This window comes from Streptomyces sp. NPDC090106 (assembly GCF_044747265.1).
Taxonomy (GTDB): domain Bacteria; phylum Actinomycetota; class Actinomycetes; order Streptomycetales; family Streptomycetaceae; genus Streptomyces.
Window position 1 is genome coordinate 1 of the sequence record NZ_JBIVDS010000009.1, and the last position, 57,671, is coordinate 57,671.

Sequence of the window (57,671 nt, forward strand, 5' to 3'; positions counted from 1 at the left end):
GCACCAGACGGTCATGCGTGTGCGCGTTGCCGAACACCCAGCCCGCACCATGGATGTAGAACACCACCGGCAGCGGGCCCACAGCCCCCGCGGGCCTCACGATCCGCGCCCGGACACTACCGGTCGGGCCACCGGAGACGGTCACCCACTCCTCGTCCACCGCGGGCTTGTCGATCTCACCGGACTGCACCTCGTCGACCGCCTTGCGGCCGTCCGCCGGAGCCAGATCGAACAGATACGGCGGGTTCGCCGTCGCCTCGACGAACGCCTGAGCGGCGGGCTCCAGCACGGGTACCGGCGGCACGAAGGATTCGGACATGAGTCGCTCCTCTGGGGGTGACGGTGGCGCTCGGGGTCTGTCCCGACCGCCCTCCTGACAACGAAAACAGTACTGCCCGATTAAGTCGTGCGCAACTTAATCGAGCAGTATCAAGACGTGCACTACTTCATATCGCGGTACTCAGTCGCGGGCGCCCTCAGAGGTAGCATGGGCGGACAGGCCGTTCGACGTGAGGAAGCGCGACATGGACCAGGCAGCACGCCCAGCCGCCGAACCGGCCTCCCTGCTGCTCCAGGACCAGCTCTGCTTCGCCCTGTACGCCGCCTCCCGGTCCGTGACGGCCCGCTACCGGCCCCTCCTGGACGCGCTCGACCTCACCTATCCGCAGTACCTGGTCATGCTGGTGCTCTGGGAGCAGGACTCCATCTCCGTCAAGGAGTTGGGGGCCGCGCTGCAACTGGAGTCCAGCACCCTCTCCCCCCTCCTCAAGCGCCTGGAGTCCAACGGGCTCGTCCGCCGCGAGCGACGCACCGAGGATGAACGGTCCGTCGCCGTCCAGCTCACACCGGCGGGCCTGGACCTCCGCGACAAGGCCACCGCCGTCCCTCTGGCCATGGGCGACGCGATGGGCCTGACGGCGGAACAGGACGCCACCGCCAAGCAGTTGCTGCGCCTGCTCACCTCGAACGTCACAGAGAGCTGAGCCGACGGCCCGTTGAAGCAGGGCGCGCCGGCCGAAATCCCGGACACCCTCGGACACCCTCGTCGAACCCTTGCGGGACCCTGCCGACGGCACCATCGATCCACCGCCAGTCACTTTCGAGCAGCCGCGATCGCACCGCAGCCTTTTTGCGCCCACATTCTTTCTCCCGCCCAGATGACCCCCTATTCACACACGGCCGGACAGAAAGTGAAGTATCCTCCTAGCCCTTGAAGGGGGATTTCCGCCGCTGCGAGAGCTTTTGCTTTCCCATGAAGCGCGGCGTCGAAATATTCGATCATTTTGTCCTTTTCAGCAGGGGGGAGTGAAGAGGGCATGCAGGTGTTGCACGGGGACGACCCGTCACGCATGGGGAATTTCACCTTGTTGGCCGTGCTCGGGGCCGGCGGCATGGCCACCGTGTATCTGGCCAGCAAGAAGCGGAGTGCCGCGGATTCGATACTGGCCGTCGTCAAGGTCCTGCGCCGTGAATGTGCGCAGGACGAGTACGTACGAAGGCTCTTCCGCCGGGAGATCGAGGCTCTCCGTGAAATGAATGCCCATGGAACGCTGAAGCTTTTGGACAGCGACCCGGACAGCTCTTCTCCGTGGTTCGCCACCGAATACGTACCGGGTATGGATCTGCGCACACTGGTATCCGACCACGGGCGCTTGGAAACACGGGCCGTACTGCGGATGGCCGCCGAAATAGGGCCCATTCTTATGCGGCTCCAGGGCCACAACATCGTCCACCGCGATCTCAAGCCGTCCAACATCCTGATTCTCAGCGCGGCGGACGGATCCCTGCGGCTCATCGACTTCGGTGTGGCCCGCAGGCTGGACCGGACACGGACCAAGCCGGCCATGAAGGTGGGAACCGACGCGTTCATGGCCCCGGAGCAGATGTTCGGGGACGCGGGCCATCCCAGCGACATGTTCGCCCTGGGACTGACCCTCGCTTTCGCGGCCACCGGCCAGGAGCGCAACAGGCCCGATCTGACCGAGGTGCTACTGAACCGCGGGCCCCGGTTCCCGGAGGACGCCTTCGACGACGTCGGAGAACCGCTGCGTGAGCTGGTGAAGGCGTGCACCAGGCCGGATCCCGCCGACCGTATGACGGCCCAGGAACTCCTCGCACGGCTCGCCCACCACGGCGTACGCCCGCGGCAGGAGCGCGGCAGCGGTGCCACGTGGCTGCCCAACCGTGCCCGTACCGAAGTGCTCAGACACGCGGAGCGCACGCGGAAGTTCATGCCCGAGCAGCGGACCCGATCGCATACGTCCCCACGGCCCGACACCCGCACGGACAGCCCCGCGGTCAGTTGGACCCGTCACCTGAGCGGACGCGCCTGGTACACCTCGCCGGTCGACGTGGCGAAGGGGATCGCCGTCTGCTCCCTGGACGGTCGGGTCCAGTTGCTGGACGCGATGGACGGAACCGTGCTGTGGCAGCGCGACCTCGGCGCCCGGATCGAGAACACGGCCGCCGTCGGCCACGGCCTGCTCTTCGTTCCGTGTTCCGACCGGACGCTTCTGGCACTGGACACCGACGACGGCTCCCTGCGATGGAGGTACGACGCCGGCAACAGCTGCCTCTTCGCCCCGGTCGTACACGGGGAGCGCGTGCTCGTGGGCGCGCGCGACGGAGGCGTCCACTGCATCTCCGCACACACCGGCAGGGCCCACTGGGTCAGCGGGCGCGGCAACGGCCCGGTGTTCGACCGGCCCGCCGTGGCCGCGGACCGGGTGTACGTCTCGGGGTGGCAGGGGCACCTGGAGGCGCTGCGCCTGCACGACGGCGCCGGCACGACGCGCTTACCCCAGGTCAAGGACATCGTGGGAGCGCCGGCCGCGCAGGAGGACCGGCTCTTCCTCGCCAGCCGCACCGGCGCCCTGTGCGCCGTCGAGACCGACACCGGTCGGCAGACCTGGTGTCTGGCGGGGCGCACCGCCGCCTGCACCGGTCCGGTCATGGGCCACGGCATGCTCTACGTCGGGACCGTCGGCGGCACCGTCTGGGCACACGAGACCCACACCGGCTCACGCGTGTGGCGCCACTCCACCTCCCGACGGATCAAGTGCGCGCCCGTCCACGACAACGACACGCTCTACGTCGGTTCCGGGCACGCGTTGACCGCGCTCGACGCGCGTGAGGGCCATCTGCTCTGGACGCATCGCACCGGCGCTTCCCTGCACGCCCCGCCTCTCCTCGCGCACGGGCACGCATACGTCGCCACCTGGGACTGCACGCTTCAGGCCCTGCGTCTGCCGTCCCTCGCTCCGCGATGACCCCGCCGCGCAGGAGCCTCGGTGACCGCGGCAGTCACGGTCGCCGGGTCACAGCACACGTGAGGTACCGCCACCACTGCCACAGGAGTGCACGTTCATGAGATCGCTCGGGGGATACCAACTCGGTCATCAGGTGGGCAGCGGAGTACTGGGCGACACCTGGCTGGCTGTCGGGGAGAACGGAGAGCAGGCCGCGGTGAAGATGCTGCACCCGGAATGGGGCGATCCGCAGCGGACCGGCCGACGGGCCCAGAAGATCGTGGACCAGCTCAAGCAACTGGGCACCCCGCACCATCAGCACGCGGCGCGCTACGCGACCCCGCTGGGCGCCGGGTACGACGAGCAGGAGCAGCGGGCCTGGATCGCCAGGTCCTGGTTCTCCTCCGAGCCGTCGGCCGATGACCGGCCCGAACAGGCCGTCGACCTGATCACCGCCGTCTCCTCACGCAGCCTGCCGGCGGAGGCGGCCCTGTACCTGCTGTGGCAGCTCGCCGGGCTCGCCCGTCACATGCACTCCCGGCGGCTCACCCTCGCCGGCCTGAAACCGTCCAACCTGTTCCTCACCACGCGGGGAGCGCACGTGGTCGACGCGCATCTCGCCCTCGGGCTGCGGAGCCTGCTGCGGTTTCCCGAATCCCCGTCGGCGGCGGCCGGCCCCGCACCGCATCTGTGGGCGGAGGTGACCTGGCTTCCGCCGGAACTGCGCCGCGCGGACACGGTGGCTCGCGAGTCCAGCAGCGTGTACGCGGTGGCCGCCGCCGTCGCCTACGCGTGCACCGGCAGTGCGCTGTACCCGCCCGTCGACGTCATCGACGCGCTGATGCAGCGCAAGGCCGCCCGGGGCGCCGCCGAACAGTCCCTGGACGAGTGGGCGGTGCACTACGGGAACCCGGGCAGAAAGGTACGCAGGGCGGTACTGCGCTCCCTTCGTCACCGGCCCTCGGCCCGACCGAGCGCCAAGCGGCTGAGCCGGGTGACGACTCCGCTGCTGCGGAACAAGGAGCTTCTTCAGCACTGCCACGGTGTGTGGACGCGCTACGTGCGGAGCGTGCTCCCTCGCCCCGCACCGCCTTCCCCGCAAGCACCGAGGCGGGCTCCCGCGCTCGGTGCGAGCCCGCGCCGTCAGGAACTCGACACGGGCCTGTCGTCGGCACCCCTCGACACAGGACAGTCGTCGGCACGGCGGAAGGACGGCACCGGGGCCCACGCCGCTCGGCCCGATCCGCGGGCCGCCCTCGCCCAGCTCTCCCCCACACCCGCCACCGTGGCGCAGCCCGCCGCGCCGGCCCCTACGGGCACCGGCGGATCCCAGGAGACCTGGCGGCGGTTGTGGAGTGTGGAAACGGGCGGTCCGCTGCTCTGTCCGCCCCTGGCTCTGAACGGGCACCTTCTGGTGACGTCGGGCGACACCGCCCAACTCCTCGACGAGTACACCGGTGAGCGCACCACGGTGTACCCGCTGGCGGGTCCCGCCGAATCGACGCCCGTGCCCTGGGCCCACCGCCTGTGGTGGGCCCAGCGCGACGGTGCGCTCATCGGCCATGACCTCAAGGACCCGGGCGGCGCGATCCGGCTGCACGTCGACGGTGATCCCGGGACGCACTCCCCCGTGGTCGTCGACAACGACCTGCTCATCGGCACGACCGGTGGTCTGTTCTCCTTCCACCAGGACGAACACGGCATCAGCCCGCCCTCGCGGCATCTCGTCCAGCCGTACGAGCCCCTCGTCACCCAGCTCGCCACCGACGGCACCCGTCTCTGGATCCCCGGCGAACGCCGGGGCCTCAGCGTCCTGGTCCTGGCGACGGGTGAAACCCGCTCGTCCGTCGAGGGCTGGGACTCCGCGGGGTGCACACCGACGGTGGCACCGGACGGCGTGTACATCGGGGCCTGGACGGGCCACGTCCGCCTCGTGGGCCCGGACGGCATGCCGTACCGGCGGTACGGCGCGTCGACGTTCCCGATCACCGCACCTCCCGTGCTCGCCGAAGGTCTCGTGCTGGTCACCGACCGGGCGGGCGCCGTGATCGCGCTGTCGGCGGACCTCGAGGACATCGTGTGGTCGACCTTCACCGACACCGACGGGCGAGGTCCGGTCACCGTCGCCCACGGAACGGTCTACGTCTGCGGCGCCGACAGCGTGCGCTGCCTGGACGCGCGCTCGGGCCGGGAGACCACACCGCTCACCGTCGACAGCCCGAGGCCCGTGCACGTCACGGCCACGTCCGACCGCCTTCATGTCAGCTTCGCCGACGGACGGCTGAGCACCTGGTGCCGTTCCTGACCACCGTCCCACGCGACCCGATCCACCGTTCAGAGGGGAACAACCGCCGTGTACGAGGCAGAGATCAGCCGGGCGAATCCGGCGTGCATCGTCTTTCTCATCGACCAGTCCAGCTCCATGCGGGCGGCCATGCCCAGCACCACCCAGTCGAAGCAGATGGCCGTGGCCGACGCCATCAACAGCATGCTCCGCGAACTCCTCATCAGGTGCGGCCGGGGCATCGACGAGATCTGGGACTTCTTCCATGTCTGCGTCATCGGCTACGGAGCCCAGGTCGGTCCCGCTCTCGGAGGTCCGCTCAGCGGCCGCGATCTGGTGCCCGCCAGCGCCCTGGCCCAGGGCAGGCTGCGCAACGAACGCCTCACCCGTACCGAGATGCTGCCGGACGGGACGACGACCACCCATGTCGCGGAGCTGCCGGTCTGGCTGGAGGCGGCCGCCGCGGCCGGCACCCCGATGTGCGAGGCACTGCGCTACGCGCACAGCGTCCTCGACCGCTGGGTGAGCGACCACCCGGGCAGCTTCCCGCCGATCGTCCTCAACCTCACGGACGGCGAGTCCACCGACGGCGATCCGGCCGGACCCGCCCAGCAGTTGCGTTCCATCAGAACGGACGACGGCAGCGTGCTGCTGTTCAACCTGCACATCTCGTCCGACGTGGCCACCCCCACCCAGTTCCCCAGCACCGGCATCGGTCTGCCGCCGATGGGCGCCAAGCTCTTCTCCATCTCCGACGTCCTGCCGCCGGACATGCGTGACACCGCGATGGACCTGGGGATGGACGTGGAACAGGGGGCACGCGGCTTCGTCTTCAACGCGAGCATGCAGTCCGTGATGCTCTTCCTGAACGTCGGAACCCCTGCATGATCACCCGCTCCCAGGTGATGAGCCTGCCGAAGTCGCAGATGGACCCGTCGAAGATCGAGGACGCGGCGGCCATGGTGCTGCCCCCGGCCGGAGTCCGCAGCGAGGCCCGGCTGGTCGTCGCGGACGGCAGCAGCGGCTCGGCGGGCAGCGGATGGTGGGCGAGCCGGCTCGTCCAGGCACTCTGCGCCGCCCCCGGCCGCAGCTTCCACAGCGGTGACGCCCTCGGTGCTGTCGCCGGCGACGCGGCCCTGGGGTGGCCGAGCGTCCGGCGCGAGCTGGTCGCCCATGCCTCCCTCGGCCCCAGAGCGTGGCTGGCGCGGGTCCGCATCGACAAGTCGCCGGCGGCGACACTCATGGCCCTTCGCCTGCTTCCCTCGCCGCGGCCGAGCGGGGACACCGTCGTCGGCGAAGGGCGATGGGAAGCCGTCGCGGTCGGCGACTCCTGCATGTTCCAGGTCCGCGCCGGCCTCGTGGTGGCCTCGGAGTGCTGCCAGAAACGGGTCCCGCACGTCGTCCGGGCCGGCTCGGACGACTCCGCGCAGCCACCGCGTTTCCAGCAAGGACTGTGGCGTGACAGCGACGTCTTCTACCTCATGACGGACGCGCTGGCACGGTGGTGGTCACGCCGGGCCGACGAGGGAACACACCCCTGGCTGCTGCTGGACGACGTGTGCGCCACTCCCGAGGACTTCACCGCCTGGGTCACGGCCCAACGCGCGAACCGCGCGCTCCAGGACGACGACATCACCCTCCTCAGAGCGGAGTGCGGACCATGGTGACCTCGTTCCGCGGACGGCCCAGCCTGGGCGACTACCAGACCGCCGTCGCCCACCTGGACAAGTACAGCGCGGAGCCCCGGCTCAAACGCTGCACCCCGAAACTGGGGGGTGACGGCCAACCGGGCGCGAACGGAGGCAGCTTCGGCGCCGTGTACCGCCTGGACGACCCGGAGGACGGCCGGATCTGGGCGCTGAAATGCTTTCTGCGCGACGAGCCCGACCGCGCGCGCCGCTACCGCAGCATCGCCGTCTGTCTGGAGCAGGCGAAGGGATCCTGGCGGACCGAGGTGCACTACGTGGAGGAGGGTCTGTGGGTGCATGAACACTGGTGGCCCGTCGTCCTCATGGAATGGGTCGCGGGCGCTCGGCTGACGGACTGGATCGACGTCCTGCTCGACAAGCGGCCGGGTGAGGCAGCGGAGGAACTGCGCCGTCTGGCCCACCGGTTCGCCGCCGCCGTCCACCAGATGCACCGCTCGGGCATCAGCCACGGCGACCTGCAGAGCGGCAACGTGCTCGTGGCCGCCGAGAACTCCATACGGTTCGTCGACTACGACGCCATGACCGTGCCCGACTGGTCACGGCCGCCGCTGCGCGAGGACGGGCACCCCGACTTCCGGCTGCCCCGTGAGGGCGAACGGGGGCCGGACGGCGCGACCGAGGTCCGTCACACGGCACCCGCCGCCGGCACGAGCGGTACGACGTTCGCGTCGAGCACGTCCACCAACGTGCCCCTCCAGGAACCGGACGCCCTGGTGGCGATCCACCGTGACCGCTTCCCCTCCCATGTGATCCACAGCGCCCTGGTGATGCTGAGCCACGACACCTCGCTGTGGGCCGGTCTGCACCGGGCGGGAGCCGACCATCTGCTGCTGTCCCGCAAGGACTTCCGCGATCCGTCACGGTCGACGTCGTGGCGGACGCTGCTCGGACACCGGACGCCGGAGGTGCGGCAGGCGGCGGCGCGGTTGCGGGCGCTCCTGGACTGCCCGGTGCATCTCCAGCCGGACCTCGAACCCCCTTCGGAGGTGGGGCGGCAGCAGGGCGTGCTGGAGCGGATGGCCTTCCGGAGCACGACGGGAACGCCCGTCGGTCCCCGCCCCTTCCTCGATCTGGGCAGCTTCGCCAGGCCCCTGGAGGGACCTTCGTCCCGGCGTGACGGCCCGGCGCGGCCTGTTCGCCCGCTGAGCGCCGACATCACGCCGCCCTCCCCCGAGCGGCCCTCGCCCGACGAGCCCGGCACGATGGATCTCGGCCTGGCCGCCGACCTCCCGGTCGCGCCACTGCCCGTTCCGCCTCTCGGGCAGGCCGTCCTGTCGTCACAGCCACTGGACCTGCCGTTGCCGGCACCTCGTGTCCAGGGTTCCGTCCCCCGTCCTGAGCCGCAGGACCTGATGGATCTCTGGCATCAGCCGTCCGTCGCCCCGCGCCCGAGCCTGCTGCGGAGTCTGCTCGCCGACGCCACAACGGCACAAGTCGTGCTCGTGGGGTCCGCGTCGTGCGCGATCCTCACGCTGGTTGTCCTCCTGGTCATCCTCCTGTGACCGCGTCCCGCCCGTCCGCGCACGTGTTCATCCGGTCGTCGCGTACCTCACGGCCACCACCAGTGCCGTCGCGGAGAGCCCTCCGGCACGGGCGACCACCTGGTAGAAGCCCGGCTCCCGGATGGTGACCCGGGCCGTCGACGTGCCCGGACGGTCCTCGGCGGGCTCGGTCCGGATGCGCGCGATCACCTCTCCGCTCGTCGCACGGACGAGACTGCACGAGAGAGCGGTGTGATCCGCGCCCGTGACCGTCAGCGTCCATCCCTCTCCCGGGGAGACTTCGGGCGGGGCGCTGATCCCGAGGGACACGGGCCCGAGTCCCTCCTCCTGACCGCCTGGAGCCCCTGTCCGGCGGGCTCGTTTCCCGGTGAGGATCTCCTGCACCAGCTGGACCACGGTGGAACTGGTGAGCAGGGAACTGTGCTGCCCCACCACCGGCAGGGACCTGGCGTATCCGGAGAGGACCGCCGACTCCCGGGGTACCAGACCGTCGCCTTCTCCCCGTACCAGAAGGGGCCTGCCGTCCTGGCCGCGGACGAGGTTCCCCTCGCCGTCCGTTTCGGTGGTGAGAGGGGACAGCCGTACGCGACCGTCCTCGATGCTCATGCTCTGCGCGGTCGGCTGCGACGTACCGACGATGGCGTGCCAGCGGGGCAGGCGGTCGAGCGCGCCCTGCCGGGCGAGGCGGGCTGCGAAGGCCGCGGCGGCCAGGGCCCCGTCCCCACCGGCCTCCTCGACGTCCCGGGGGGTGATCCGGCGCATTCCGCCGTGGGCGGTGTGAACGCACCGGGTGTCGGGCAGCAGGTCGTACAGCCCCGGGAGCGAGCGTGCCGCCTCCGCCAGGGGGCGGGCCACCGCCATCCGTCCCAGGGGGGAACCGTGCGGGTTCAGCAGCTGCATGATCTTCGGTACCCCGTGGAAGGGCGTGCCGATGCTGATGACCTCTCGCGTGGCGCGCGCGAGGTCCGGGTACTCCGCCAGGGCCGCCTGGGCGACGAGCCCTCCCATCGCGTGGGCGACCAGGACCAGCCTGGGTTCCTCCCCGGCCTCGCTGAGGCCCGATGCCCGGCGCGCGGAGTGGTGCCGCCACCGGTCCAGGTGGCGCAGGGCGGCACCGGCCAGGTGCCGGGTCGCGGCGCCGACCGGCTGACGCCAGTCGTAGGGGAACTCCAGCACGGCGTCGTCGTGCAGCACCGATGCGCCGACGCCCCTGACGAGAGTGCCGTAGGGCGAGAATCCGCCCGCCAGGGGAAGCCAGGCGACCTCCCGCAGCAGCCCGGCCGGACGCAGCATGCCCAGCTCCCCGGCGCGCTCCGCCTTCGTCGTCGTCAGCCGTGCCAGGTCGCGGATCTGGCCGTCGGGGGTCAGCAGCCTTTGGGGGGAGACACCGGCACCCCACACCGTCTCGCCGGTCTCGTGGTCCACCAGGCCGCTTCCCGCGAAGCCCGGCAGGACGACGACGGCGTCGCCGGTGTAGGGCCGGTCGAGTTCGTGCCGGTAGGTGTCGACCAGGGCCTGGTTCCAGGGCTCGGCGACCCCGATGTGGGTGTCCAGGTAGTCGCCGACGGCATAGCCCCGGCTCACGCTGCTGACGCTCGTCGTGCCCGCGGTGTCGGCGGGGGCACGTGGTACCGCGCCGGTCTCCCCGGTCAGCGTACCGAGGAGGGCGTCGTCGTACCCTTCGGTGCCGCCGACCCCCAGTGACCTGGCGGTGTAGGAGACGAGGTGCGGGAGTTCGTCGCCGAGTTCCGCGGCCAGTTCACGGATCAGCTGGGGGTGGCGCCGAAACTCCTTGGAGGAGAGGTCCCTGACTCTCCGTACGGTGTCGGCGCGCAGGTCGACGCTCTGCGGGAGGGCGCTCGCCCCGGACCGCCGGAGGTTTCTCAGCTGCGCCGCGGCCACCGACAGCAGGCGGGTCACGGTGCCCGGCCCGTCGGCGACGCGCCGTGCCTGTTCCAGGAGGTCCAGGGCTTCGGTGAAGCGGCTGAGGTCCTCACAGCTGCGGGCGGCGAGCAGGGTCAGCTCGACGAACGCCTCCGGATCGGCGGTGTCGGCCGCCAAGGTCATGGCCCGGCCGACCACGCCGTAGGCCTTCGCGGGACGGCGCAGGGCGAGCGATGCCCGCATGCTCAGCGCGATGAGGTCGAGGTTGCCCCGCACCCGGTGGGGTCGTTCGTCCAGCAGGGCGGCGACACCCGCGGCGTCGTCCGCGGCCAGGAGGGCCTTGCCGGTCCGCAGCGCCTGGCGGTCCCAGATCTCGTCGTCCCCCGCGGCACGGAGCTCGTCCGGGGCGGAACCGCCGAGTTTCTCGATCAGATAGACCTGGGACGAGGCGGGCAGTTCCTCGATCGCGGGCTCCAGCAGGAGGCCCGCTTCCTCGACCCACCGTCCGTCCAGGACACGGCTGGACTGCCCCAGGGCGAGCCGGTGGTACAGCTCCTCGACGCGGCTCGGCACGGGGGCGGTACGCGCGTCCTGGTGTGCGTAGTAGCGCACGGCGCCGCGGTGGATCCGTTCCACGACCGTCCGATGGTCGCGCCGGAGCAGGGGCAGCATGGCGCGGCGGACGTCGGCCCGGTGCACGACGGCCTCCTGGCCCGGCACGTCCGCGACCAGGGTGGCCTCGGCCCGGAAGGCGTAGTACATGCGCCGCGCGCGTTCCGGGTCCAGGCGCCCGAGGCCGCACGGACCGGCCAGTACCTTCCGGATGACGTCCGGGGTCAGGACGCGGACCACGAGCCCGGGGCTGGCGATCCTGCGCAGGTCGGGATCGGGGAAGTGGTCCAGCAACCGGCGGTAGAGCACCCCTTGCACCGTCTCCACGCTGAGTTTGAGGCGGAGTTCGGCCGGCAGCACCCCCTCGTCGAGGAACCGCGCCCCTTCCCGGTGGACGAGCGCGGCGGCGAGCTTGAGGTTGAGCGGGCTGGTGCCGACGATGCCGATGATCTCCTCGGTCTCCCGGTCACCGGCCACGGCCGGCGCACGCTCCGCGGCGGCAGGGACCGTCGCGGCGGCGGCGAGTTCACGGCGGAGGAAGGCTCTGGCGGTGGCGGCGTCGAATCCGTCCAGTCGGAGCGGTCTGAACGCGTGATCGCCGACGGGCACGCGGCCGGCCGCGAGGACGCGCAACCCCGGGTGCGCACGGCGCAGTTGGCCGAGAAAGTCCGACACGCGGCGCAGGGCGACCGGCCCGCCACGCTGAACTTGCTCGAACGCGTCGAGTGCCAGCAGCCACGGCAGGGAGACATCGGGTCCGCCGGTGATCGAGGCGACCAGGGTCGCGAACGCGTCGATCAGGGTGAGTTCGTCGCGCTGGTGGGCGGATCGGGGACCGTGGTGACTGTCCTCGGAGCGGGTGTACCGGTCGGCGGCGAGGGTGATCTCCAGCTCCCGCTCCAGCTCCGCGGCCTGTGCGGCCACGTCCGGGTGAAGCAGGCCCAGTTGGCGCACGCATTCGGCGATCAGCGTCAACGGCCGTTCGGCGAGCAGGTCCTGCCGGTCGAAGGTGAGATAGAAACGGGGCGACCGCCGGGTCGACGGTCGCTGTCGGCCGTCCGGCCCAGCCGGTCGGTTCCGGGGGCCGCCGATGCCGTCGATGCCGTCGATGCCGTCCAGGACGAACCGGGCGAGCAGCGTGGACTTGCCGACACCGCCGGGTCCGTGGACGAACGCCCAGGTTTCGTGTTCCCGGTCGCTCTCGCGGAGCGGCGCGCCAGGAGGTCCGGACGCGCTCGCACCGTCGAATCCCGCGCCGTCGAATGTCGCGCTCAGCCAGGCGAGTTCGGTGGTGCGTCCGGTGAACCTGTCGGCGAGGGCGCGCAACGGCTGGAAGAGCCGTGCCCGCTTGACCGCGCTCTCCACGTCGGCGAGGTCGGGAAGCAGCACGCCTTCCTGCGCGAGTGCCTCCTGGGCCCGCGGGGCGTCGCGGAACCAGCCCACCACGGTGAGCGCGGTGTAGAGCTCCTCGAAACCCTGCTCCGCCAGGGGTGGGTTTCCTCCGCGCAGCAGGCGTTCGGCCCAGGTGCGGGCCGGGTCGTCACCGACGGGGGCGGCCCGTGCCGCGGCGAGCAGGCTCTCCCGGGTGCGCAGCCGTTCCAGGGTCAGGGTCCGGGTACGGTCCGTCAGGCACCAGCGGCGGCCCTGGGACGTCGTGATGCGGGTGCATTCGTCCAGCAGGAAGTCCTGGAGGGCGGCGTCACCGGACCGGGCCGCGTCGTGGTCGCCCTCCGGAACGAGGTCCTGCGCGGCGAACGAGCCGAGGAACAGGGTGCGTTCCCGGAAGGCGTCACGTTCACCCGGTGGCGGCTGCCCGGTGTCACTGTGCGGGACCCTGCTCACAACGGGCACCTCCCCGGAGGTACTGGTTGCGGCCCCAGGCCGCGGCCTCGCGCTGGAGCCTGTGGTCGGACATGGGCAGCGGTGCGTCGGGGGCGACGGGTCCGCAGCCGGACAGGGTGCTCAGCTCCTGGACGAGCTGATCGGCCTGTTCGGAGTCCACGGGCTGGCCGGCTTCCTTGGCGACGGCACGGACGTAGTCGTGTAGGTCCTTGCCGGTGAGCGGGGCGAACCGCTCGTGGGCGACGTACGGCTGGAGGTCGGATGGCAGCCAGCCGTCGTAGGCGAGCAGGACGATGCGGAGCCGGTCCCCCATCTCCTCCTCGACCACGGCGGTCACCAGCCGGATGAGGGCTCTGAGGGCGGGTTCGGTGAAGCGCACCGATTGGGAGTCGTCGATGACGAGCCAGTGGCCGGTCAGCTCCTGTCCTGAGCGGTGTTCCTCGTTCAGCAGGTGCTTGATCTGGTTGACCAGACTGCGGGACTGGCTGTCCTCCGAGGTGTTGCGATCGAGGGTGAGGTTCCATCCGAACAGTTCCCTGAGGGTGTCGCCTATGTCCGCGACCTCCACCGGGGAGCAGAAGTCGCCCATCTGGATACGGCGCCTGTTGACGCGGTGGCTGTCCAGCACATGGGCGATGAGATACCAGCTGTGCGTCCTGCCGGACCGGCGCTCGCCCTGCACGGCGAGGACACGTCCGCCGGTCCCTTCCAGCATGTGGTGCAGAACGCTGCGGAAGGCCAGCCGGTCGAAGAACGCCCGCTGGCGGTTGGCCACCAGATAGGCGGTGCAGGGGTCGGCCTCGGCGGGGGTCGTCTCCTCCGTCAGCAGGTAGCCGAAGACCGGATAGGCCTGTGTGTTGGGGTCGTCCGCGGCCCACTGGACGAGGGGCCGCAGGCGGCCGGCGGGTGCGGCGACCTCGAGGGCCTCCGGCCAGACGTCGGCCATGCTCCGGCCCCAGTTGATGTCGGACTCGGCCAGTCCGGCGCCGAGGATGACCTGCCGGGCGGCGGGTTGGGTGCCGTAGACGGTGACCAGGGCCTTCAGCAGATTTCTGGCGCGATCGTCGTCGAGGTTGAAGGAGCGTTCATCGAGCAACGCGGGCATGGGTCACACCAGTCGCTTCCGTACGAGTCCCTCCAGGACCCGCTCGATCCGTACACCTTCGTTGCGGAACTCGGCGGGCTGGTCGTCGGCACCGACCCTGCGCCAACGACGGTGCACCGCGACGAGGTTCCACCGCTCGTCGAAGACGGGCGAGCCGGACGATCCCTGTTCCGTGTCGGTCCAGTACTGCACCACGGTCTCGTCGACGTGGCGGACGACGTTGTGGCGGGCGGCGAGCTTCTTCGGTCCGCCGTGCGGGTGCTGGATGATGTACACCCTGTCGTCCGGGGACACCTGGACCGCGCCGGGCAGGGCGACGGCCGGCGCGTCGGCCGGCAGCGGTCCGGCGCTGCGGACGACCGCCCAGTCGAGCCCGGGATCGCCCTCGGCCGACTCGGCCTCGCAGGCGACCACTTGATGCTCGCGTGTCCGTCCGTTCAGCTCGCTCTCGTAGCCGAACCACGCCTCGACCGCGAGCGGTGTGCCGCCGTCGCGGTCGAGCAGCACATGGTGGTTGGTGAGCAGCAGGTCGTCAGCGATACGGAAGCCGGTGCCGTGGTAGGACCGCCCGTTGGCTGCTGTGACGCGCAATCGGCAGACGGACGCGGCGAGTTCGGTGCCACGCCGCAGAAAGGAGACGTCCTGGAGGGTGGCGGAACGGAAGATCTGCCGCTCCCACTGGTCGGGGTCGGCGAACTCCGCGAAGTCCTCGGGCCCTGCGGGTCTGTCCGGCGCCTCCACGACCGGCTGCGGGGCGAGCAGTTCACGCACCCGCTCGGCGACCGCCTGGTCGGGGCCCCCGGTGACCGTCTCCAGCAGGGGCCGCAGACACTTCTGGTTGGCCGCCTTCTCCAGGAGTTCGAACCAGACGGACATCATGGGCTGTTCCCAGTTGACGTACCCCGTCGCCATACCGGCGCGCTTCGCCAGTTGCTCGGCCTGGGTGGACCGGGTGTACACCCCGGCCAGCAGATCCCGGAGTTCCAGCGCGCCGGGCGCGTCCCACGGGAAGGGAACTCGGTCCACGAAGTGCGTCATCTGCTGTCACTCGGTTCTGGCTCGTCGGGCGGGGCCTGCGGCGCGGGGTACGGGGCGCAGGCGGGTGTCATTTCCGGGGGACGAACGACCAGTGGTCGCCGTCCGGGTGCGGCGCACGGGTCAGCCCGTACCGTTCGGCCGGGGTGTGGCCGTGCCGGAAGAGGCCGTGGAGGTCTCCGAGCACGGACGCGTGGTTGCCCACGTACGAGTGGCCGAGCAGATCGGCACCCAGCGCGGTCACGTCGATGGTGTCCAGTCCCGGCGCGACGATCACCGAAGGGCCGCTCTGTCCGGCGCGCGGGAAGTCGGACAGCGTCCGGGCCGCCGCCAGGGCCCGGTCCCGGTCCGAGACGTAGAGGGTGCAGGTGCGGGCCTGGCGGAGCACACCGGGCAGCAAGTGCGTGAAGACGTCGCGGTCGACGTCGGGTGCGGCGAACACGACGTGGCCCAACCGCCCCGACCCCGCGGGCAGTTCGGAGGTGTCCAGACCCGCCAGTCCGGCGGTGAGCAGCCGGTTCCCCATGCTGTGCGCCACGATGTGGACCTCCCCGACGCCTGTCCGGGTGAGGAGGGTGCGCAGGAAGTCCTGGAAGTACGGAACGGCCCGCTGGGCGGCGTCCCCGTCGGCGGGGTAGTCCAGCAGCCGGCCCTTGGAGGCCCAGCTGTAGAGCAGGACCGGCCCGGTGAAGTTGAGGTCGTAGGCGATCTGGGCGGCCTGTCGCGCCGCGTCGGCGAAGGTCACGTTGTATCCGTGCACGAAGACCATGGCCTCGCGCCGCGTGCTGGTGTCGAGTTGAGCGCGGACCTGGTCGGCGAAGTCATCGGGACCTGATGGTCCGACCGCTCCGAGGAGCACGTCCCGGCCCGGATCCGGACGGAACTGCAGCCGCCACCAACGGGGTTTGCCCGCCGTACCGACGGGCCGCTCGTCCGGCACACTCACCGTGGCCCGACCGTAGGAGAGTTCGCCTCGGCGGGATCCGTAGGTCACCGTGCCTTCGCCGGACGGGTCGGCGGCGCGGTCGGTGGCGTACATGACGGGTACGAGCAGCGCGCGCAGGTAGGCGGTCCAGTGGCTCGGTACGGCGTCCGGCCCGAAGCGCTCCTGCCCTTCGGCTTCTTCGACGAGCCGGTCGAACTCCCGGTTGAACCAGGCGCCCAGGGGCGGCCGGGCCAGTAACGCGGCTTCCACCGTCCGCGCGGCACTCTCGACGGCGTCGAACGTCTCGGGCGTCACGGCAGGTGCTTCGTCCGCGGCTGCCGCGCACGCTTCGTCGTAGGCGCGCAGTCCGGGGACCAACTCGTCCTCCAGGACGCTCAGCGCCGATGCGTCGAGCTGTCCTTCGGCCTGTGCCCAGACACCGGCCACCGCCGCCACCAGCGGCCCCCACTGTTCCAACGTCCCTCCCCCATGACGTCCGTCTCCCTGTCCCGGACCGACGCCAACAGAACTCGGGCAGCTTACGGGGTGCGGCAGCACATACGCCTCGGAACGGGATTCCTGGCCCGGTTCACCGACGGACGGTCCACAATGGCGCTCGCGTCCTGTGCCGACACGCTTCCTGAGGGCTCCTCGACGGCGCGGCGCGCCACGCGGCGGACCGTGCCTGCGGCGCCCACCGGCCCGCGGGCCGGTGGGCGCCGCAGGCGCGATGTGGAGGGTCGGACCGGTTCGGTCAGTGGCCGGCGATCGTTCCGGAGAGTTCGTTCGTGGCCTCGGGGAGCGTCACGGACGTGATCTTCTTGCCCGACTCCAGGTCGAAGGCGTGCAGTTGGCGCTTGCCCGGCTCGGAGACGTAGGCGGTGTCGTCGCGGACGAACAGGGTGGGCCGGGGCTGCTGCCAGTCCAGGGGCTCGGTCCAGTCGCCGACCGCTTCGATCTTCTTCTCGACCTTTCCGGTCTCCGGGTCGATGACGTGCAGGACACCGTTCGTGCCGAGGACGAGCGCCTCGCCCTGGGGGCCGCGGGCCAGGGAGCGGAAGGAGTAGCTGGTGCCGAGGTCGACCAGCTTCATCTTCGCCGTGCGGGTGTCGATCAGGGATATGCGGGTCGGCCGCTCCAGTTCCGCGTCGGGGTCGGTCTTGTAGTCGCCCAGGAGGATCGGGGAGGCGTCGCTGCCGGCCTGGTTGCCGGTGCGGGCGTAGTCGTCGGGGGCGTCGACCTTGGTGAACCTCCCGTTCTTGTAGAGCAGGACGCCGTCCTCGCACCCGAGGCCCACCACCTCGCCCTCGGCGGCGGCCTCGCCGTGGACGCCGGGGCAGTTCTCGGCGCGTGCGATCTCCTTGTCGTCCTTGTCCAGGACGAGGGCGCCGGTGCGCTTCTCCTCGGTGCCCAGGGTGGAGACGAGTGAGCCGTCGGTGAGTTCGATGGCCACGCCGTGGTGGTGTTCGGCGGAGGTGTGGGTACGGCTCTCCGGCTGCTTCCCGTCGGCCAGGTCCGCGGGGTCGAAGACGTTGACCTCGCCCGTACCATCGGTGAACAGGGCCGTCCTGCCGCCGTGCCGGACGACGTGGCCGGGCTTGGCCCCCTTGAACTCGGCTTCCGTGAAGGTCTGCTGAGCCGCGTCGAACACGCGGAAGCCGGTGTCGGTGGAGACGATGACGTGGTCCTCGTCTCCCGCCGGATTGACCCGGTTGAAGCCGGGCAGCTCGACGGTCTTCGCCAGCTTCAGGGTCTCGCCGTCGAGGACGTACAGTCCGCCGTCGTACGAGACGACCAGCGGGTTCTCCACCGCCGCGGCCTCGCTGCCCTTCGTCTGCTTCTTCGGTTCGGCCTCGCTCGACGCGTCGTCGCCGCTGCCGCAGGCGGTCAGGGCCATGGACGCCGTCAGGGCGAGCGCCGTGCCCATGAGCGTGCTCGCGCGTGTCGACCTGTTCATCGTGGGGATGTCCTCTCCGGCCCGAGGGCTCGGGTTGTGGGTGGAACGGCCGGCGATCGATGTGCCGGCCTCGGTGAAATCTGGTCAGGCGCCGGTGAGTCCCTCGACGATGGCCGAGGTGTTGGCGCGCATCATTTCCAGGTAGGTGCCGGCGCCCTCGCCCTTGTCGGTGAGCGACTCGGAGTACAGCGAGACGACGTCGACGTCGCCTCCCGTCTCCTGGCGCAGGACCTCCGCGAGCCGGCTGGGCTGGGAGGAGTCGGCGAAGACGGTGCGCACCTCGGCCTTCTCCATGGCCCGGGTGAGGTCGCGCAGGTCGGAGGAGCTGGGCGAGGCGAGGGTCGTACCGCTGGGGACGACCGCGCCGATCACGCGGAAGCCGAAGCGGTCGGCGAGGTAGCCGAAGACGTGGTGGTTGGTCACCAGGGCGCGGCGGTCCTCGGGGACGGCGGCGAAGGACTTCTCCATCCAGGCGGTGAGGGTGGCGAGTCGGGCGTCGTAGCGTGCGGCGTTGTTCCGTACGGCCTTCCCGTGCACGCCGTCGACGTGTTCCACGACCTCGTCGGCGATGAGGCCGGCCGCCTTGCGTACGCGGTCGGGGTCGGTCCAGAAATGCGGGTCCGGTTCGCCGGCCGCGTCGTCGGGACCGCCCTCCTCACCGGTGCGGAAGACGAGGGGATCGGCGGCCTCGCCTGCCGCGAAGGTGGCGACGCCCGACGCGCGGGCGGCCTCCACGTGCCGCAGCACGTTCTCCTCCAGGCCCAGGCCGTTGTAGACGACGAGGTCCGCGTTCTCCAGTTCGGCGGCCTGCACGGCGGACAGGCCGAAGGAGTGCGGGTCGGCGTTGGGCTTCATCAGGACACTGACGTCCGCCTCGTCCCCGACGATCTCCCGGGTGATGTCCCCGAGGATGTTGGTCGTCACCACGACCCGGGCGCGTTCGGTGCCGCCCGCGCAGCCGGTCGCCGTGGCGGCGACGACGAAGAAGGTGACCAGGGTCAGCAGCAGGGCGCGCACCCGCGCCGCGCTCACACGTGCGCTCATCGGCCCGTCTCCACCATCAGGGACGGGCGGATGTCCAGGTCGAACGTACGGGCCACGCGCAGGCTGTCGTTGTAGTCGATCTCGTACACGCGCTTCCCGGCGGGATCGTTGAGATAGGCGCGGCTCCGGTCGATCTCGATCACCGGGGTCGCGGCGTCGCCGGCGACGGCCTTGAGGTCGTCCGTCAGCAGTCGTTCGGTGACCGTGGTCCGCTCGCCGGTGGACACGTCGTAGCCGTGCAGGGCTCCGTCGGTCTCCAGGACGACGAGCGGGGCGCCCTCGCCTGCGGTGTTGGCGGCGACGACGGGCCCGGTCTCCACCCGGGTCCAGGCGCGCTCGGTGACGTCGAGGACCCAGACGGCGTCCTTCCCGGCGGGGGCTGTGAGCGTGGTGCTGCCGGGGCGGTACCGGAACCCGGTGGCACGCTCGGGCTTCGGTACGTCCTCGCCGTACGGGATCTTCTCGGCGGTGAAGGTGCCGTCGTCCTCGCGGACGAGCAGGGCGCCGTCGGCGCAGCCGAGGACGATCCCCCGCCGGGTGACCGCGTCGCCCTGCGGTTGCTCGCACGCGGACGGCAAGGTCGCGACACGTGTGCCGGACCGGTCGAGCACGACGGCCTTCGCGGGATCGTCACCGTCCCGCACGAGGGCCACGAGGTGCTCCGCGTACGGCACGACGGCCCCGGCGTAGCTGCCCGGAAGCCTGTCGGGGGTGCCGAGGTCGGCCTTCTCCAGGTCGGCGCGGGGGTACACGTCGGCGGTACCGTCCGCGGCCGTGACGACGGTGACGCCCGCGTCGCTGCGGATGCGCATGCCGGTGTCCGTGCCGGTTCCGGAACCCTCAACGGTGCCGGAACCACTACCGGTGCCTGAGCCGGTACCGGTGTCGCTCGGGAACTCGCCGACCTGCTGGATCCTCGCGCTGTAGTAGTGCACGTGGTCCCCGTGGTCGACCATCCACGCGCCGCCGTCCAGGACCTGGGTGCCGTCCGCAGCCTGGAAGTAGCCGAAGCGGCCGTCGGTGGTGAGGTCGGTGACGCCGGACCTGCTCGCGGTCTCGTGGAGCTCGCCGGTGATCAGGTCCAGCACACGGGTGTCACCGGTGCCGGAATCCGCGAGCAGGAGCCGGGACTGCTGCTCGGCGGCCTCGGCGGCGCCCTCGACGTAGCCGTGGGGGGTGGCGGAGGAAGAGGGCTGCCCCGCGCCGGACTTGGCGTCACTCGAACCCGCGCAGCCCGCCGTGAGCAGGGCCGTGGTCAACAGGGCCGCACACGAGAACGCCGGTATCGGAGGTGTGACGTTTTTCCGGATGAACAAGGCGAACAAGGAGACAACCTCAGATTTCGTTCGGGCGGGACGTGAGGGCGTGGGAGGTGAGCGAGGCCGCACCGACGGGACGACGGACCCGGCGCGCACGCCATCGCTGTCCGCACCCGGACACCAGGTGGGACAGGAAGAAGAGGCTCACCGCGAGGGCCGAGACGGTCGCACCGGCCGCGGTGCCCAGGTGCCAGGAGAGCAGCAGGCCGCCGAAGGTGGCGGCCGAGCCGAGGGCCGCCGCCAGAGCCATGACGCCGCCGACGCCGCGCGCCCACGGCAGGGCCGCCGCGGGCGGGGCGATGAGCAGGCCGAGGACGAGCAGCGTGCCCACGATGTGGAAGGAGGCCACGATGGCCAGGGCCAGCAGGCCGAGCAGCACGGCGTGGGCCGCCCGCGGGCGCAGGCCGAGCGTCCGGGCCTTGCGCTCGTCGAACGCGAGAGCCAGGAAGGCACGGTGGCCGAGCACGGAGACGGCCAGCGCCACCAGCAGCGCCACGGAGAGGAGGACCAGGTCGCTCTCGCGCACGGCGAGGACGTCTCCGAAAAGGAATCCGGTGAGGTCCACGGCGAAGGACTGCGAGCGCGACACGATGATGACGCCGAGGGAGAGCATGCCGACGAAGAGCAGGCCGATGCCGGTGTCCTGGGAGAGTCTCGGTGTGCGGCCCAGCGCGGTGACACCGGCCGTCATGACGGCCGCGCTCACCACGGCCCCCACCAGCAGGTTGCCTCCCAGCAGCGCGGCGACCGCGACGCCGGGCAGGAGCCCGTGGGACATGGCGTCACCGAGGAAGGCCATCCCCCTCAGCACCACCCACGTCCCCGCCAGGGCACATATCGCCGACACCAAGATCCCGGCCCACAGGGCCCGTTGCACGAAGGACACCTCGAAAGGGGCCGTCAACCACTCCATGCCGATGACCCTACAATGAAAATCATGTTCAAAAAACACCCCGCGATGCTGCCCTCCGGCCACCCGGCGAACGAACGCATCCGCTTCGACGACCTCAGCGCGGGCTACCCGGGCCGCCCCGTACTGCGTCAACTCAGCGCGGGCATACCGGCGGTGGCCATGACGGCGTTGGTCGGGCCGAACGGCAGCGGCAAGTCCACCCTGCTCGGTGTCCTCGCGGGCGTGCTCGACGCCACATCCGGACGGCTCCGGTACGCGGAAGGCCACCCACCGGCCTTCGTGCCGCAGCGCGGCGCGGTCGGCGACACCCTCCCCCTCACGGCACGGCAGACCGTGGAGATGGGCCGCTGGGCGGAGCGGGGGCCCTGGCGGCGGCTGACCCGGCGGGACCGGAGCGTGGTCGACTCCGCCATGGAGCGACTGGGCGTCGCCGATCTCGCCGCCCGCCAGCTCGGCGAACTGTCCGGCGGGCAGCGCCAGCGGGTCCTGATCGCCCAGGGCCTCGCCCAGCAGTCCGACCTGCTGCTCCTCGACGAGCCCACCACCGGCCTCGACCCCGAGGCCCGGGAGCGGATCACCGCGCTGCTGACCGACCTGGTCGCCGACGGCACGACCGTCGTGCAGGCCACGCACGACCTGGAAGCGGCCCGCGCGGCGGACTCCTGTCTCCTCCTGAGCGACGGACGACTGCTCGGGAACGGACCGCCCGAGCGTGTCCTCACGCCGACGGCCCTGTCACGTATCTGGCAGCCGGCGTGAGGCCACCGGCACCGTGACGCCTGGTGTGCCGGTCCCGGTCGCGCTCGCGCCCGGCCGCGAGCGCGACCGCACTACCCTCGTGGTGGCGACAGCACCCCGAAAGGATCACCACCATGACCCTGCCCGGTCCCCGGTCCGTGGACCGCGCGCCGGCGCTGCTGGACGCGGTGGCCGACGCGCCGGGCCCCTTGAGCGCCAAGGCGCTCGCGCGGCAGGTGGGGTGTTCGCTGTCCACCGTCTACCACCTGCTCGGGCCGCTGACAGCGCGCGGGTATCTCGTCCGGGGACCGCGGGCGACGCGCCGGGCCCGCGTATCCACTCCCTGCACCGCTCCCACCAGCGGCACTCGGGCACGGGGACGGAGGTGGCGGCACTGCTGTCGCGTGTACGGCAGGCCACCGGTGCCGAGGCGTACTACACCGCGTACGGCAGCGGACGCATCACGGTCATCGACACCACCGCGCCCTTCGACGACGGCAGGAACCCGTTCACGCCCGGCCTGGAGACCCGGGCGCACGCCACCGCCCACGGCAAGGTGCTGCTCTCCTCGCTCTCCCGAGTCGAACGGCGGCGCTACTTCGCCGGCCACGGGATGGCCCGCCTCACCGAGCGGACGATCACCGACGAAGAACGCTTCGAGGCGGAGCTCGCGAGCGTCCGGCGGCAGGGGCCGGCGGTCTCCGTGGGCGAGGCGGACCTCGGCTGCACCTGCCTCGCCGTGTCGCTGCCCCACCGCCGGGACCATGCCCTGTCGGTCTCGCTTCCGCTCGCGGACTTCCGGCAGCGTCGGAATGGGCCTGCCGACGGCTGGCTCCCGCCGGTCGTGCCGCGCATCCTTAAGTCATGATCTTCATCGCCGTACGTTTCACCGTCCGTCCCGAGCACTCCGAGGAATGGCTGTCCGTCGTGGGCCCCTTCACGGAGGCGACCCGCGCCGAACCGGGCAACCTCTTCTTCGACTGGTCGCGCAGCGTCGACGACCCCCACAGCTTCACGCTGCTGGAGGCGTTCGCGGACGACGACGCCGCCGCGGCCCACGTGCGGTCCGACCACTTCGCCGCCGGACTCGCGTCCATGGCCACGGTCATCGCCGAGACGCCCGAGATCATCAACGTGGCGATTCCCGACCAGCACGGCTGGGGCCCCATGGCGGAGCTCGCCCCGAAGCCGTAACCGCGGCCGAAGCCATAGCCCTGGGCCCGGGCCGGGACTTGGGCTTGGGCTTGGCCGCATCCACCGCGTGCGGGCCGTCTGTACGGTCCCCGAACTATTCGGTGGCTGGTGCGAAGGCGGCACGTTAGGGTTCCCCGGTGCATCAGCCCACCCCGCTCTCCGCCCCGGTCCCCTGCTCATGAGCCTGACCGGCGTGCTGCTCGACGTCCAGCCGCTTCGCACCTCTCCCGTCTTCCGGCGGCTGCTGTTCGGGCGGACGGTCTCCACGCTCGGCAGCTTCATGACCATGGTGACGGTCATGTACCAGGTGTGGGACATGACCCACAGCGTCTTCTGGAGCGGCGCGGTGGGTGTGGCGCAGGCCGTGCCGATGGTCGGCGTCAGCCTGTTCGCGGGCGCGTGGGCCGACCGCGTCGACCGTCGCCGTATGTACCTCACGGGCACCGTCGGCTCGGCGATCTGCTCGCTGCTGCTGACCGTGCAGGCCTTCACCGGGCACGCGCCCGTCCTCGTGATCCTCGCCCTGGTGGCGGCCCAGACGTCGTTCTCCGCGCTCGGCGCCCCGGCCGCGGGCGTGTTCGTGCCGCGGCTGCTGCCCAAGGACCAGGTGGCGGCCGGACTCGCCCTCCAGCAGGTCACCGGCCAGGCGATGATGCTGGTGGGACCCGCGGTCGCCGGGCTGGTCCTCGGCTGGTGGGGCATCGGCGTCTGCTACCTCATCGACACGCTCAGCTTCGCCCTCTCCTTCTACGGCGCCTACGGTCTGCCCGCGCTGCCTCCCGAGGGCGAGAAGTCACGGCCTGGCGTCCATGGCGTCCTGGACGGGCTCGGCTTCCTGGTCGGTCACCGTGTGGTGCGCGGCGCCCTGCTCACCGACCTCGCGGCTTGCCTCCTCGCCATGCCCACGAGCCTCTTCCCCCTGGTCAACGAGGAACGCTTCGGCGGCGACCCGCGCACTCTGGGGCTGTTCCTGTCCGCGCTCGCGGTGGGCGGAGTCCTCGCGACGACGTGTTCGGGGCCGGTGACGCGGCTGGCCCGTCCCGGCCCGGTGATGCTGTGCGCCTCTGCGGGCTGGGGCATCGCGCTGGCCCTGTTCGGCCTGACGACCAGTGCCTGGGCCGGTCTCGGCCTCCTCGCGCTGGCCGGTGCCGCGGACGCCATCGCCGTACTGTCACGGACCACGATCGTCCAGACCTGCACCCCCGACGCCCTCCTGGGCCGTGTGACCGCGGCCGAGACCATCGTCGGACAGGCCGGCCCCCATCTGGGCAATCTCCGCGGCGGCCTCGTCGCCGGCTGGTCCTCGGGGGTGACCGCCCTCGTCACCGGCGGCCTGGCCTGCCTGGCGGCGGTGACCGCGGTGACGGTGACCACTCCGGAGCTGCGCCGCACCGGGGCCCCACGGCGCGAGGAGCCGACGGGCGCGGCACCGGCCGGTCCCTGAACACGCGCCCGGACCGGGAGCGTCGGGGCGCGGTGAAAAGGCCGCGCGTCAGACGGAGGCGGGCGCCAGTCCACGCAGCACGGCCGCGAGGCGGTGCGGGTCGCGGCGCGCGATGTTGTGGCCGACGGGAATGTCGAGAACGCGCCAGCCCGGGTCGTCGCGCAACCGCCCGGCCAGGTCCACGAAGGGGCTGCCCGGCCACGCGCCGCCGCTGATGAACGTGCGGCCGAAGGCGCTCTTGTCCGAGGTGCCTTCGAGCCTGACCGCCTGGACGAAGCTCGGCAGCGGGTGGGGGCGGGCGCGAGGGTCGAGCCCTTCGGGGACGGCGACCCACCGGCCGTCGCCGCGGACGCCGGCCATGAACAGCTCGCGGAAGCTGTCGCTGGTCAGCGACCAGCACGAGTCGCCGTCGTCCGGGACATAGGCGTCGATGAACACGAGTTGGTCGAGGCGGTCACCGAGCCGGTCCGCGACTCCGGCGATCACCATCCCGCCGTAGCTGTGCCCGCAGAGCGCGACGGGGGTCCGGTCGTCGCGGTCGACGATCTCGGCGGCCTGGTCGATGTGCGTGTCGAGGTTCGGGGGACGGTCCGTGTCGAGCGGGCCGTCCGGTTCCAGTCCCGACAGCGTCACCGCCTCGACGTGGTGACCGTCCCGGCGCAACTCGGCGGCCACGGCGTCGAACGCCCAGCCGCCCTGCCAGCCACCCGGCACCATCACGAACCTCATCGCGCCATCGTAGGCCGAACGGCGCAGGCGGGTACGGGTGTTGATCGCGCGCCTCGCCGTCGTCCCGGACCGCTCCGCGCGCGGACCGTCAGCGGTGGCGGGGGCTCAGCACTGCTGCTCGTACTGGAGGAGGTCGTAGCGCCCGTCGGCGATGTCCTGGCGGCTGCCGACGATCAGGTTGAGGGTGAACACCTCGTAGTCGACCGCCTGGCCGTGCACCTGCGCGAGCAGCACGAGGTCGCCCTCGTCGGGCGGCATGTCCCACGGGTCGGAGAACCCGCCGAGCTGTACGCAGACGCCGGGGCGGGTTCCGCCGGACGCCGCCGCGAGGACGGCTTCCTCGAAACGGTCCAGAACGCCGTCGGCGGCGTCGTCGAAGGGGGTGCCGTCCCGCCAGTCCTCGTCCACGGTCAAGCCGGCCACGGGGTAGAGGGTGCGGGGTTCGTAGACCGTGACCTGGGTGGGGTCGCCGTCGATCTCGTAGGTTCCGTCGTGCTCCCGGGTGGGTGTGCCGGCCGGGACGTGCAGCACCGCGGAGGAGTCCGGGGGGTATTCGATGTCACTGAAGACCAGCAGGTGCCCGTCCGGAGGTATCCGGATGTCCAGCGCATCGCGCGGCAGGGCGGCGCAGTCGATGCTCAGGATCAACGGCTCCTTCCCCGCGGGCCAGTCGGTCCCCTCCGGCAACGCGGGCAGACCTCCGCTGCGCGCGGCGGGCCGGGTGCGGTCCCGCAGGGACGGGGGCACCTCGTCCAGCGGGACCAGGTACACACACGGTCGGGTGTGCGCCATCAACTGCCCCGCGACAGCGGGGGGAACGCCGAACCCGGCAGCCAGCTCGCGGACGCGCTGATCGTCGATCAAGGTCATGCCCGCGATGGTGCCATGGCCGACTGACAATCCGGCAGGCGCACCTGCCGCGCTGGGCGTTCCCGCACGGAAGGTCTCCGCCGTCGTCGCGTTCGTCCGCTCCGGCGCAGGTGTTCACGGACTGTTCCGTGTCCTGCCGCTTCGGGGCCCGGATGCCGCTCGGACCGCGCGCTTGGCTCTGCTGCGCCACAGGGCGAACGTTCCGGTGCACACGCGGTCCGGTCGCCGGGAGACGAAGGGACACCATGAGTCACATCCGCAGCCGGTCCGCCGTGCGGGCACGTGTCTGGATGAGCAGCGCGGCCGCCTTGGCCGTCATCACGTCCGGCGGGACAGGCGGGACGGCGCAGGCCGTCGAGATCACCACCGCCGCCTCCCTCGGTGCCGGCACCGGCCACTCCGCGGGCACCGCCTCCTGGACGACGCGGACGGTCGCTCCGGGCGTGCGGGTGCGCAGCGGCGTCATCGTCGACGCGTCGGCCGAGCCGGTCTGGACGGTCACCGTCCAGGCACCGGGCACCGGGCGGCTCAGCTCCGCCGCGACCTGGGCCTCGGTCGGCGCGAAGGCCTGGGCCGACGACACCGCCGAGAAGCTGCGGGCCACCGGCCTCGCGCCCCGGGTGGAGACGGTGTACTGGCCCGACTACAGCGACACCCCGCACGGCGTCATGGGCGTACGGGTGCGGATCGGCTCGTACGCCGCGCAGGCGGACGCGCAGAGCGTCGCCCAGCAGGTCGGCGCGGCGGGCTTCCACCCCTCGGTCGACTGGACGGGCTACGACGCCGACCAGCCCGCCGACCGGGAGAACGTCAACGTCGCGGTGATCGACCCGCGCACCTTCACGGGCCGTGTGGAGGGGACGCACAACGGGAACGTCACCCGGCGCGAGACCACGTCCTCGGTCGCCGCGGCGCTCGGCTCGCTGGTCGGGGTGAACTCCTCGTTCTTCGTCACCTCGGACGCCGACGGAGTCCAGGGCACGCAGGCGGGCCTCAGCGCGGACCACGGGCAGTTGCAGTCGATGGCCGCCGGGTCCCGGGCCGCGCTGATCATCGGGGACGGCGGGCGGCGCGTCCGGGTGGCGGATCTGACGACGACCGTCACGGTGCGCACGGGCGGGTCCCGTTTCGAGGCGCAGGGCATCAACCGCGTCCCCGGGCTCGTCCGGGACTGCGGGCGGCCGGGCGGCACTCCGAGCGAGCGGCCCTGGCAGGACGTCACATGCAGGCTCACCGACGACCTGGTGCGGTTCACCGACCAGTGGAAGGCGCCCCTGCCCACCGGCTCCGGCACGCAGGTCGTGCTGGACGGCGCCGGACGCGCGGTGTCCGTGGGCGCGCGCGGCGGCACGGTCCCGGCCGGCACCACCGTGCTCCAGGGCATCGGGACGGCCGCCCACTGGCTCACCGCCCACGCCCGTGCCGGGCAGCGTGCCGACGTCGAGGAGAGCGTCCGTGACTCCGCGGGGCGGCGCGTACGGCTCGACGGTGACGACAGCATCGTGAGCGCCGCGCCGACGCTCGTGCACCACGGCCGGATCAGCATCGACGCGGCTGCCGAGGGTGTCGTGGACCCGGCCGACCTGTCCTTCGGCCATGCCTGGGCGAACACCCGGCAGCCCCGCACGATGGCGGGCGTGGACGGCCGGGGCCGGCTGATCCTGGCGACCGTCGACGGGCGCCGGTCCGGTGGCAGCGCGGGCTTCACCCTCCAGGAGGCCGCCGCCTTCATGCGGTCCCTCGGTGCCGTCGAGGCCCTCAACCTGGACGGTGGCGGCTCCACCGCCATGGCCGTCGACGGCACGCTGGTCAACAAGCCCTCGGACGGCTCGGGCGAGCGCGCGGTGGGCGGCACCATCCAGGTGCTGCCCGGGACGACGGACTGAACCGGCCGGGTCCGGACGTGACGGCCGCGCGGGGGCGGGATCTCCCGCGCGGCCGTCACCGTCATCACCTCAGACGCCCGTCGTGGACTTCCCGCGCGGCATGTCCCGCGCGTCGGCGTCCGGCGTCGGCACCGGTTCCGGGCCGCCCTCCGCGAGGCCGTACCGGGAGTGGAAGCGCCGCAGGAACCCGGGGGCGTACCAGGCACCGCGTCCGAGCAGCCGCATCGCGGCCGGGACGAGGAAGCCACGTACGGCGAGGGCGTCGATGAGTACCGCCAGTCCGCTGCCGAGGCCGAACATCTGCATGAAGCTGATCTTCGCCGTGCCGAAGGCGAAGAAGCTCACGGCCAGCAGGAAGGCCGCCGCGCTCACGATGCGGCCGGTGTGGCCGAGGCCGTCGACGACCGCCGTCTCCGTGTCGGCGCCCTGGTCGTGGAGTTCCTTGATGCGGCTGGTGACGAACACCTCATAGTCCATGGAGAGTCCGAAGGCGATGCAGAACATCAGCACGGTCATCGACATCTCCATGGGCTGCGGCGTGAAGCCCAGCAGCGAGGAGAAGTGGCCGTCCTGGAAGATCCAGGTCATCGCGCCGAGGGTGGCGGCGAGACTGACGGCGTTGAGCAGCAGCGCCCGCACCGGCTGGACGACGCTGCCGGTGAACAGGAAGAGCAGGACGAAGGTGGTGAGCACGATCAGGGCGGCGGCGAGCGGGAGCCTGCTGCCGATCGACGCCTTGGAGTCGACGAGTTGGGCGTCGGTCCCGCCCACCAGGGGGTGGGTGCCGTCGGGCGGGGTGAGGGCGCGGATGTCGTGGACGAGGTCCTGGGCACCGTCCGAGCGCGGCGTCAACTCGCTCACGACGCTGAGGCGTTGGGCGTCGGAGCGGCTGTATCCGGCCACGCCGGGGCCTGTCGCCGCGGCGGAACCTCCGGTGTAGGTGCCCGCTCCGGTCTCGACACGGGCGACGCCGTCGAGCGCGGCGAGCCGTACGGCGTAGGCGTTCAGGGACGTCGTGTCGACGGGGGCGTCGACGACGATGTGGACGGCGGCTTCCTCGCTGCCGCCGAAGTTCTCGCGCAGGGCCTGGGAGACCTGCCGGCTGCCCGCGTCCTCGGGCAGGACGCGTTCGTCCGGGGTGCCGAAGGTGATGCCCAGCAGGGGGCCGGCCGCCGCCAGCAGCACGGTGAGGACCGGCAGCACGGTGAGCACGGGGCGGCGCATGACGGTGCGGGCCAGCCGTCCCCACAGCGGTGTCCGGCCCTGCGGTGCGGCGGACCTCCTCCGCCAGGGCAGTCGGCCGCTGTCGACGCGGTGGCCGAGGACCTTGAGCAGCGCGGGCATCACGAAGAGCGTGCTGAGCGCGGCGAGCGCCACGACCCCGACCCCGGCGTAGCCGAAGGAGCGCAGGAAGTACTGCGGGAACACCATCAGCGCGGCGAGTGCGGCGGCCACGGTCGCAGCGGAGAACGCGACGGTGCGTCCGGCGGTGTGCACGGTCGCCCGTACGGCGTCGTCCACGTCCGCTCCGGCGGAGAGCCGCTCGCGGAACCGGCTCACCATCAGCAGGGCGTAGTCGATGCCCAGGCCGAGGCCGAGCGCGGTGGTGAGGTTGGTGGCGGTGTCGGCGACGTCGGTGAGGCTGCCGAGCAGGGAGAGCTGGGCGAAGGAGCCGATGACGGCGACGAGCGCGATGACGAGCGGCAGCAGGGCCGCGACGACGCTGCCGAACACGACCAGCAGCAGGATCAGGGTCAGGGGAACGGCAATGGCCTCGGCGAGGACGAGGTCGTCGACGACCTGCCCGGACAGGTCCGCGCCGACCGCGGCGCCGCCGCCGGCCCGGACGGTGAGGGTGTCCGCGTAGGTGCCGGTGAAGTCGTCGAGGATCTTCCGCGCGTGCTCCTTGCGTTCGGTGTCGTCGCCGGTCACATGGGCGAGCACGAGGGCCTCACGGCCGTCCTCGGAACGCAGTTCGGGGCTCTCGGAGTCCCAGTAGGAGACGACGTTCGTCAGTTCCTCGCGGGCCTTCAGGTCGGCGACGAGGCGCTCGCCGTCGCGTCGGGCCGCCGGTGCGCCGACGTCGCCTCCGCTGTCGTCGGCGGTGCGCGCGAGGAGGACCAGGTTGGCCTCACCGCCGAACTTCTCCTCGATCACCTGTGCCGCGCGGGTGGACGGTGACGACGGGTCGTCGAAGCCTCCCCCGAGCAGCTTGTCGAAGGCTCCGGCGCCTCCCACGCCCATGAGCGCCACGGCCAGGGCCGCGACGACGAGGACCAGCCGGGACCGGCGGATCGCCAGCTCGGCTATGCGTTCGAACACGGTTCTTCTCCTCTGCGTTCCTACGACGAGACGGCGAGGCCGGTCGGAGCGCGTGCGACGCGTTCCGGGGCGGCGCGGGATCCGGCCCTCGCCCCGGTGGTCAGCCGGGGGCGGGGCGTCGCGCTTTCCTTCGCCGAGAAGGAACGTAGTGAGCGCGGGAGGCTTTGAGCAGCACGAGATTTACCTGACAGTGTCAGGTTTTCCGGGCATGCCGGGGCTTCCCGGTACGGCGCCGGGTCGTCGTAGGGTCGGCGCATGCCAGCAGACGAGCGCACCGCGGCCTTACCGTCCCTGCGTGAGCGGCGACGGGCGGTCGCCGTACGGGAGATCGTGGACACCGCCGAGCGCCAGATCGACGAACACGGGCCGCACGCCCTGTCGTTGCGGGCGGTCGCGCGGGAGCTGGGGATGAGCGTGCAGGGGCTCTACCACTACTTCCCGAACCGGGACGCCCTGGTCACCGTGCTCATCACGAAGGCGTACGAGGAACTGACCGAGGCCGTACGGGCGGCGGCCGAGCGTGCGCCGCTGGAGCCGGAGCTGCCGTCGTTCGTGGTGGCGGCCGAGGGGTACCGGGGCTGGGCCATCACCCACGGCGAACGGTTCCAACTCCTGTACGGCGCACCGCTGCGCCACTACGCCGCGCCCGTGGCGGGGCCCACCACCCGCGCGCTGCTGGAGATGAGCGCGGTCTTCGAGCGGGAGCTGTTCGGCGGATTCACCGAGGAGCAGTTGGCCGGGGCGGACGCCGGCGGCCTCTCACCGGAGCTGCGGGCCCATCTGGAGGGCCAGGCGACCGACCGCCAGGACTCCCTGCCGCCCGCCGCGACCGCACTGCTCCTGCACGCCTGGGGCCGGATGCACGGCCTGGTGGTCCTGGAGGTCTTCGGCCACTTCTCCTTCACCGGCACCCACCAGGCCGAGATATTCCGGCAGGCGATGCGCACCCTCCTGGAGGACCTGCACCACAGGATTCCCCCAGCGGGGGACGGACCGGCGCGAGGCGCCTCCATGAATTGACGGACGCGGAGCATCCGAGTGGCGGAGCGGTGAAGTGACGGAGCGACATGTCAGGGCCACCGGTCCCGTCGCCACCCCAGGCGGTACAGGACATCGGTCAGACAGGGCGCAGAGTCTTCGCGTACGGCTCATAGACGGACATCAGATATTCGGCGAGTTCGATGTTGCGGCCGGTGATGTCGCCGCCGATGTCGAACTGGGTGATCCAGACAACCACGGACTTCCAGATGTTCTCCCATTCGGGATGGTGGTTGCGTTCGTCGACGCCCCAGGCGGCGGTGGACATGAAGTGGATCGCGTCGCGGAAGTTGCGAAAGGTGAGGGTGGTGCCGATGCCTCTGCGTTGAGCACCGGGGTCGGTGGGGTGAGGGCGGTACTGCACCTGCCATTCCGGATAGCGCCGCAGGAACTCCCTGATCTCCACCTCGGAAGCGACCGGTTCCTTGATGACCGGATTCGGATAGGGAACGATCTGAGCCGAACTGGTGAAACCGAAATCCCGCAGACGACGGACGATTTTGTCGAAGTCCTCGACCCAGTCGCTTTCCCGCAGCTCTATCGACTGGATGTCGGCGAGCTGCCACAACTCCTTCGGCAACGCCTCTCGTTCCAGTTCGGCCTGGCCGTCGAACCGGATGGGGATGATCGGCTTCTCGGACGCCAGCGCCGAGGCGATCTCCCGTCGCACCCAGTCGTCCTCGTTGTCGATCCGGCGCCGGTGGTAGAGATCGGTCGCACTCAGCCACTTGTCTCCGATGGCCACGAGCAGGACATCGGCGGCTTCGAGCGCGGCCTCGATCTCCTCCCGCCATCTGTTGCCCGCCCGGATCTTGTCAGTGTCCACGAAAACGGCGTTCGGGCCGAACTTCAGCGACAGGTCCCGAGCCAGCGAGGTCACTCTCGTCTTCGTGTCGATCCGACGGTAGGAGATGAAGATCCTCGGGTCCTTGACCGGACTGTCCGTGTCCAAATTCGCCGCCTCCGGTCGTCCGTTCCGATCTCGCACAAGCCGCGGTCGCGCCATCGGCACGATACTGCCCGATTTGCCCCTGAGGGAACGGGACAGGGGAGGCATTGTCAGGTGAACGCGGCGGACGGAAGCTCCGACTCCGTCTCCTCCCAGGGGATGTCGAGGCCGAGTGCGCCTTCCAGGAACCGGAGGAAGGAGAGGTGGCCGGGCTCGCCTCCGTGGTGGACGAATCCGAGGGCCTCTTCGGCCGGGACGCCGCTCGCCAGGTGCGGGAGCCCCGGCTCGAAGGAGCTCAACAGCTCGGCGTGGCGGGCGAACTCGACCCGGGTGAAGCCCTTGGCGTTGGAGTCGACGCAGAACGCCCGCCCCCGTCGGGAGAGTTCAGCGAGTCGGGTTCCGGCGTGCCAGTGGATTTCCTCCAGCGCGTAGGCCCAGTCCGCCACGGAGCCCGCGCGGACGATCGTGCGGGGCGGGGCGGGAAGAAAGCCGCCGTGGGTGAGCCGGGCGGCGGCCGCCTCGTCCTCCCGGTCGAGGAAGTCGAGGTCGCTGATGTGGTCCTCTTCGCGCCTCAGCAGCAGTTCCCTCGCCGCGGCGCGGATCAGCGGCACGATGTGCCGCTCCTCGGCGCCGACGCGGCGCAGCGGTTCGTACGGCGTCAGCCCTTCGCTCAGGGTGAGCGTGAAGCCGATGTCGTAGACGTCGGGCAACCAGCTCAGGCCGCGCGCCGTTCCGCCCTGGTCCATGGATGTCCGCCGTCAGGCCAGGGAGAACTTCTCGGCGTGGACCTGGTGTGCGGGGACGCGGAGGGCTCGGAGGCTGCTGAGGACCGCGCCGGTCATCGCGGGCGGGCCGCAGACGTACACGTCGCGTTCGGTGACGTCGGGGACCAGGTGGCGCAGGCCGTCCGGGCCGAAGGGCGGGGCGGCGCCCTCGGCGGTGCGGCCGGTGAGCAGGTGCAGTCGGCCGCCGCGGATGGCGAGCAGGCGGCGCACCTCGTCCAGCAGGACCGCGTCGGCCTCGTCGCGCACGCGGTAGAGCACGACGACGTCACCGTTCGTCTGTTCCTCCAGCATCGCCCGGACGGGGGTGATGCCGACGCCGCCGGCGATGAGGAGGGCGCCGGACCTGCTGCGGTGCAGCGAGGTGAACGCCCCGTAGGGTCCCTCGACGAAGGCGCGCGTGCCGACGGGGAGTTGACGCAGGCCCGCGCTCACGCTGCCGACGGCCTTCGCGGTCAGGCGGAGGCCCTGTCCGTCGGGTGCCGCCGACAGGGAGAAGGGGTTGGCCTTCCACCAGTTGTTGTGTCCGGGGAAGCGCCAGATGCAGAACTGGCCCGCACGGGCGGGGAGTTTGTCGAGGTGGCGGCCGGTGACGTAGACGGACACCACGTGGTCCGACTCCGGTACCACCGCCGTGACCTGGAAGCGGTGGTAGGCGTTGCGCCACAGCGGCAGGGCGAAGCGTCCGGTCAGCAGGGCGCCGAAGGAGAACAGCCAGAGCACCCACCAGTAGGCCGTGGCGAACGCGGAGGACGTGAAGGTCGTCGTCTCCTCCAGCTGGTGGACGAACGCCAGGCCGAGGGCCAGGTAGAGCAGCAGGTGCAGGGCGTGCCAGACCTCGTAGGGAAGCCGTCGCCGTACCGCGCGCAGGGAGATCGTCCCGATCGCGAGGATGACGCCCGCGGCGAGCATCCCGAGGAGGGATGCGGTCACCCCGCTCAGGGCGACGAACGTCTTGGTCATGGACGTGTCGTCGAGGGTCGCGTAGCCGAGCACGACCAGGGTCGCGTGGGTGAGGACGGTCCACAGGAGGCTGAAGCCGACCCAGCGGTGCCACACGGTGAGCCGGTCCATCCCGATGCGGCGGTCCAGCCACGGCAGCCGTGCCACGAGGAGCAGTTGGAACAGCATCAGCAGCGCCGCGTGCAGTCCGAAGAACTTCGCGACGGTCAGCACGTCGTTCTTGCCCGACCCGGCACTCGCGAACAGCACTTCGACGATCGCCACGTTGACGGCGACGTACGTCCACATCACCCAGCGCGCCGCGTCCAGCGGTCGTACGGTGGCGCTGCCCACCGTGTTGCTCACAGCCGTCATGGCTGTCCCCCTCCCCCGTGACCCCGGTCCGGTAAAGATACGGCGGTCGGGACCGTTCCGTTCACGGGCGGGGAGTTCGCGCCGAACTGCGCCTACTGAGCGTTGTGTTGCCCGGCCGCCGTCACGCGTAGTCGTCCATCCACAGGACGATGCCGGTGTTCCCGGTGAGGACCGCCGCCGTTCCCGCCCGGACGGCGGCGGCGCAGCGGGCCGGGGTGAAGGAGGCGGCGTCGTAGGCGGAGGAGGCACCGAGGCCCTCGCCGCGGAAGGAGGCTCCGGTCCAGTCGGCGGCCGTCACGTTCTCGGTGGGCTCCGCGAGTTCGGCGCCGACGACCAGGAACTGCTGCCCGAGATGGTTCGCGGTGACGGTCGCCAGGGGGTCGATCAGATCCTCGCCCGCGCTGATGACGAGGTCCGGGTGCAGGTCCGTCGCCCGGGTGACCGCGGGCAGCAGGTCGGTGTCGTCGGCGGCGGTCACGGTGCGCAGGTCGACGCCCTCGCCCTCGGCCCACTCCCGCACCGCGGACACCAGGGTGCGCGTCGGCCGGTCGTCGCCTGCGGTGAGCAGGACGACCCGGGTGCCCTCGGCGGGGCGTACCGCCGACCAGGATCCGGGGGACGGGGTCACCGTCGCCTCGGGGGCGGGCGGGTCGGACGGATCGATGAACCCCAGGTCGACCCGGCCGACCGCGGAGGGCATCGGCCGTGCCACCGACCAGTCGTCGCCCGCGCCGCACCCGGTCAGCAGGACGGCGGTCACGGACAGGGCGGCGGGCAGCAGCAGGCGGTGCAAGTCGGTCGTCCTCCGTGCGTGAGTGGCCGCACGGGGTGGTGGGCGGGGCGGCGGGGAGCCGGCCCGGGGCTGTGACCTCGTACGGAAGCGGTGCGGGACTCATCCTGTGCCGTCGCGGCGGACGATCTCCATCCTTCGCACCGGTCCCGCACATGTGTTCGCCCATGATTCGCCGACCGGCCCTCCGTCATTCACCCACGGCCAGCACGGTGCTCGGGCAACCTCAAGGAGCCCCATGTCACAGCACTTCCGCCGTCTGCTGCTCACTGCCGGCGCGGCGGTTCTCCTCCTCCTCGGCCTCGCCGGACCCTCGGCCGCCCACGGTTTCTCGTCGACCGTGTACCTCCACGCCACCGGCGCGGACGGCGGACGGCTGAGGACCGCACTGAAACTGGAGTACGACCTGCTCGTCGTCTCGGCGGCCGACTCCGGCAGGGACGACGCCCTGTTCCAGGCCGGCACCGACGCCTTCGACGCCGACGACACCGCCGCCGAGGCCGCCGCGCTCAACGCCCACCGGGACACGGCCGTCGGCTATGTGACCGGGCGGCTCGGCGTGACCGTGGGCGGCGAGGCGTGCACGGCCGAACCCTCGGGCGGCTTCCGCATGGGCCGGGCGGAGGGGGTGCCGTACGCGCTGCTGGACCTCGACTGGACCTGCCCGGAACGGCACGGCGCCGACCAGGAGATCCGCAGCGGTCTCTTCCCGGACTCCGAGGAGTACGTGACCGGCACCAAGACGATCGTGACGTACACGGTCGACGGGCACAGCGGGAGCGCGGCGCTGGACTCGGCGCACCCCTCGTTCTCGGTCGAACGCCCTTGGACCGCACGGTTCGTGGAGTTCTTCCGGCTCGGCGCCGAGCATCTGCTGACCGGCACCGACCACATCCTGTTCCTCATCGCGCTGATCGCCGGCTCCCGTCGGCCGCGCGAAGTGGTGCTCGCGGCGACGGCGTTCACCGTGGCGCACTCGGTCACGTTCCTGCTGGCCGCCCTCGGCCTGGTGGACGTGCCCGCGCGGATCGTGGAGCCGGTCATCGCGCTGTCGATCGCGGTGGTGGCGGGCTGGCACCTGTGGCGGCTGCGGCGTCCGCGTGCCGAGGTGACGGCCGACAGCCGGGGCGCGGGCGGACCGCTGTCGCTGGACCGGGCCGGATGGGCCCGCCTCGGTGCGGTGTTCTGCTTCGGGCTCGTGCACGGGCTGGGGTTCGCGGGTGCTCTGGGCATCGACGCCGCGTGGTCGTGGACCCTGCTGTGGTCGCTGCTGGTGTTCAACGTCGGTATCGAGGCGGTCCAACTCGGTCTCATCGCGCTGACGTTCCCGCTTCTCGCGCTGCTGCGGCGGCGCTCCCCGCGTGCCGCGGCATGGGTGACGGGCCTGGCGGCGGGGGGTGTGGCCGTCATGGGCTGCGTCTGGTTCGTGCAGCGCGTCCTGGGCGGCTGAGCCGCGTGCCCCCAGCCCCCTGCGCCTCGGGCACGTCGGTGATGTTCAGCGCGCACCAAGATCGCATTCACATCTCGTTCACTCCCCCTCGACAGCTTGATCACCGCGTCGCGTGCACACTGCACGCACTCAGCAGAAACGACATCTCATGAGACCGAACCTTCCCTCGCAGGCCCTCGGGCCTGTCCGGCACCGTGTGACCCTCGGCGCCACGGCCGCGTTCCTCGGCCTGTCCGTCGCCCTCGGCGGCGGCCTCGCCACCCCGGCCGCCGCGGCGGACTCCGCGACCCTGTCCGGGATAGTCCTCGGGGTCGGCGCGAGCGAGTCCCAGCGCACCGTCAGCTGGTACTCCACCACCGACACCGCCCAGAAGGTCCAGCTCGCCCCCACCTCGCGGCTGGACTCCGGTGAGTTCCCCACGGACGCGGCGGCCTTCGACGCGCTCGGTGCCGCCAACATCGCGACCAGCGGCGGCTACAACCGGCACGCCACCCTCACCGGCCTGAAGGAGAACACCGCTTACTCGTACCGGGTGGGCTCCGAGGGCAACTGGTCCCCGACCTACTCCTTCAAGACGCAGGACTTCGAGGGCGAGTACGACTTCCTCTTCCTCGGCGACCCGCAGATCGGCTCCTCGGGCGACCTCGCGCAGGACCAGGCGGGCTGGGCGGACACGCTGGACGTGGCGACCCGGGCCAACCCGGACTCCGAACTGCTGGTGTCCGGCGGCGACCAGGTCGAGAGCGCCAACAACGAGTCCCAGTGGACCTCGTTCCTCGCCCCCGACCAGCTGCGCCAGTACCCGTGGGCGGCCACCATCGGCAACCACGACGTCGGCGGCAAGGCGTACGAGCAGCACTTCTCGACGCCGAACACGGACCGTTCGGGCTCGCTGTACTCCAACGGCAACCCGGACTCCAACACCTCGGGCGGCAACTACTGGTACATCTACAAGGATGTCCTGTTCATCGACCTGAACAGCAACAGCTACGCCACCTCCCAGGGCGGCGGGGGCGACGAGGCGCACACCAAGTACGTCGAGGACGTCATCGACCAGCACGGTGACGAGGCGAAGTGGAAGGTGCTGGTCTACCACCACTCCATCTACTCGCCGGCCTCGCACGCCAAGGACAAGGACAACAAGGTCCGCCGGACCGACTTCCCCACCACCTTCTCGAAGCTGGGCGTCGACCTGGTCCTCCAGGGCCACGACCACAGCTATTCCCGCAGCTACCTCATCAAGAACGGTGAGAAGGCGGACCCGCAGGAGCAGCCCGGCGCCGCGGACGTCTACCCGGGCCCCGGCGGCGTCCTGTACGTGACCGCCAACTCGGCCTCGGGCTCGAAGTACTACGACATCACGGCGCCCGACTCCAGCGGCACCAGCGGCGCGGGCAACGGCGCCGACCCGCTGAACCCGGACAGCTACTGGTACAACTCGGTGCAGAACCAGGAGCACGTCCGCAGCTACGTCAAGGTGCAGGTCCGCAACGACAAGCTCGTGGTGGAGAACCTGCGCAGCGGCACCTGCGACGCGCCCAACTCCGAGGTGTCGCACGGCGACTGGTGCAACAACACCACCGAGAGCCAGCCCGTGGGCTCGGTCGTCGACAAGGTGAGCATCCACCCGTACAACGGTGACGGCCAGTCGCTCCAGGTCGACGTGCCCGAGGCTGCGCCCGGCGAGTTCGGCTGGACCATCGACGGCTACAACGGTCTCGTGGACCTCGGCACCGCCAAGGAGATCGGCGGCGACCACTTCACCGCCACGGGCAGGATCAACCCGATCCTCGTGTCGGACACCCGTCGTTCGCTGTCGCCGTGGTCGGTCTCGGCGAACGTGAGCGCGTTCAAGGACGCCGACAAGAAGTTCGCGGGCTCCTACCTCGGCTGGACGCCGTACATCCAGAACCAGGGCGCGGGCGCGCAGGCGGGTGCCTCCGTGGCCTCCGGCTACGACGACGGCGGCGACGGTCTGGCCGTGTCCCGGGGCCTGGGCTCCGCGGTCCAGGGCCACGCCCGCGGCACCGCGAAGCTGGGCGCCGACCTGGACCTGAAGATCCCGGACAGCGTCGAGAAGGGCGGCTACCGCGCCACCCTCACGATCACCGCGCTCAGCAGCTGATCGTCCCCGCTCAACCGGCGGGGCGGGCCACCACCACGACCGGCGGCCCGCCCCGCCTCCCTTTTCCGAGAGAGAACCCGACATGCACGCAGCGCCATCACCCCTCCCCCGCAACCGAGTTGCCCGCGCCCTGGTGCTCGCGCTGCTCACGGCCCTCGCCCTCACCCTCGCCGGGCCGACCGCCTCCGCGCACGCCGCCGAGGGAGAGGTGACCTGGACGGTCCGCACGGCCGCCAACGACTACGGCGACGCCCGGTCCAGCTTCACCTACGGCGTGAATCCCGGTGGTGAGGTCCAGGACGCCATGGTCGTCGCCAACCACGGGAAGACGGCTCTGAGGCTCGCGGTGTACGCGTCCGACGGATTCACCACCGACAAGGGCCAGTTGGACCTGCTCACCCGGGACAGGAAGTCCGTCGGCATCGGGGCGTGGGTGCACGCGGACAAGGCGAGCGTGTCGATCGCGCCGGGCAGGAGCGCCGAGATCCCGTTCACCGTGTCCGTACCGGAGAACGCCACGCCCGGCGACTACGTGGGCGGACTGCTGACGTCCCTGCGGCAGGCCGACGACGCCGAGGGCATCAACGTCGACCGGCGCCTCGGCATCCGCGTCAAGCTCCGGGTCAGCGGCGCCCTGAACCCCGCCCTCGCCGTGGAGAACCCGCACGTCGGCTACGACGGCACCGCCGACCCCTTCGGCCGGGGCGACGCGACGGTGACGTACACCCTGCACAACACCGGGAACGTGGTGCTGTCCGGGAACCAGGAGGTCACCGTCGAGGGCCCGTTCGGGATGTTCACCGCCGACGCCGGTACCGTCGCCGCCCCGCCGGAGCTGCTGCCGGGCGAGAGCTGGAAGATGACGGTCCCGGTGCGGGACGTGGCGCCCTCGGGCCGGCTGACGGCCACCGTCACCGTCGTCCCGCTCGTCACCGACGCGTCGGGCACCACGACCGCGAGGAAGGCCGTACAGGCCACGGCGCACGGCTGGGCCGTCCCGTGGACGCTCCTGCTCCTTCTCCTCGTCCTGCTCGCCGCCGCCACGGCCTGGTTCCTCCTCGCCCGCCGCGCACGCTCCCGCCGCAAGGGCCGCGAGGAGGCCCGGGTGAAGCGGGCCGTGGACGAGGCGCTCCGGGAGAAGGCGGACTCGGCCGCCTGACGTGTCCTCAGGGCGATCGCAGCGTCTGGGACGGTGTCTCGCCGAAGCGTTTCCGGTAACTGGCGCCGAAGCGGCCCAGATGGGCGAAACCCCATCGGTAGGCGACCTCGGTGACCGTGTCCGTGGCCGGGTCCGCGGCGAGCAGGTCGTCGTGGGCACGCTGGAGACGTACCTCGGCGAGGTACCTCATGGGCGGCATGCCCAGCTCTCTGCGGAACGCTTCCTGGAGGGTGCGCAGGCTGACCTGGCCGATCGCCGCGAGGTCGTTGGCGTTCAACGGTTGCCCGGGATGCTCCCTTATGGCCTCCACCACCCGTCTGAGCGCCGCGGAGCGCATGGGGGGCGCGGGCGACTCGAGCGCGTCCCGGAAGCCGTGGTCGGCCGTCCGGAGCAGGCCCTCCAGCAGGACCTGTTCGAGCCGTTCCGCGATCACGGGCTGCTGGAGCAGGCCCGGGGGCGTCTCGTGGTCGAGCAGCACCCACCGCACCAGACCCACCCAGCTCTGCCCCGCGCCCCGGGAGACGTCGATGGTGAGGGAGAAGTCCGGATCCTTGATCACGGGGCGGCCCAGGAGTACCTCCAGCTGCCGCCAGAGCGCCAGTTTGTCCACCTTGACGGTGAGGGTGCGGAAGTCGTCGGTCCAGTCGTCCATGAAGATGCGGCGCTCCGTGTCCATGAACGCTCCGCTGCTCGTCGTCGCGTAGGCGAGCTGGCCGCGCCCCTGCTGGACCCGGGAGCCGCCGATCAGGGGCACCACCACCTGATAGACGCCCGGTTCGTCGAAGCCCACCAGCATTCTCGTGCCGCAGGTGATGTCCCCGATGGTCAGGGCGCCGACGGTGACGACGTTGAGCCGGGTGTCGAAGTCGCCCATCTCCCCGACGACGTCCAGGCGAAGGTCGAAGTAGTGCGAAGCGATCGCCGCTCTCGCCTCGTCCAACGACTGCGTCCTGTACTCACTCAACGCCGGCATGGTCTTCCCGCACCCCCTCCGGACCGCGCGTGCGCCGGACGCCGTCGGTCACCCCGGCGGCACCCGGTCACCCACTGTGCCCAACGAAGCCAGGCTTCCGTGCGGTCCGCCCGGGAATGCGCACCGGATGATCACCGCACCGACTCAAGCAGAGCGCTATTGCCACCTGGGGTGTCTATCACCGTGCTCCGCCCGCCCGACAGCGGGTATCCCGGCCAACACGGCGGTAATACGCCCTTGGGCGCGGCCTGTCTATGGCTTGTGGGTGACCCAGAGGAGTTCGGCCGGCCAGTGGCGCGCCCAGTCGGGCGGATCGGTCTCGTTGTAGCCGTTGGGGGTTCCGGGTGCGGGCCGGGACTCGATGAGGTCGTCGATGACGAGACCCGCGCCGGTGAGGACCCTGACCCAGTCGCCGTAGGTGAGCTGATAGCTGGTCGCGCCGTCGCCCTCGGCGATGGCGTCCAGCCCGAAGTAGTCCCGCTGGAGCGTCGTGGTCACCCGGCGGGCCTCCTCGTCGTAGCACGCCTCGAACCAGGGGCTGGCGACGTTGAACACCAGGCGGCCACCGGGCCGCAGGACCCGTGCGGCCTGCGGGACGGCCAGGTGCGCGGGTGCCCAGCTGAGCCCGCCGAAGTCGCAGAACACCAGGTCGAAGCTGCCGTCGGCGAAGGGGAGGTGTTCGGCGGCGCCTTGTACGAGCGGGTAGCGGTCCGCTCCCATCGCGCCCCCCGCCGCGGCGAGCTGGGCCTCGGACAGGTCCAGCCCGATCACGGTGGCGCCCTCCGCGGCGAGCGCCCTGGACCACTGGCCGGCGCCGCAGCCGAGTTCGAGGACCCGCTTGCCCTTCACCTCTCCCAGGGCCCGCACCTGCGCGTCGGGGATCGAGTACATGCCCCACAGCCGTGGTGCGGCGCCGATCCGCGGATCGTGCTCGCGCTGGTAGGAGCTGCTGATCCGGTTCCACAGACGCCGGTTGGCGGGGGTGCTGTCCACGCGCCGACTCCAGCATCGTCGGCCGGGCGCGGTCAACCCGATGGGCGCGCCGTCCGGGAGCCCGGCGTCCGGAGCACCACGCAGCCGCCGTCGGCGACACGCTCACGATCGCCGACGGCGGCTGCCGGGGTACCGGACCTCGGTCCGGGCCGCGGTCGCCTTTCCCGCGCGGGGCCTGTCCTCAGGCGGGCCCGTCCTCAGGCGGGCCCGTGCGGTGTGGCGACCCGCTCCGGCGGCCGGTCCTCGGCCATGGGACGGTCCTGCGCCATGGGGCGCTCCTCGGACAGGTCGAAGAGGTTGCCGCGCTCGACCACGCACAGGGCCCAGATGATCGAGCCCGACAGGGCGATCATGACGACCGACCAGACCGGGTAGTACGGCAGAGAGAGGAAGTTGGCGATGATGACGAGTCCCGCGATCACCACGCCCGCGACACGTGCCCAGGTCGCGGTCTTGAGGAGCCCGGCGCTGACGCCCACGGCCACCACACCCAGCGCGAGGTGGATCCAGCCCCAGGTGGTCAGGTCGAACTCGAACACGTAGTTGCGTGTCGTCACGAAGATGTCGTCCTCGGCGATGGCCATGATGCCCCGGAAGATGGCGAGGAGGCCGACGAGGGAGAGCATCACGGCGGCGAAGGCCGTCAGGCCCGCGGCCCAGTCCTGCTTCGCCGAGTGTTCCGGTCGGGTGTGTGTCGCGGTCATCTTGCGCCTCGATTCATGCGGTCCGTTCGCTCAGCGAGCGGTGGTGCCGGAGGAGGAGCCCGCGTGCTGCGCCGATCCGGCGCCGGACAGGACCAGGTCCTTCGCCCTGCGGAACTCCTCGTCCGTGATGTCGCCCCGGGAGCGGATCTCGGACAGCTTGGCGAGCTCGTCGGCGCTGCTGGTCCCGCCCGACGCCGTCTGCCTGATGTAGGCGTTGAACTCCTCCTGCTGCGCACGCGCCTGCGCGACCTCCCGGCGTCCCATGTTCTTGCCGCGGGCGATCACGTAGACGAACACGCCCAGGAAGGGCAGCACGATGGTGAACACCAGCCAGCCCGCCTTCGCCCACCCGCTCATGTCGTCGTCACGGAAGATGTCGACGACGATCCGGAAGAGCAGGACGAACCACATGATCCACAGGAAGAACCAGAGCATGCTCCAGAAGACGCTCAGCAGGGGATAGTCGTACGCCAGGTACGTGTGCGCGCTCATCTCTCTCCTCCGTCCCGGGCACTCGCCCGGCCTCCGTCGGCTGCTGTTCCCAGCGTGGACAGGGTGAGCACCGGACGGCCTCACCCGATGGGGGTGAACGGCGATGTCACGCCGATGTGCCGGGGGCGCCCGGTCCCCGGGGAAGCGCCTTGCGGAGCGCGGACCGCCATGCCAGCGCGAGCCCCACCTCGGCGAGGCCCAGCAGGACGAGCCACAGGCCGAGCAGCCGGGTCAGGGCGCGTGCCGACTCGGTGGGCATGGCGAGCACCACGATCCCGGCGGCGATGGCGAGCACGGCGACCACCGCGACGACACCGCGGTGGGGCAGGTCCTTCGCGGAGATCGCCGTGTAGAGGCTGAGGATCCCGGACACCAGCCACACGGCCCCGGTGATCAGGGACAGCGCGGCGATCGTCTGGAGCGGGTTGCGCAGGCTCAGCACCCCGGCCAGGACGAACAGCACGGCCACGAGGAGGCCCGCGAGCCGCTCGTGCCCTTCGCGGGCGAAGACGGCCACGAACCGGAACGTGCCGGCCGCCAGCAGGTACAGGCCGATGATGACGGCCACGACGTGCAGCGTCGCGTCCGGCCAGACCAGGATCAGGATGCCCGGCACCAGGGTCGCCACGGCCGAGCCCAGGAGCCAGGTCCAGGAACGGCCGAGCCGCGCGAGTTCGTCCGCGGGATCACCGGCGGGACGGTGGGCCGCCCCGTCGGGGCCTGGGTGCTGCCCGGCGGGTGATGCCGGTCCACGCGACATGGTCATGGCTCCTCCTCGCGTGCTCAGGCATCTTCTCCGGGGGCCGGAGGGGCGGGTGAGGGGGTGCGACACCTGACCGTTCCAGGGTCGGACCCGCCGCTCGGCGACCGGCTCACCCACCACGGGTGATCCGTCGGCGCGGCCGTGGCGGTGAGCTGGAGATCCCCGGTGCCGGGCCCCACGGCGGGGACGGACAGGACCTGGCCCGCTCCGGGCCGGGGACGCTTCGGCCGGCCGTCGGCGACGAACCGTTCCCGCCGTTCCCGGCACGTGCGCCGGCACCGGCATCGAGCCACCGGGCCACCGGGCCACCGGGCCACCGGGCCACCGGGCCACCGGACGAGACGAGGAGACGGACCATGACCGTGCCGAGCGATTTCACCTCGTCGCTGTCCCCAGCCGAGCGAGCCGCGTACGGCAGGAGCGCGCGGCGCAAGGCGCCGCGTTCGTCGCACGGCACGTACGAGGCCGCGCCGCAGCGGCTCGACGCCGTCGAGATGGTGGAGCGCCAGTCGGCCGAGCGGGTGCGTGAGCTGGTCCCGATCCGCTACGGCCGCATGCTGGAGTCGCCGTTCCGCTTCTACCGCGGTGCCGCCGGGATCATGGCCGCCGACCTGGCGCCGCTGTCCGACACCGGGCTCCGGGTGCAGCTCTGCGGGGACGCGCACCCGCTGAACTTCCGGCTGCTCGCCTCGCCGGAGCGGCGTCTGGTCTTCGACATCAACGACTTCGACGAGACCCTGCCCGGACCGTTCGAGTGGGACGTGAAGCGGCTGGCCGCCGGGTTCGTGACGGCGGCCCGCGCGAACGGCTTCTCGCGCAGGGAGCAGAACAACACCGTGCGGGCCTGTGTGGCGGCGTACCGGGAGCGGATGCGGGAATTCGCCGGGATGCGCACGCTGGACATCTGGTACGCGCAGGACGCCGTCGACCGGATGCGGGAGCTGCTGGCCTCGACGATGGACGAGGACACGACACGCCGTACCGCCCGTGCCACGCGGCGGGCCCGCACCCGGACCCATCTGCGGGCGTTCGGCAAGCTCACCGAGGTCACGGACCAGGGGCGGCGCATCACCCCCGACCCGCCCCTGATCACCCCGCTCGACCAGCTGTTGGACGACCCCTCCGAGGAGGGGCGCGAGAAGCAGCTGCGCGGCCTGGTCGAGCAGTACGCGCGGACCCTGCCGTCCGAACGCCGTCACCTGCTGGGCCGCTACCGACTGGTGGACATGGCCCGGAAGGTCGTGGGCGTGGGCAGTGTCGGCACGCGCTGCTGGATCCTGCTCCTGCTGGGCCGGGACGACGACGATCCCCTGCTCCTCCAGGCCAAGGAGGCCGGGGAGTCGGTGCTGGCCGCGCACACGGGCGGCGACCCGTACGACAATCAGGGGCGCCGGGTGGTGACCGGGCAGCGCCTGATCCAGACGACCAGTGACATCTTCCTGGGCTGGACGCACGTCGTGGGCCTCGACGGCCGGGACCGGGACTTCTACGTGCGCCAGTTGTGGGACTGGAAGGGCATCGCGCAGCCGGAGACCATGGGGCCGGACATGCTCTCCCTCTTCGGCCGGTTCTGCGGGGCCTGCCTGGCACGCGCCCACGCCCGCTCCGGCGACCCCATCGCCCTGAGCGCCTACCTGGGCACGAGCGACCGTTTCGACCGGGCGCTCACCGAGTTCGCCCAGTCCTACGCCGATCAGAACGAGCGGGACTTCGCGGCGCTGGAAGCCGCCCGCCGGGCCGGCCGGATCAGGGTGGAGCGGCTCTGAACCGTCCCCCCGGGCCCCCGGCCCCCTCGGTCACGTCGTGCGGCAGGTCCCGTCACTCCGGGACCTGCCGCATCTCCATGACGCGCAGTCCCAGTGAACGGCACCTCGCCAGCAGCCCGTACAGGTGCGCCTCGTCGACGACGGGGCCGAACAGGACGGTCTGGCCGGCCATCACCACATGGCCGAGCTCAGGAAAGGCCTGGGCCAGCGTTTCCGACAGGTGTCCTTCGACTCGGATCTCGTAGCGCACGAGCTGGTCTCCCACCAACAGCGAGGGACGGGTGGAGTGTGCCCTTGGCAGCGATCCTCTCGCCGCCGCGCCGGTCGGGGCCTCACCCGATACAGGTGACCGTCCCGGACCTCGCGGGTCCGTCGCACGTCGGCCAAGGGGCGGAGATAAGTCGCGGGGTGCGTCGGCAATGGGGCGGGCGTGCGTCGGGAGGCGTCGGCGACAGGTCGGGCGTGCGTCGGGGAGGTTCGGCGGCGGTCAGTGCGTCAGGACGATCTTGAACGAGATGATCATCAGGCCGAGCAGCAGATTGACCGCCGCGGTGGCCGCCATCAGCCGCCGTGAGGCACCGGCGCGCCGCGCCGCGGCCACGGACCAGCCCACCTGGCCGGCCACGGCCACGGCGAGCGCGAGCCAGACGGCACCGCGTACGTCCAGGCCCAGCAGCGGGCTGACGGCCACCGCCACGGCGGGCGGGACGGCGGCCTTGACGATCGGCCACTCGTCACGGCACACATGGGCGACGACCCGGCGGTCCAGGGTCTGGTGCGCCAGGCGGGCGCCGAACAGCTGGGCGTGCACATGGGCGATCCAGAACACCAGGCCGGTCAGCAACAGCAGCACCACGAGCTCGGTGCGCGGGAACTCTCCCAGGGTGCCGGCGCCGATCACGACGGAGGCCGCGAGCATGGACCCGTAGACACCGCCGGTGTAGTCCTCCCGCTCCCTGCGGGACGTGTTCGGGCCGGTCTTGATTCTGGACACGGGAGGGTTCCTCCGGGCTCAGTGCGTCGGGCCGGGAGCGTCGGCCCCGGCGTCGGCGTCCGACGTCCGCGGCCGGCCCGCCCGGCCGGTCGGCAATTGGGGAGTGACCAGGAAACTGGCGAGAGCGATACCGCCCGTGGCGAGGATGGCCGCCTTCAGGCCGTCGAGTTGCGCGGAGGCGTAGGAGTCGGCGACGGCCTCCACCTCGGACGGCGGCAGTCCGGCGCGTTCGGCGGCCTGGCGCACCTGGTCGGTGGGGACGAAGGTGATCCCGGCTTCGAGGGAGACACCGACCTGGTCACGGGTCGCCTCGGACAGCCCCGGATGGTCCGCCACCTGCGAGGTGAAGGCGTGGGCCAGGGCGCCGATGAGGATGGACCCGATGAGCGCGGTGCCGAGCGCGGAGCCCAGGTTCTGCGCCGTGAACTGGAGCCCGCCGGCCTCGCTGCGTTCGTCCTCGCCGACGCTGGACTGGACGACGTTGCCGAGCTGCGAGGCGAGCAGGCCGACCCCCACGCCCAGCAGGGCCATGGCTCCGGCGAACTGGGCGTCGTCGATGGCGGGTTCGATGGTGGCGAGCAGCCACACGACGGACGCGGCCAGGATCAGCAGGGCCAGCCGGACCACCCTGCGCGGTCCCATGATCCGCCCCAGCGCGGACCCCGACAGCGAGGTCACGAACATGGTCACGGACACCGGGAGGAGCCGCAGGCCCGTCTGGAAAGCGTCGAATCCCTGGACCACCTGCAAGTAGAGCGGGATGGTGAAGAACAGCCCGAGCAGGATGAGGTTCTGGCTCAGGAGCGTCAGCAGACCGGAGCGCAGCACCGGCCTGCCCAGCAGCGACAGGTGGACGAGGGGAGCGGCGCCGGTGGCGTCGCGGCGCCGCTCCCAGTGGCGGAAGACGGCCAGGACGGCCACCCCGGCCCCGACCACGAAGAGCGTGGGAGCGAAGCCGAGGACGGTGAAGGGGGCGTTGCGGGGCTGCACCCATCCCCAGGTGCTGCTCTGCAGCACCCCGAGGACGCAGAGACCCAGTCCGGCCGCGGAGAGCACGGCGCCGACCCCGTCCAGCGAGGGCCGCGGACCGGTCTGCGCGGGCGTAGCGATCACCCGGCGGCACAGCAGGACGGCCACGACGATCACGACCTCGCCCGCGAAGACCAGCCGCCAGGTGAGGTACGTCGTCACCCAGCCGCCCAGCAGCGGTCCGACCGCGATGCCGGCGCCGGCGAGCCCGCCGATGACCGCGTAGGCGACGGCGCGGTCCTTGCCCCGGTACGACTCCGCCACCAGGGCCGCCATGGCCGGCAGCACCATCGCCGCGCCGAGGCCCTCGATGACGGACCAGCCGAGGGTGAGGACCCACAGCGTGGGTGCCACGGCCGTCAGGGCCGAGCCGACGGCGTAGACGACCAGGCCCAGGAAGAACATGCGGCGGCGGCCCAGGATGTCGCCGAACCTGCCGCCGATGATCATGAAGGCGGCCATGACCAGCGCGTACAGGGTGATGACCGCCTGGATGGCGGTGACCTCCGTGTCGAAGTCCTCGACCAGCTGGCTGACGGACACGTTCATGACGGAGGTGTCCAGGACCATCAGGAACTGGGCCGTCCCCAGGACGATCAGTGGTCGCCAGGACTTCACGCTCTCCACCTCGCTCGCGGTGGCGGGGAAGCGCCGTCGGCCGGCGGCGCAGGTTCCGGGCTCCTTGCAGCGGCACGTCCCGGTCGTCGTGTCGCGCCCGGTGTCTGCCCACGGTGACCGTGACGGCCCCCTGCCGACCTCCCCCGCCGCGGGTGAGTCTCGGCGGGCGATCACCCGGCGCGTCCCCGTGCCGGTGCCGGTGGATCACAGCAGCTTCTGGTCGCGGGCGCGGCGCACGGCGTCGCCGCGCCGGTTCACCGCGAGCTTGCGGTACAGGCTCTTGAGGTGCGTCTTGACCGTGTTCACCGAGACGTACAGGTCGGCGGCGATCTCCTCGGTGGACATCATCCGGGCCAGCCGCTCCAGTACGTCGCGCTCGCGTCCGCTCAGTTCCACCGGGACGAGCGGGGCCGGGGCCGGCTCCGGCCCCGCCCTCTCCCCGTGTGACGGCGTGCCCGGCGTGAGCCAGCCCGCCGCCAGCTCCTTCAGCGGGGCCGTGGCCAGCAGGGGCCCGATCCAGGGCCCGGCGTCCAGGAAGGGCCGGCGCAGGCGCTCGCGGCGGGCGTCCAGGAGGGCCCGCGCCAGGAGCCGGTGAGCGGTGGTGGAGTCGCCCGCCTCCTCTGCGGCCCGGGCCCGCACCAGTGCCGCCCGCACGGTCACGGCCGGCCCCGTCCCGCCGTGGGTGTGGATGCTGTCGAGCAGGTCGAGGGCCGCCTCGGGGCGTCCGGCGGCGAGCTGGATCGCCGCGGCCTCCACGGCACAGGCCGGCTGGTCACCGCTGACCCGCTCCAGCACCTGCGCGGCCTCCTCCGGCCGCCCTTCGGCCAGGTGGGCGGCGGAGACGACGATCGCTTCATGGCTCGCCGCCCAGGGGGAGGCGACGGCGCCGGAGACGGTCGCGTCCGCCGCCTCGACGGCCGCGCGCGCCTTGCCCCGGACCAGCAGGAGCCGGGCCGAGGCGAGGGCCCGGCCGGCCATCGGCACCGGGTCGCGGGTTCCGGCCGTCGACCGGGCCGTCTCGTCGAGGAGTGCCTGGGCCCGGTCCAGTTCGTGGCGGTCCACGGCGACGGCGGCGAGCACCAGCCGTCCGATGTCGGCTCCGGCCCCGGCGCCGGAGCCCGGAGCGGCGCCGGGCGGCTGGGGAAGACCGTCCTGCTCGGCCTCCGAGACCGCCGCCAGGGCCTTGCGCTCGGCCCGGCCGAGCCAGCCGTTCAGATAGTCGAGCAGCGCCAGGTGCGCCCGGGACTCCTCGCGGGGCATCGCGGTCAGGGCCCCGTCGTGGGCACCGGCCACCGTGGTCAGGGCCTCGCGCGCGTCCTCGAACCGTCCGGCCCACAGACGCACCGATCCCAGATGGGTCAGCAGCAGGGCGGGGAGTTCGGGGTGCTGGTCCAGCAGGTGCCGCGGGATGTCCCGGCGCAGCGCGTCGGCGGCCTCGGCGGCCTTCTCGGCCCGCGGGGGGCATCCGGTGAGACGGGCGGCCAGTACGTCGAGGAGGGCCAGGCTCAGCCGGGCGGCTGCCCGGTCGGGCGCGTCCGCCAGCTGTTCCTCGGCGTGGCGCAGGCTCGCGAGAGCGTGATCGACGTCGTGCCCGGCCAGCGCACGAGCGGCCCGCACGAGGTCCGTCTCGGCGCTCCCGGCGCCGGGGGCCATCGAGGAGAACAACTGGGTGAGGTCGTCGGCGTGCGGCCCGGTGAAGATACGGCCGATCGCGAGGTCGTCGACGAGGGCACCGGCCGCGACGTCCCAGTCGCCCGCGGCGGCGCCGTGCGTGACCGTCTCCGGCAGGAATCCGGACCTGCGCAGCCACAGCGCGGCCCGCCGGTGGAGTTCCGGCTCCAGGCCGGGCAGGCGTACGCGCAGATGGGCCCGGAGGATCTCCCCGAACAGCGGGTGGAGCCGGTACCAGCGGTGACCGAGGGGCTCGACGAAGGCGTTCGCGCGGTGCAGCCCGTCGAGCAGGGGTTCGGCGTCGGTCCGGCCGGTCAGCGCGTTGGCCAGGTCGGGGCAGAAGCGCTCCAGCACGCTGACCCGCAGCAGCAGGTCCTGTGTCTCCTCCGTCTGTCCTCTGAGGACCTCGGCCAGCAGGAAGTCCGCGATCGTGCTGCGCTCCGCCTCGAACTCCTTCAGGTAGAGCTCCGGATCGGCGCTCTCCCGGGCGGCCAGCGCGGACAGCCGCAGGCCGACGGCCCAACCCCGGGTGCGGTCCACCAGGGCGTGCGCGGCGGGGACCGGGAGGCTGAGACCGTGCAGCTCCAGCAGGTCGGAGGCTTCCTCCGGGGTGAAGGCCAGCTCGGCGGCGCGGATCTCCGTCAGGTCGCCGGCCGCGCGGTACCGGTGCAGCGGGAGCAGCGGTTCCGTGCGGGTGACGAGGACGAGGTGCAGCCCCTGCCCGGCGTGGTGCAGGACGAACTCCAGCTGCTCGGCGATCTCCGGGGCGATCACGTGGTCGTAGTCGTCGAGCACGAGCACCGCGGGGTGCTCACGGTCGTTCAGTTCGGCGGCGAGCGTCGCCAGCAGCCTGCCGTCCACCCGGGGCGGGTCCGCCGGCAGCCCGACGGGGCTGTGCGCCGGTGCCCCGGCGGCGCGCAGGGCCTGGACGACGTAGGCCCAGAACACGCCTGGATGCCGGTCCCCCGCCTCGACAGCGAGCCAGGCGACCGGCTGCCGCAGCCCGTCCGCCCAGTCGGCGACCAGGAGGGTCTTGCCGGCCCCGGCCGCTCCGTTGACCAGGGTGAGCGGTGTGCGTAGGGCCTGGTCGAGATGGCCGAGGAGCCGCCGGCGGCGCAGGAAGGTGGCGGGCTTCGCGGGGAGGGCGAACCGCGTGCGCAGGAACGGGTCCCCCAGGGGATCGGTGCGGGGATCGACCGGGACCGTCGGCCCCTGGCCTTCCCCGAGGATGTTCTCGGCCACGCTCGTCTCACCACCCTCCGCCTCGTCCATCGGAGCCAGGTCATGGGCGGCGCTCTCCTGTCCAGGATCTCAGCCATCCCGGCGGCGCGCGCGGCGCGGCGTCGCCGGCCCGTCCACCAGCGCTGACGGCACGGAGGCTACTGTCCGGTACGTCGCTCCGGTGCGGGACGGCGACCGCCTCGCGCCCCGGCGCCCGGCCACGCCCCTCGTTCCTGTCCGCGCACCGCCCGCGTACGATGCCGCGCGACCAACTCCCTCGTCCCACCGTTCACTTCGGCCCTCGCGGAAGCCTTCGAACAGCAGACAACGAACAGGGAAGAGTCTGAGCCAAAGCGTTGACTCCCCTTCGCTAACTTAGAGTAGCCTTGCCTAAGTTGACCCGTGTCCGGAGGGTGCTGGTGAGAGCTGGGGAGCTGTCAGGGCGGGATGTCCTGACGCGTTCGGTCAAGGGACAGGCGCGGCGCCTTGGCGTCGGCGCGGCACTGGGATGTCTGCACCAACTGGGGGAAGCCCTGGTGCCGGTGCTCATCGGTGTGGTCATCGACCAGGCGGTGGCCGGTCAGGACGGCGGCAGGCTGGCGCTGTGGCTGGCCGTGCTGGCCTTCATGTACGTCTGCCTGTCCTGGAGTTTCAGGCTGGGCGCGCGTGCCGGTGAGCGGGGCGCGGAGGAAGCCGCGCACCAACTGCGCCTGGCGATCATGCGCCGGGTCCTGGACGCCCGGGGCGGCGCCGAGGAAGGGCGGCTGCCCGGCGAGCTGGCCAATGTCGCCACGGAGGACGCCAAGCGGGTCGGCGCGGTCAACATGGCCGTCATGAGCGGCATCTGGGCCGTCGCCGGTGTCACCGTGAGTGCTGTCGCCCTGCTGGTCACCTCGGTGACGCTCGGCCTGATCGTGCTCCTGGGCACGCCTGTGCTGCTCTGGCTGGGGCATCTGCTCAGCAAGCCCCTGGAGCGGCGCAGCGAGGCCGAGCAGGACCGTGCCGCCCACGCCTCGGGCGTCGCCGCCGACCTGGTGGCCGGGCTGCGCGTGCTGAAGGGACTGGGCGCGCAGGGGGCCGCGGTCGAGCGCTACCGGCGCACCAGCCGGGTCTCGCTCGCGGCGACCCTGCGCGCGGCGCGGGCCGAGGCCTGGCAGACCGGCCTGGTCCTGGCCCTCACCGGCGGGTTCATCGCGCTGATCGCGCTGGTCGGCGGACGGCTGGCCCTCGACGGGTCCCTCACCCTGGGGCAGTTGGTGTCCGCGGTGGGCCTCGCGCTGTTCCTGCTGGGCCCGTTGGAGACGTTCGCCTGGGTCAACGCCGAGCTGGCCCAGGGCCGTGCCTCGGCCGCCCGGATCGCCGAGGTGCTGGCCGCCCCGTCCGCCGTCGTGGACGGAACCGACCCGGTGCCGTCCCCGGTGCGCGGGGAACTCCGCCTGCGCGGCGTGCGGTTGGGCGGGCTGGACGGCATCGACCTCGACCTGCGGCCGGGCGTGCTGACCGGGATCGCGGTCACCGATCCGGCCTGTGCCGACGCCCTGTTGCGCTGCCTCGGCCGTGAGACGGACCCCGAGGCGGGGTCGGTCGAACTGGACGGGGCGCCGCTCAGCGGTCTCGATCCGGCGGCACTGCGCGAGGCGGTGCTGGTGGCGGCCCACGACGCGGCCCTGTTCGAGGGCTCGTTGGCGGAGAACGTGAACCTGGAGGACAGGACGGCAAAGGGCGGGGCGCCACAGGGCGGGACGGCACCGGACGTGGAGGTCCTGGACGGGAAGCCCTTGGGCGGGAACGCCTCCCAGGAGACCCCGCCCCTCGACCTCCGCACGGAGCGCGCTCTCGCCGCGTCCCGGGCCGACGAGGTGGCCCGCACCCTCCCGTACGGTCTCGCCACCGGCGTGGGCGAGAGCGGACGGTCGCTGTCCGGCGGGCAGCGTCAGCGGGTCCTGCTGGCCCGGGCGCTGCGCGCCGAACCCTCCGTGCTGGTCGTGCACGATCCGACGACCGCCGTGGACGCGGTGACCGAGGCGCGGATCGCCGAGGGGCTGCGGGAGATCCGCGAAGGGCTCACCACGGTCGTGGTGACCAACAGTCCGGCGCTGCTCGCCGTCACCGACCGGGTCGTCCTCCTCGACGAGGGCCGGGTCAGGGCCGAGGGCACCCACCTGGAACTGGTGCGGACCGACGCCGCCTACCGGACGGCGGTCCTGGCATGACGACAGACCGCCCCCGCAGCACACCCGAGCCCGACCCGACGCCCGGATCGACCGCCGCGCCGGTCCCCGGCCCCCGCCCCTCCCCCGCCACGGAGCCCACCCTGGACACGCATCGGCCCGCGGACGACCCCACCGCCGCCCTGCGGCCCGGCGCCGGCATCGGCGGTGACCCCGCCGACCGTGCCCTGCTCCCCACGGCGACCCCCGCGCGCACCCGGGCCGCCGTGCTCGAACTGCTGCGCCCGCACCGGCGGTTGGCCGCCGCGGGCTTCGGTCTGATGGTGCTGGCGACGGCCGTCGGGCTGCTCACCCAGCCGCTGCTGGGCCGGATCGTCGACGTGGTCACCGAGCGGCGCCCCGCCGACGCGCTCACCTGGCCCGTGATCGCGCTGGCCGCGGTGGGCGTGGTGCAGGGGGTCACCACCGCGCAGGGGATGGCACTGGTGTCCCGGCTCGGCGAGACCGCGCTCGCGCGGCTGCGGGAGCTGTTCGTGGAGCGCGCGCTGTCGCTGCCCCTGGAGCGGCTGGAGCGGGCGGGCTCCGGCGACCTCAACTCCCGGGTCACCCGGGACGTCTCGCGGGTCGCCGAGGCCGTGCGCACCGCGCTGCCCGAACTGGCCCGCTCCGCCCTGTCGATCGTGCTGACGCTGGTCGCGCTGGCCGTGCTGGACTGGCGGTTCCTGCTGGCCGCGCTCCTCGCGGTGCCCGTGCAGGCGCACACCGCGCGCTGGTACGTGCGCAACGCGGTCCCCCTGTACGCGAAGGAGCGGATCGCCACCGGTGCCCAGCAGCAGCAGTTGCTGGACAGCATCGGCGGGGCCCGGACCGTACGGGCGTACCGGCTCCAGGAGGACCACTCCCGCAAGGTCGAGGCGCGCTCGCGCGGTGCGGTGGAGCTGACGATGAGCGGGGTGCGGCTGGTGCTGCGCTTCTACAGCCGGCTGCACATCGCCGAGTACATCGGGCTGGCCGCCGTCCTGCTGACGGGTTTCCTGCTGGTGCGCTCCGGTTCCGCGTCGGTCGGCACGGCCACCGCCGCGGCGCTGTACTTCCACAGTCTGTTCGGCCCGGTCAACACGGCGCTGGTCCTGCTCGACGACGCCCAGTCGGCGACGGCGGGACTGGCCCGGCTGGTCGGCGTGGTCGACGAGACTCCCCCGGCGGCCCAGGACGCGGAGGGCGAGCGTGCCGCCCGTCCCGGGGACCCGTCGGTGGTGCTCACCGCCGTCGTCCACGCGTATCTCCCGGGCAGGCCCGTCCTGCACGGTGTCGACCTGGAGGTGCGGCCCAAGGAGCGGGTCGCCCTGGTCGGCACCACGGGCGCGGGCAAGACGACCCTGGCCAAGCTGGTGGCGGGCGTGCACCGGCCGCAGACGGGCCGGGTCGAGGTCGGCGGGGCGCAGCCGGACGAGGCCGGGGGCACGGTGGGACTCGTCACCCAGGAGGTGCACGTGTTCGCCGGACCGCTCGTCGACGACCTGCGGCTGGCCCGCCCGGACGCGAGCGAGGAGGAACTGCGCGAGGCCCTCGCCTCGGTGGGTGCCCTCGGCTGGGCGGAAGCGCTCCCGGAAGGGCTGGACACCGTGGTCGGGGACGGCGGTCACCAGCTCACCGCCGACCGCGCCCAGCAACTGGCGCTGGCCCGGCTGCTGTTGGCGGACCCGCCGGTCGTGGTGCTCGACGAGGCGACCGCGGAGGCGGGCAGTTCGGGCGCGCGCCTGCTGGACGAGGCCGCGGAACAGGCCCTGCGGGGCCGTACGGCGCTGGTCGTCGCCCACCGTCTGAGTCAGGCCGCGACGGCCGACCGGGTGGTCGTGATGAGCGGCGGCCGGGTCGTGGAGAACGGCACGCACGAGGAACTCCTCACCGCCGACGGGCCGTACGCGGCCCTATGGCAGGCCTGGTCCGGCAGTCGCTCCCCCGCGACGGAGCCGGCCGGCGAACACCCCTGACCCCACAGCTGCCCCCCATTCCACCGTGACGAACAGAAGGATCACCCGATGCCTCGCGCCACCAGAGCCTCCCGCCTGACGGGACTGCTCGCCTCCGTACTCCTGCTCGCGGCGACAGCGGTCGCCTGCGGTTCCTCCGACTCCGACACCGACTCCGACACGGCCTCGTCCGGGTCGACGGGCTCGTCCGCCGCGGCGGGCGCGTTCCCCGTGACGGTCGCCCACAAGTTCGGCAGCACGACCATCGAGTCCGAGCCGAAGCGGGTCGTGACCGTCGGTCTCACCGACCAGGACGCCGTCCTCGCGCTGGGCACGGTGCCGGTGGGCACCACGGAGTGGCTGGGCGGGTACAAGGGCGCGATCGGTCCGTGGGCGGAGGACAAGCTGGGCGGCGCCGCCGCGCCCACCGTCCTCAAGGACACCGGCACCGGCCCGCAGGTGGAGAAGATCGCCGCGCTCAAGCCCGATCTGATCCTGGCCGTCTACTCGGGGCTCACCAAGGCCCAGTACGAGAGCCTGTCGAAGTTCGCGCCGGTCGTCGCCCAGCCGAAGGAGTACAACGACTACGGCGTGCCGTGGCAGGACCAGACCGAGATCATCGGCAAGGCGCTCGGCAAGGCGGACCAGGCCAAGACGCTGGTGGAGGGCGTCGAGGCGAAGTTCACCGAGGCCAAGAAGGCCCACCCCGAGTTCTCGGGGGCCACGGCGGTCATGGCGACGCCGTACGAGGGCACGTTCGTCTACGGCAGCCAGGACGTGCGCTCGCGCATTCTGTCCGACCTCGGTTTCACGCTGCCCAAGGACCTCGACAAGGTGATCGGGGACACGTTCGGCGCGAACATCAGCAAGGAGCGCTTCGATCTGCTCGACCAGGACGTCGCCGTGTGGATCGTGCCGGACACCACCTCGGCGGTGACCAAGCTGCACAGCGAGAAGGTCTACGCGGATCTGAACGTGGTGAAGGAGGGCCGTGAGGTCTTCGTCCCGGAGACCAGCGACTACGGCAACGCGGTGTCCCTGTCGACCGTGCTGAGCCTGCCCTATGTCATCGAGCGCATGGTGCCGCAGCTGACGGCGGCGGTGGACGGCAAGACCGCGACCAAGGTGGAGCAGCCGGCTTCCTGAGCACGCGGAAGGGGGGCGGGTCCGGTTCGGCACCGGGCCCGCCCCCCTCTTTTTGTGTGCGGTGGGTCAGGAGCCGTCGACGAGGCTCTTGGGCCGCATGTCCGTCCAGTGGGTCTCGATGTGGTCCAGGCACTCCTGGCGGCCGGCCGGGCCGTGGGCGACCGTCCAGCCCGCCGGGACGTCCACGAAGTCCGGCCACAGGCTGTACTGGCCCTCGTCGTTGACGAGGACGGTGTACACGCCGTCCGGGTTCTCGAACGGGTTGCTCATCTCAGGGACCCTGCCTCTCCGTTGATCTGTTCTCGTGGTGGCCGTCGGCCGGTTCAGGAGCGGTTGCCGCCGGGCTGACCGTTCTCGGTCCGCCCGCCGTCGGGCTGTTCGATGTCGGCCGCCCGTCGCACCACCGCCTCCAGTGCCCGGAACCAGGTCCGGGCGAGGTCCTGTACCGCGTCCTCGGTGAGGAGTTCGGCGGCGTAGGCCCAGTGGGCGGCGAGTTCGGGGCCCTCGGGCCGGTCCTCGGTGAGGGCGTTGAGGGTCAGGGCGTGCGACATCGGCATGTCCGGGTCGGCGTCGAGGTCGGCGGCGTCCGCTTCGGCGGCGTAGGACCAGTCGACGGCCTCGGGGTGGTCGAAGCGGCCCATGTAGTTGAACTCGATCTGCGGTTCGCCGAGTTCGGCGAGGCGGGCGCCGGTGGCCGGGTTGAGGTGGCGCAGCAGTCCGTGGCCGATGCCGGCGGTGGGCAGTGCGGTGAGGTGGCCGCGGACGCGGGCCAGGGCGGTGTCCAGGGCGGGGCCGCCCGCGAGGGCGTCGGCGGGGTCGGCGTCGCCGGGGTCGAGCCGCACGGGTACGACGCTGGTGAACCAGCCCACCGTCCGGGACAGGTCGGCGTCGCCCGCGAGTTCCTCCTCGCGGCCGTGTCCCTCCAGGTCGACGAGGACCGGCCCGCCGGCGGCGGGGGCTTCGGCCCACCGGGTGCGCCAGTCGC

Annotated in this window: 45 protein-coding genes and 2 pseudogenes (1 of these 47 running past the window's edge); 20 read left to right on the plus strand and 27 right to left on the minus strand. The window is 71.9% G+C overall.

Translation table 11 applies throughout. From position 1 onward, the window contains the following. A pseudogene (locus ACIPSE_RS27610) lies at positions 1 to 319 on the minus strand (esterase); the annotation flags it as partial. Between the two features lie 205 nt (positions 320 to 524). Between ACIPSE_RS27610 and ACIPSE_RS27615 the strand changes: the two are divergent. The 6 genes from ACIPSE_RS27615 (at position 525) to ACIPSE_RS27640 (ending at position 8,743) form a co-directional block, all read left to right on the plus strand. Beyond that, entirely contained in the window at positions 525 to 983 is a 459-nt protein-coding gene (locus tag ACIPSE_RS27615) for a MarR family winged helix-turn-helix transcriptional regulator (RefSeq protein WP_401667290.1), read from the plus strand. A 366-nt stretch (positions 984 to 1,349) separates the two neighbouring features. Beyond that, a complete protein-coding gene (locus ACIPSE_RS27620; RefSeq protein ID WP_401667292.1) occupies positions 1,350 to 3,269 on the plus strand; it encodes a PQQ-binding-like beta-propeller repeat protein in 1,920 nt (639 codons plus the stop codon). Between the two features lie 97 nt (positions 3,270 to 3,366). After that, positions 3,367 to 5,553: a PQQ-binding-like beta-propeller repeat protein gene (locus ACIPSE_RS27625; protein WP_401667295.1), complete on the plus strand. Its 2,187-nt coding sequence runs from the start codon at positions 3,367 to 3,369 to the stop codon at positions 5,551 to 5,553. Positions 5,554 to 5,601: 48 nt separating this feature from the next. Further along, a complete protein-coding gene (locus ACIPSE_RS27630) occupies positions 5,602 to 6,420 on the plus strand; it encodes a vWA domain-containing protein (RefSeq protein WP_401667298.1) in 819 nt (272 codons plus the stop codon). Next, positions 6,417 to 7,199 (plus strand): hypothetical protein, encoded by a 783-nt coding sequence (locus ACIPSE_RS27635; protein ID WP_401667300.1) that lies wholly within the window; start codon positions 6,417 to 6,419, stop codon positions 7,197 to 7,199. Before ACIPSE_RS27630 ends, ACIPSE_RS27635 begins: the two co-directional genes overlap by 4 nt. After that, positions 7,193 to 8,743, plus strand: coding sequence for an AarF/UbiB family protein (locus tag ACIPSE_RS27640; protein WP_401667303.1), 1,551 nt, complete (start codon positions 7,193 to 7,195; stop codon positions 8,741 to 8,743). Before ACIPSE_RS27635 ends, ACIPSE_RS27640 begins: the two co-directional genes overlap by 7 nt. 27 nt (positions 8,744 to 8,770) lie before the next feature. Here ACIPSE_RS27640 and ACIPSE_RS27645 read toward each other — a convergent pair whose 3' ends face one another. The 8 genes from ACIPSE_RS27645 to aztB all read right to left on the minus strand — a co-directional run bounded on the left by ACIPSE_RS27645 (position 8,771) and on the right by aztB (position 21,379). Beyond that, entirely contained in the window at positions 8,771 to 13,081 is a 4,311-nt protein-coding gene (locus ACIPSE_RS27645; protein ID WP_401667306.1) for a hypothetical protein, read from the minus strand. After that, positions 13,059 to 14,186 carry an effector-associated domain EAD1-containing protein gene (locus ACIPSE_RS27650; RefSeq protein WP_401667308.1) on the minus strand — a complete coding sequence of 376 codons (1,128 nt, stop codon included), beginning with the start codon at positions 14,184 to 14,186 and terminating at the stop codon, positions 13,059 to 13,061. Before ACIPSE_RS27650 ends, ACIPSE_RS27645 begins: the two co-directional genes overlap by 23 nt. Positions 14,187 to 14,189: 3 nt before the next feature. Beyond that, a complete protein-coding gene (locus ACIPSE_RS27655; RefSeq protein ID WP_401667311.1) occupies positions 14,190 to 15,212 on the minus strand; it encodes a trypsin-like peptidase domain-containing protein in 1,023 nt (340 codons plus the stop codon). A 79-nt stretch (positions 15,213 to 15,291) separates the two neighbouring features. Next, entirely contained in the window at positions 15,292 to 16,623 is a 1,332-nt protein-coding gene (locus ACIPSE_RS27660; protein WP_401667313.1) for an alpha/beta hydrolase, read from the minus strand. 277 nt (positions 16,624 to 16,900) lie between these two features. Further along, positions 16,901 to 18,103, minus strand: a complete 1,203-nt coding sequence (gene aztD / locus ACIPSE_RS27665; protein ID WP_401667315.1) for a zinc metallochaperone AztD — start codon at positions 18,101 to 18,103, stop codon at positions 16,901 to 16,903. Between the two features lie 84 nt (positions 18,104 to 18,187). After that, positions 18,188 to 19,147 carry a zinc ABC transporter substrate-binding protein AztC gene (gene aztC, locus ACIPSE_RS27670; RefSeq protein WP_401667318.1) on the minus strand — a complete coding sequence of 320 codons (960 nt, stop codon included), beginning with the start codon at positions 19,145 to 19,147 and terminating at the stop codon, positions 18,188 to 18,190. Beyond that, on the minus strand, positions 19,144 to 20,463 hold the full coding sequence (locus tag ACIPSE_RS27675) for a hypothetical protein (RefSeq protein WP_401667320.1): 1,320 nt from the start codon (positions 20,461 to 20,463) through the stop codon (positions 19,144 to 19,146). The genes aztC and ACIPSE_RS27675 overlap by 4 nt, the downstream gene beginning before the upstream one ends. Before the next feature lie 19 nt (positions 20,464 to 20,482). Beyond that, entirely contained in the window at positions 20,483 to 21,379 is an 897-nt protein-coding gene (gene aztB, locus ACIPSE_RS27680) for a zinc ABC transporter permease AztB (RefSeq protein ID WP_401667323.1), read from the minus strand. Between the two features lie 15 nt (positions 21,380 to 21,394). Here aztB and aztA point away from each other — a divergent pair, with 15 nt between their 5' ends. The 5 genes and pseudogenes from aztA (at position 21,395) to ACIPSE_RS27705 (ending at position 24,755) form a co-directional block, all read left to right on the plus strand. Beyond that, positions 21,395 to 22,138 (plus strand): zinc ABC transporter ATP-binding protein AztA, encoded by a 744-nt coding sequence (gene aztA / locus ACIPSE_RS27685; RefSeq protein WP_401667325.1) that lies wholly within the window; start codon positions 21,395 to 21,397, stop codon positions 22,136 to 22,138. A gap of 113 nt (positions 22,139 to 22,251) precedes the next feature. Further along, positions 22,252 to 22,362 (plus strand): annotated as a pseudogene (locus ACIPSE_RS27690) (helix-turn-helix domain-containing protein); the annotation flags it as partial. A gap of 140 nt (positions 22,363 to 22,502) precedes the next feature. After that, the gene (locus ACIPSE_RS27695) at positions 22,503 to 22,985 is read left to right on the plus strand and encodes an IclR family transcriptional regulator C-terminal domain-containing protein (RefSeq protein WP_401667327.1); all 483 of its coding nucleotides are present in this window, start codon (positions 22,503 to 22,505) and stop codon (positions 22,983 to 22,985) included. Continuing rightward, positions 22,982 to 23,311, plus strand: a complete 330-nt coding sequence (locus ACIPSE_RS27700) for a putative quinol monooxygenase (protein ID WP_401667329.1) — start codon at positions 22,982 to 22,984, stop codon at positions 23,309 to 23,311. The genes ACIPSE_RS27695 and ACIPSE_RS27700 overlap by 4 nt, the downstream gene beginning before the upstream one ends. A 178-nt stretch (positions 23,312 to 23,489) precedes the next feature. Next, positions 23,490 to 24,755 (plus strand): MFS transporter, encoded by a 1,266-nt coding sequence (locus tag ACIPSE_RS27705; protein WP_401667332.1) that lies wholly within the window; start codon positions 23,490 to 23,492, stop codon positions 24,753 to 24,755. Positions 24,756 to 24,803: 48 nt separating this feature from the next. Here ACIPSE_RS27705 and ACIPSE_RS27710 read toward each other — a convergent pair whose 3' ends face one another. Both ACIPSE_RS27710 and ACIPSE_RS27715 read right to left on the minus strand, forming a co-directional pair. Beyond that, positions 24,804 to 25,484 (minus strand): alpha/beta fold hydrolase, encoded by a 681-nt coding sequence (locus tag ACIPSE_RS27710; RefSeq protein ID WP_401667335.1) that lies wholly within the window; start codon positions 25,482 to 25,484, stop codon positions 24,804 to 24,806. Between the two features lie 105 nt (positions 25,485 to 25,589). Continuing rightward, positions 25,590 to 26,354: a DUF1963 domain-containing protein gene (locus ACIPSE_RS27715; protein WP_401667337.1), complete on the minus strand. Its 765-nt coding sequence runs from the start codon at positions 26,352 to 26,354 to the stop codon at positions 25,590 to 25,592. Between the two features lie 245 nt (positions 26,355 to 26,599). Between ACIPSE_RS27715 and ACIPSE_RS27720 the strand changes: the two genes are divergently transcribed. After that, complete coding sequence (locus ACIPSE_RS27720) at positions 26,600 to 28,240, plus strand: phosphodiester glycosidase family protein (RefSeq protein WP_401667339.1); 1,641 nt, start codon at positions 26,600 to 26,602, stop codon at positions 28,238 to 28,240. A 69-nt stretch (positions 28,241 to 28,309) separates the two neighbouring features. Here the strand turns inward: ACIPSE_RS27720 and ACIPSE_RS27725 are convergent, their stop codons facing one another. Next, the gene (locus ACIPSE_RS27725; RefSeq protein ID WP_401667341.1) at positions 28,310 to 30,562 is read right to left on the minus strand and encodes an MMPL family transporter; all 2,253 of its coding nucleotides are present in this window, start codon (positions 30,560 to 30,562) and stop codon (positions 28,310 to 28,312) included. Between the two features lie 255 nt (positions 30,563 to 30,817). On the opposite strand from ACIPSE_RS27725, the gene ACIPSE_RS27730 reads away from it, so the two are divergent. Beyond that, positions 30,818 to 31,582, plus strand: a complete 765-nt coding sequence (locus ACIPSE_RS27730; protein ID WP_401667343.1) for a TetR/AcrR family transcriptional regulator — start codon at positions 30,818 to 30,820, stop codon at positions 31,580 to 31,582. Between the two features lie 97 nt (positions 31,583 to 31,679). On the opposite strand, the gene ACIPSE_RS27735 is transcribed toward ACIPSE_RS27730, so the two are convergent. The 4 genes from ACIPSE_RS27735 to ACIPSE_RS27750 all read right to left on the minus strand — a co-directional run bounded on the left by ACIPSE_RS27735 (position 31,680) and on the right by ACIPSE_RS27750 (position 35,441). Beyond that, positions 31,680 to 32,657: a TIR domain-containing protein gene (locus tag ACIPSE_RS27735; protein ID WP_401667346.1), complete on the minus strand. Its 978-nt coding sequence runs from the start codon at positions 32,655 to 32,657 to the stop codon at positions 31,680 to 31,682. A gap of 2 nt (positions 32,658 to 32,659) precedes the next feature. Further along, entirely contained in the window at positions 32,660 to 33,295 is a 636-nt protein-coding gene (locus tag ACIPSE_RS27740) for a hypothetical protein (protein ID WP_401667349.1), read from the minus strand. Between the two features lie 12 nt (positions 33,296 to 33,307). Beyond that, the gene (locus ACIPSE_RS27745) at positions 33,308 to 34,648 is read right to left on the minus strand and encodes a ferric reductase-like transmembrane domain-containing protein (RefSeq protein ID WP_401667352.1); all 1,341 of its coding nucleotides are present in this window, start codon (positions 34,646 to 34,648) and stop codon (positions 33,308 to 33,310) included. A 121-nt stretch (positions 34,649 to 34,769) separates the two neighbouring features. After that, positions 34,770 to 35,441: a hypothetical protein gene (locus ACIPSE_RS27750; RefSeq protein ID WP_401667355.1), complete on the minus strand. Its 672-nt coding sequence runs from the start codon at positions 35,439 to 35,441 to the stop codon at positions 34,770 to 34,772. A gap of 235 nt (positions 35,442 to 35,676) precedes the next feature. On the opposite strand from ACIPSE_RS27750, the gene ACIPSE_RS27755 reads away from it, so the two are divergent. The 3 genes from ACIPSE_RS27755 to ACIPSE_RS27765 all read left to right on the plus strand — a co-directional run bounded on the left by ACIPSE_RS27755 (position 35,677) and on the right by ACIPSE_RS27765 (position 40,172). Next, positions 35,677 to 36,888: a HupE/UreJ family protein gene (locus tag ACIPSE_RS27755; protein WP_401667357.1), complete on the plus strand. Its 1,212-nt coding sequence runs from the start codon at positions 35,677 to 35,679 to the stop codon at positions 36,886 to 36,888. Positions 36,889 to 37,036: 148 nt separating this feature from the next. Continuing rightward, positions 37,037 to 39,013, plus strand: coding sequence for a fibronectin type III domain-containing protein (locus ACIPSE_RS27760; protein WP_401667360.1), 1,977 nt, complete (start codon positions 37,037 to 37,039; stop codon positions 39,011 to 39,013). An 82-nt stretch (positions 39,014 to 39,095) separates the two neighbouring features. Beyond that, positions 39,096 to 40,172 (plus strand): WxL protein peptidoglycan domain-containing protein, encoded by a 1,077-nt coding sequence (locus ACIPSE_RS27765; protein WP_401667362.1) that lies wholly within the window; start codon positions 39,096 to 39,098, stop codon positions 40,170 to 40,172. Positions 40,173 to 40,179: 7 nt separating this feature from the next. Here ACIPSE_RS27765 and ACIPSE_RS27770 read toward each other — a convergent pair whose 3' ends face one another. The 5 genes from ACIPSE_RS27770 to ACIPSE_RS27790 all read right to left on the minus strand — a co-directional run bounded on the left by ACIPSE_RS27770 (position 40,180) and on the right by ACIPSE_RS27790 (position 44,100). Next, entirely contained in the window at positions 40,180 to 41,136 is a 957-nt protein-coding gene (locus ACIPSE_RS27770) for an AraC family transcriptional regulator (RefSeq protein ID WP_401667364.1), read from the minus strand. 261 nt (positions 41,137 to 41,397) lie between these two features. After that, positions 41,398 to 42,138: a class I SAM-dependent methyltransferase gene (locus ACIPSE_RS27775; RefSeq protein ID WP_401667367.1), complete on the minus strand. Its 741-nt coding sequence runs from the start codon at positions 42,136 to 42,138 to the stop codon at positions 41,398 to 41,400. Positions 42,139 to 42,335: 197 nt separating this feature from the next. Then, complete coding sequence (locus ACIPSE_RS27780; protein ID WP_401667369.1) at positions 42,336 to 42,842, minus strand: hypothetical protein; 507 nt, start codon at positions 42,840 to 42,842, stop codon at positions 42,336 to 42,338. A 30-nt stretch (positions 42,843 to 42,872) separates the two neighbouring features. Beyond that, positions 42,873 to 43,334 (minus strand): SHOCT domain-containing protein, encoded by a 462-nt coding sequence (locus tag ACIPSE_RS27785; protein WP_401667371.1) that lies wholly within the window; start codon positions 43,332 to 43,334, stop codon positions 42,873 to 42,875. Between the two features lie 106 nt (positions 43,335 to 43,440). Further along, positions 43,441 to 44,100, minus strand: coding sequence for an HdeD family acid-resistance protein (locus ACIPSE_RS27790; protein WP_401667373.1), 660 nt, complete (start codon positions 44,098 to 44,100; stop codon positions 43,441 to 43,443). A 353-nt stretch (positions 44,101 to 44,453) separates the two neighbouring features. Here ACIPSE_RS27790 and ACIPSE_RS27795 point away from each other — a divergent pair, with 353 nt between their 5' ends. After that, positions 44,454 to 45,863, plus strand: a complete 1,410-nt coding sequence (locus tag ACIPSE_RS27795) for a DUF2252 domain-containing protein (protein ID WP_401667375.1) — start codon at positions 44,454 to 44,456, stop codon at positions 45,861 to 45,863. A 52-nt stretch (positions 45,864 to 45,915) separates the two neighbouring features. On the opposite strand, the gene ACIPSE_RS27800 is transcribed toward ACIPSE_RS27795, so the two are convergent. The 4 genes from ACIPSE_RS27800 to ACIPSE_RS27815 form a co-directional block, all read right to left on the minus strand. Then, on the minus strand, positions 45,916 to 46,113 hold the full coding sequence (locus tag ACIPSE_RS27800; RefSeq protein WP_401667377.1) for a hypothetical protein: 198 nt from the start codon (positions 46,111 to 46,113) through the stop codon (positions 45,916 to 45,918). A gap of 237 nt (positions 46,114 to 46,350) precedes the next feature. Next, positions 46,351 to 46,857 (minus strand): hypothetical protein, encoded by a 507-nt coding sequence (locus ACIPSE_RS27805; protein ID WP_401667380.1) that lies wholly within the window; start codon positions 46,855 to 46,857, stop codon positions 46,351 to 46,353. A gap of 18 nt (positions 46,858 to 46,875) precedes the next feature. Continuing rightward, positions 46,876 to 48,504: an MFS transporter gene (locus ACIPSE_RS27810; protein ID WP_401667382.1), complete on the minus strand. Its 1,629-nt coding sequence runs from the start codon at positions 48,502 to 48,504 to the stop codon at positions 46,876 to 46,878. 204 nt (positions 48,505 to 48,708) lie between these two features. Next, positions 48,709 to 51,447, minus strand: a complete 2,739-nt coding sequence (locus tag ACIPSE_RS27815; RefSeq protein WP_401667385.1) for a LuxR C-terminal-related transcriptional regulator — start codon at positions 51,445 to 51,447, stop codon at positions 48,709 to 48,711. A gap of 368 nt (positions 51,448 to 51,815) precedes the next feature. On the opposite strand from ACIPSE_RS27815, the gene ACIPSE_RS27820 reads away from it, so the two are divergent. From ACIPSE_RS27820 to ACIPSE_RS27830, 3 genes are read left to right on the plus strand one after another with little or no spacing between them, the layout of a single operon-like run. Next, positions 51,816 to 53,609, plus strand: coding sequence for an ABC transporter ATP-binding protein (locus ACIPSE_RS27820; RefSeq protein ID WP_401667387.1), 1,794 nt, complete (start codon positions 51,816 to 51,818; stop codon positions 53,607 to 53,609). Further along, the gene (locus ACIPSE_RS27825; protein ID WP_401667389.1) at positions 53,606 to 55,561 is read left to right on the plus strand and encodes an ABC transporter transmembrane domain-containing protein; all 1,956 of its coding nucleotides are present in this window, start codon (positions 53,606 to 53,608) and stop codon (positions 55,559 to 55,561) included. Before ACIPSE_RS27820 ends, ACIPSE_RS27825 begins: the two co-directional genes overlap by 4 nt. 48 nt (positions 55,562 to 55,609) lie before the next feature. Continuing rightward, positions 55,610 to 56,686, plus strand: a complete 1,077-nt coding sequence (locus tag ACIPSE_RS27830) for an iron-siderophore ABC transporter substrate-binding protein (protein WP_401667392.1) — start codon at positions 55,610 to 55,612, stop codon at positions 56,684 to 56,686. A gap of 66 nt (positions 56,687 to 56,752) precedes the next feature. Here the strand turns inward: ACIPSE_RS27830 and ACIPSE_RS27835 are convergent, their stop codons facing one another. Together ACIPSE_RS27835 and ACIPSE_RS27840 are read right to left on the minus strand one after the other, a co-directional pair. Further along, complete coding sequence (locus ACIPSE_RS27835; RefSeq protein WP_401667394.1) at positions 56,753 to 56,956, minus strand: MbtH family protein; 204 nt, start codon at positions 56,954 to 56,956, stop codon at positions 56,753 to 56,755. Between the two features lie 53 nt (positions 56,957 to 57,009). Next, on the minus strand, positions 57,010 to 57,671 hold the final stretch of the coding sequence (locus ACIPSE_RS27840) for a non-ribosomal peptide synthase/polyketide synthase (RefSeq protein WP_401667397.1). It continues 21,334 nt past the right edge of the window; only the last 662 of its 21,996 coding nucleotides appear in the window; its start codon lies beyond the right edge, outside the window; the stop codon is at positions 57,010 to 57,012.

Bases quoted from the DNA above. Each gene is read 5' to 3' on its own strand.
- aztC (WP_401667318.1), bottom strand. From the start codon at position 19,147: ATGAGCGCACGTGTGAGCGCGGCGCGGGTGCGCGCCCTGCTGCTGACC.
- ACIPSE_RS27705 (WP_401667332.1), top strand. From the start codon at position 23,490: ATGAGCCTGACCGGCGTGCTGCTCGACGTCCAGCCGCTTCGCACCTCT.
- aztD (WP_401667315.1), bottom strand. From the start codon at position 18,103: ATGAACAGGTCGACACGCGCGAGCACGCTCATGGGCACGGCGCTCGCC.
- ACIPSE_RS27620 (WP_401667292.1), top strand. From the start codon at position 1,350: ATGGGGAATTTCACCTTGTTGGCCGTGCTCGGGGCCGGCGGCATGGCC.
- ACIPSE_RS27760 (WP_401667360.1), top strand. From the start codon at position 37,037: ATGAGACCGAACCTTCCCTCGCAGGCCCTCGGGCCTGTCCGGCACCGT.
- ACIPSE_RS27735 (WP_401667346.1), bottom strand. From the start codon at position 32,657: ATGCCTCCCCTGTCCCGTTCCCTCAGGGGCAAATCGGGCAGTATCGTG.
- ACIPSE_RS27615 (WP_401667290.1), top strand. From the start codon at position 525: ATGGACCAGGCAGCACGCCCAGCCGCCGAACCGGCCTCCCTGCTGCTC.
- ACIPSE_RS27755 (WP_401667357.1), top strand. From the start codon at position 35,677: ATGTCACAGCACTTCCGCCGTCTGCTGCTCACTGCCGGCGCGGCGGTT.
- ACIPSE_RS27780 (WP_401667369.1), bottom strand. From the start codon at position 42,842: ATGACCGCGACACACACCCGACCGGAACACTCGGCGAAGCAGGACTGG.
- ACIPSE_RS27785 (WP_401667371.1), bottom strand. From the start codon at position 43,334: ATGAGCGCGCACACGTACCTGGCGTACGACTATCCCCTGCTGAGCGTC.
- ACIPSE_RS27640 (WP_401667303.1), top strand. From the start codon at position 7,193: ATGGTGACCTCGTTCCGCGGACGGCCCAGCCTGGGCGACTACCAGACC.
- aztB (WP_401667323.1), bottom strand. From the start codon at position 21,379: ATGGAGTGGTTGACGGCCCCTTTCGAGGTGTCCTTCGTGCAACGGGCC.
- ACIPSE_RS27815 (WP_401667385.1), bottom strand. From the start codon at position 51,447: ATGGACGAGGCGGAGGGTGGTGAGACGAGCGTGGCCGAGAACATCCTC.
- aztA (WP_401667325.1), top strand. From the start codon at position 21,395: ATGAAAATCATGTTCAAAAAACACCCCGCGATGCTGCCCTCCGGCCAC.
- ACIPSE_RS27715 (WP_401667337.1), bottom strand. From the start codon at position 26,354: ATGACCTTGATCGACGATCAGCGCGTCCGCGAGCTGGCTGCCGGGTTC.
- ACIPSE_RS27710 (WP_401667335.1), bottom strand. From the start codon at position 25,484: ATGAGGTTCGTGATGGTGCCGGGTGGCTGGCAGGGCGGCTGGGCGTTC.
- ACIPSE_RS27745 (WP_401667352.1), bottom strand. From the start codon at position 34,648: ATGACGGCTGTGAGCAACACGGTGGGCAGCGCCACCGTACGACCGCTG.
- ACIPSE_RS27650 (WP_401667308.1), bottom strand. From the start codon at position 14,186: ATGCCCGCGTTGCTCGATGAACGCTCCTTCAACCTCGACGACGATCGC.
- ACIPSE_RS27700 (WP_401667329.1), top strand. From the start codon at position 22,982: ATGATCTTCATCGCCGTACGTTTCACCGTCCGTCCCGAGCACTCCGAG.
- ACIPSE_RS27825 (WP_401667389.1), top strand. From the start codon at position 53,606: ATGACGACAGACCGCCCCCGCAGCACACCCGAGCCCGACCCGACGCCC.
- ACIPSE_RS27765 (WP_401667362.1), top strand. From the start codon at position 39,096: ATGCACGCAGCGCCATCACCCCTCCCCCGCAACCGAGTTGCCCGCGCC.
- ACIPSE_RS27830 (WP_401667392.1), top strand. From the start codon at position 55,610: ATGCCTCGCGCCACCAGAGCCTCCCGCCTGACGGGACTGCTCGCCTCC.
- ACIPSE_RS27635 (WP_401667300.1), top strand. From the start codon at position 6,417: ATGATCACCCGCTCCCAGGTGATGAGCCTGCCGAAGTCGCAGATGGAC.
- ACIPSE_RS27625 (WP_401667295.1), top strand. From the start codon at position 3,367: ATGAGATCGCTCGGGGGATACCAACTCGGTCATCAGGTGGGCAGCGGA.
- ACIPSE_RS27730 (WP_401667343.1), top strand. From the start codon at position 30,818: ATGCCAGCAGACGAGCGCACCGCGGCCTTACCGTCCCTGCGTGAGCGG.
- ACIPSE_RS27835 (WP_401667394.1), bottom strand. From the start codon at position 56,956: ATGAGCAACCCGTTCGAGAACCCGGACGGCGTGTACACCGTCCTCGTC.
- ACIPSE_RS27720 (WP_401667339.1), top strand. From the start codon at position 26,600: ATGAGTCACATCCGCAGCCGGTCCGCCGTGCGGGCACGTGTCTGGATG.
- ACIPSE_RS27790 (WP_401667373.1), bottom strand. From the start codon at position 44,100: ATGACCATGTCGCGTGGACCGGCATCACCCGCCGGGCAGCACCCAGGC.
- ACIPSE_RS27795 (WP_401667375.1), top strand. From the start codon at position 44,454: ATGACCGTGCCGAGCGATTTCACCTCGTCGCTGTCCCCAGCCGAGCGA.
- ACIPSE_RS27740 (WP_401667349.1), bottom strand. From the start codon at position 33,295: ATGGACCAGGGCGGAACGGCGCGCGGCCTGAGCTGGTTGCCCGACGTC.